The 57,671-nt window shown below is 35.8% G+C and carries 49 protein-coding genes and 1 pseudogene (2 of these 50 only partly in view); 12 read left to right on the top strand and 38 right to left on the bottom strand.

The annotated features are described in order from the left end of the window. The 8 genes from AC4BC7_RS15710 to AC4BC7_RS15675 form a co-directional block, all read right to left on the bottom strand. On the bottom strand, positions 1-567 hold the 5' portion of the coding sequence (locus AC4BC7_RS15710) for a DUF7916 family protein (protein WP_490503345.1). Its footprint begins 378 nt before the window's first position; only the first 567 of its 945 coding nucleotides appear in the window; the start codon lies at positions 565-567; its stop codon lies off the left edge, out of view. A gap of 15 nt (positions 568-582) precedes the next feature. Further along, complete coding sequence (locus AC4BC7_RS15705; protein ID WP_207941600.1) at positions 583-2,844, bottom strand: helix-turn-helix domain-containing protein; 2,262 nt, start codon at positions 2,842-2,844, stop codon at positions 583-585. Then, entirely contained in the window at positions 2,844-3,461 is a 618-nt protein-coding gene (locus tag AC4BC7_RS15700; RefSeq protein WP_490503344.1) for a YesL family protein, read from the bottom strand. Before AC4BC7_RS15700 ends, AC4BC7_RS15705 begins: the two co-directional genes overlap by 1 nt. A 127-nt stretch (positions 3,462-3,588) precedes the next feature. Continuing rightward, complete coding sequence (locus AC4BC7_RS15695) at positions 3,589-5,223, bottom strand: extracellular solute-binding protein (RefSeq protein ID WP_490503343.1); 1,635 nt, start codon at positions 5,221-5,223, stop codon at positions 3,589-3,591. 53 nt (positions 5,224-5,276) lie between these two features. Next, positions 5,277-6,191 carry a carbohydrate ABC transporter permease gene (locus tag AC4BC7_RS15690; RefSeq protein WP_207941597.1) on the bottom strand — a complete coding sequence of 305 codons (915 nt, stop codon included), beginning with the start codon at positions 6,189-6,191 and terminating at the stop codon, positions 5,277-5,279. A 13-nt stretch (positions 6,192-6,204) separates the two neighbouring features. After that, positions 6,205-7,158 (bottom strand): ABC transporter permease, encoded by a 954-nt coding sequence (locus AC4BC7_RS15685; RefSeq protein ID WP_207941596.1) that lies wholly within the window; start codon positions 7,156-7,158, stop codon positions 6,205-6,207. 422 nt (positions 7,159-7,580) lie between these two features. Further along, positions 7,581-8,522, bottom strand: coding sequence for a type 2 periplasmic-binding domain-containing protein (locus AC4BC7_RS15680; protein ID WP_490503342.1), 942 nt, complete (start codon positions 8,520-8,522; stop codon positions 7,581-7,583). Positions 8,523-8,636: 114 nt separating this feature from the next. Further along, positions 8,637-8,984: a hypothetical protein gene (locus AC4BC7_RS15675; protein WP_490503341.1), complete on the bottom strand. Its 348-nt coding sequence runs from the start codon at positions 8,982-8,984 to the stop codon at positions 8,637-8,639. 337 nt (positions 8,985-9,321) lie between these two features. Here AC4BC7_RS15675 and AC4BC7_RS15670 point away from each other — a divergent pair, with 337 nt between their 5' ends. From AC4BC7_RS15670 to AC4BC7_RS15660, 3 genes are read left to right on the top strand one after another with little or no spacing between them, the layout of a single operon-like run. Beyond that, positions 9,322-11,199 (top strand): beta-N-acetylhexosaminidase, encoded by a 1,878-nt coding sequence (locus AC4BC7_RS15670; protein WP_490503340.1) that lies wholly within the window; start codon positions 9,322-9,324, stop codon positions 11,197-11,199. An 11-nt stretch (positions 11,200-11,210) separates the two neighbouring features. After that, positions 11,211-11,690: a hypothetical protein gene (locus AC4BC7_RS15665; protein ID WP_490503339.1), complete on the top strand. Its 480-nt coding sequence runs from the start codon at positions 11,211-11,213 to the stop codon at positions 11,688-11,690. Between the two features lie 9 nt (positions 11,691-11,699). Beyond that, positions 11,700-12,998, top strand: a complete 1,299-nt coding sequence (locus AC4BC7_RS15660; RefSeq protein ID WP_207941593.1) for an alpha-L-fucosidase — start codon at positions 11,700-11,702, stop codon at positions 12,996-12,998. Positions 12,999-13,056: 58 nt separating this feature from the next. Here the strand turns inward: AC4BC7_RS15660 and AC4BC7_RS15655 are convergent, their stop codons facing one another. Then, positions 13,057-13,599 (bottom strand): biotin transporter BioY, encoded by a 543-nt coding sequence (locus AC4BC7_RS15655; protein ID WP_207941592.1) that lies wholly within the window; start codon positions 13,597-13,599, stop codon positions 13,057-13,059. A gap of 67 nt (positions 13,600-13,666) precedes the next feature. Between AC4BC7_RS15655 and AC4BC7_RS15650 the strand changes: the two genes are divergently transcribed. Next, complete coding sequence (locus tag AC4BC7_RS15650) at positions 13,667-13,972, top strand: CHY zinc finger protein (protein WP_207941591.1); 306 nt, start codon at positions 13,667-13,669, stop codon at positions 13,970-13,972. Between the two features lie 53 nt (positions 13,973-14,025). Here the strand turns inward: AC4BC7_RS15650 and AC4BC7_RS15645 are convergent, their stop codons facing one another. Together AC4BC7_RS15645 and AC4BC7_RS15640 are read right to left on the bottom strand one after the other, a co-directional pair. Continuing rightward, positions 14,026-16,701, bottom strand: coding sequence for an alpha-mannosidase (locus AC4BC7_RS15645; protein WP_207941590.1), 2,676 nt, complete (start codon positions 16,699-16,701; stop codon positions 14,026-14,028). A 10-nt stretch (positions 16,702-16,711) separates the two neighbouring features. Continuing rightward, positions 16,712-18,004 (bottom strand): glycoside hydrolase family 125 protein, encoded by a 1,293-nt coding sequence (locus tag AC4BC7_RS15640; RefSeq protein WP_207941589.1) that lies wholly within the window; start codon positions 18,002-18,004, stop codon positions 16,712-16,714. Positions 18,005-18,158: 154 nt separating this feature from the next. On the opposite strand from AC4BC7_RS15640, the gene AC4BC7_RS15635 reads away from it, so the two are divergent. Next, on the top strand, positions 18,159-19,205 hold the full coding sequence (locus tag AC4BC7_RS15635; protein ID WP_207941588.1) for a GntR family transcriptional regulator: 1,047 nt from the start codon (positions 18,159-18,161) through the stop codon (positions 19,203-19,205). Positions 19,206-19,223: 18 nt separating this feature from the next. Then, positions 19,224-21,362 carry a GH92 family glycosyl hydrolase gene (locus AC4BC7_RS15630; protein WP_490503338.1) on the top strand — a complete coding sequence of 713 codons (2,139 nt, stop codon included), beginning with the start codon at positions 19,224-19,226 and terminating at the stop codon, positions 21,360-21,362. An 89-nt stretch (positions 21,363-21,451) separates the two neighbouring features. Here AC4BC7_RS15630 and mgtE read toward each other — a convergent pair whose 3' ends face one another. The 4 genes from mgtE to yjbM are packed head-to-tail and all read right to left on the bottom strand — an operon-like array spanning position 21,452 to position 25,210. Beyond that, positions 21,452-22,819: a magnesium transporter gene (gene mgtE, locus AC4BC7_RS15625; RefSeq protein WP_207941586.1), complete on the bottom strand. Its 1,368-nt coding sequence runs from the start codon at positions 22,817-22,819 to the stop codon at positions 21,452-21,454. 5 nt (positions 22,820-22,824) lie between these two features. Further along, on the bottom strand, positions 22,825-23,727 hold the full coding sequence (locus tag AC4BC7_RS15620) for an RluA family pseudouridine synthase (protein WP_490503337.1): 903 nt from the start codon (positions 23,725-23,727) through the stop codon (positions 22,825-22,827). Between the two features lie 5 nt (positions 23,728-23,732). After that, entirely contained in the window at positions 23,733-24,539 is an 807-nt protein-coding gene (locus tag AC4BC7_RS15615) for an NAD kinase (RefSeq protein ID WP_207941584.1), read from the bottom strand. Beyond that, positions 24,536-25,210, bottom strand: coding sequence for a GTP diphosphokinase (gene yjbM, locus AC4BC7_RS15610; protein WP_207941583.1), 675 nt, complete (start codon positions 25,208-25,210; stop codon positions 24,536-24,538). The genes AC4BC7_RS15615 and yjbM overlap by 4 nt, the downstream gene beginning before the upstream one ends. Positions 25,211-25,354: 144 nt before the next feature. Here yjbM and AC4BC7_RS15605 point away from each other — a divergent pair, with 144 nt between their 5' ends. The 4 genes from AC4BC7_RS15605 to AC4BC7_RS15590 all read left to right on the top strand — a co-directional run bounded on the left by AC4BC7_RS15605 (position 25,355) and on the right by AC4BC7_RS15590 (position 29,203). Next, complete coding sequence (locus AC4BC7_RS15605) at positions 25,355-25,924, top strand: CYTH domain-containing protein (RefSeq protein ID WP_207941837.1); 570 nt, start codon at positions 25,355-25,357, stop codon at positions 25,922-25,924. A gap of 90 nt (positions 25,925-26,014) precedes the next feature. Beyond that, positions 26,015-26,656 carry a DsbA family protein gene (locus AC4BC7_RS15600; RefSeq protein ID WP_207941582.1) on the top strand — a complete coding sequence of 214 codons (642 nt, stop codon included), beginning with the start codon at positions 26,015-26,017 and terminating at the stop codon, positions 26,654-26,656. Positions 26,657-26,740: 84 nt separating this feature from the next. Next, complete coding sequence (locus AC4BC7_RS15595) at positions 26,741-27,889, top strand: cation:proton antiporter (protein ID WP_490503336.1); 1,149 nt, start codon at positions 26,741-26,743, stop codon at positions 27,887-27,889. A gap of 165 nt (positions 27,890-28,054) precedes the next feature. Beyond that, positions 28,055-29,203, top strand: coding sequence for a cation:proton antiporter (locus tag AC4BC7_RS15590; RefSeq protein ID WP_207941580.1), 1,149 nt, complete (start codon positions 28,055-28,057; stop codon positions 29,201-29,203). 59 nt (positions 29,204-29,262) lie between these two features. Here the strand turns inward: AC4BC7_RS15590 and AC4BC7_RS15585 are convergent, their stop codons facing one another. From AC4BC7_RS15585 to AC4BC7_RS15535, 11 genes and pseudogenes are all read right to left on the bottom strand, one after another. Then, the gene (locus tag AC4BC7_RS15585; protein WP_207941579.1) at positions 29,263-30,117 is read right to left on the bottom strand and encodes a MurR/RpiR family transcriptional regulator; all 855 of its coding nucleotides are present in this window, start codon (positions 30,115-30,117) and stop codon (positions 29,263-29,265) included. A 142-nt stretch (positions 30,118-30,259) separates the two neighbouring features. Then, positions 30,260-31,243: a D-isomer specific 2-hydroxyacid dehydrogenase family protein gene (locus AC4BC7_RS15580; RefSeq protein WP_207941578.1), complete on the bottom strand. Its 984-nt coding sequence runs from the start codon at positions 31,241-31,243 to the stop codon at positions 30,260-30,262. Positions 31,244-31,276: 33 nt separating this feature from the next. Beyond that, positions 31,277-32,179 carry a phosphogluconate dehydrogenase (NAD(+)-dependent, decarboxylating) gene (gene gnd, locus AC4BC7_RS15575; protein ID WP_207941577.1) on the bottom strand — a complete coding sequence of 301 codons (903 nt, stop codon included), beginning with the start codon at positions 32,177-32,179 and terminating at the stop codon, positions 31,277-31,279. A gap of 134 nt (positions 32,180-32,313) precedes the next feature. Continuing rightward, positions 32,314-33,729: an NADP-dependent phosphogluconate dehydrogenase gene (gene gnd, locus AC4BC7_RS15570; RefSeq protein ID WP_339076299.1), complete on the bottom strand. Its 1,416-nt coding sequence runs from the start codon at positions 33,727-33,729 to the stop codon at positions 32,314-32,316. Continuing rightward, positions 33,726-34,433 (bottom strand): HAD family hydrolase, encoded by a 708-nt coding sequence (locus tag AC4BC7_RS15565; RefSeq protein ID WP_490503335.1) that lies wholly within the window; start codon positions 34,431-34,433, stop codon positions 33,726-33,728. The genes gnd (AC4BC7_RS15570) and AC4BC7_RS15565 overlap by 4 nt, the downstream gene beginning before the upstream one ends. Before the next feature lie 96 nt (positions 34,434-34,529). Next, positions 34,530-34,985: pseudogene (locus tag AC4BC7_RS15560) on the bottom strand (PTS sugar transporter subunit IIA). A 232-nt stretch (positions 34,986-35,217) separates the two neighbouring features. Next, the gene (locus tag AC4BC7_RS15555) at positions 35,218-35,877 is read right to left on the bottom strand and encodes a hypothetical protein (RefSeq protein ID WP_490503334.1); all 660 of its coding nucleotides are present in this window, start codon (positions 35,875-35,877) and stop codon (positions 35,218-35,220) included. A 24-nt stretch (positions 35,878-35,901) separates the two neighbouring features. Then, on the bottom strand, positions 35,902-36,405 hold the full coding sequence (locus tag AC4BC7_RS15550; protein ID WP_207942137.1) for a PTS sugar transporter subunit IIB: 504 nt from the start codon (positions 36,403-36,405) through the stop codon (positions 35,902-35,904). A 36-nt stretch (positions 36,406-36,441) separates the two neighbouring features. Continuing rightward, the gene (locus AC4BC7_RS15545) at positions 36,442-37,302 is read right to left on the bottom strand and encodes a PTS system mannose/fructose/sorbose family transporter subunit IID (RefSeq protein WP_207942136.1); all 861 of its coding nucleotides are present in this window, start codon (positions 37,300-37,302) and stop codon (positions 36,442-36,444) included. Positions 37,303-37,321: 19 nt separating this feature from the next. Next, positions 37,322-38,146 carry a PTS mannose/fructose/sorbose/N-acetylgalactosamine transporter subunit IIC gene (locus tag AC4BC7_RS15540; protein WP_207942135.1) on the bottom strand — a complete coding sequence of 275 codons (825 nt, stop codon included), beginning with the start codon at positions 38,144-38,146 and terminating at the stop codon, positions 37,322-37,324. 22 nt (positions 38,147-38,168) lie between these two features. Further along, positions 38,169-39,275, bottom strand: coding sequence for an iron-containing alcohol dehydrogenase family protein (locus AC4BC7_RS15535; RefSeq protein WP_490503333.1), 1,107 nt, complete (start codon positions 39,273-39,275; stop codon positions 38,169-38,171). Between the two features lie 325 nt (positions 39,276-39,600). On the opposite strand from AC4BC7_RS15535, the gene AC4BC7_RS15530 reads away from it, so the two are divergent. Continuing rightward, positions 39,601-40,482, top strand: a complete 882-nt coding sequence (locus AC4BC7_RS15530; RefSeq protein ID WP_207942133.1) for a MurR/RpiR family transcriptional regulator — start codon at positions 39,601-39,603, stop codon at positions 40,480-40,482. Between the two features lie 23 nt (positions 40,483-40,505). Continuing rightward, on the top strand, positions 40,506-41,147 hold the full coding sequence (locus tag AC4BC7_RS15525; RefSeq protein WP_207942132.1) for a bifunctional 4-hydroxy-2-oxoglutarate aldolase/2-dehydro-3-deoxy-phosphogluconate aldolase: 642 nt from the start codon (positions 40,506-40,508) through the stop codon (positions 41,145-41,147). Between the two features lie 53 nt (positions 41,148-41,200). Here the strand turns inward: AC4BC7_RS15525 and pepF are convergent, their stop codons facing one another. The 12 genes from pepF to AC4BC7_RS15465 all read right to left on the bottom strand — a co-directional run. Further along, entirely contained in the window at positions 41,201-43,021 is a 1,821-nt protein-coding gene (gene pepF / locus AC4BC7_RS15520; protein WP_207942131.1) for an oligoendopeptidase F, read from the bottom strand. Between the two features lie 82 nt (positions 43,022-43,103). Then, the gene (locus AC4BC7_RS15515; RefSeq protein ID WP_490503332.1) at positions 43,104-44,057 is read right to left on the bottom strand and encodes a competence protein CoiA; all 954 of its coding nucleotides are present in this window, start codon (positions 44,055-44,057) and stop codon (positions 43,104-43,106) included. Positions 44,058-44,202: 145 nt separating this feature from the next. Then, positions 44,203-44,916, bottom strand: coding sequence for an adaptor protein MecA (locus AC4BC7_RS15510; protein ID WP_207942129.1), 714 nt, complete (start codon positions 44,914-44,916; stop codon positions 44,203-44,205). A gap of 154 nt (positions 44,917-45,070) precedes the next feature. Next, complete coding sequence (gene spxA / locus AC4BC7_RS15505) at positions 45,071-45,469, bottom strand: transcriptional regulator SpxA (protein WP_016174349.1); 399 nt, start codon at positions 45,467-45,469, stop codon at positions 45,071-45,073. A gap of 607 nt (positions 45,470-46,076) precedes the next feature. After that, on the bottom strand, positions 46,077-47,792 hold the full coding sequence (locus AC4BC7_RS15500; RefSeq protein WP_490503331.1) for an ABC transporter ATP-binding protein: 1,716 nt from the start codon (positions 47,790-47,792) through the stop codon (positions 46,077-46,079). 121 nt (positions 47,793-47,913) lie between these two features. Next, positions 47,914-48,390: an SRPBCC family protein gene (locus AC4BC7_RS15495; protein ID WP_490503330.1), complete on the bottom strand. Its 477-nt coding sequence runs from the start codon at positions 48,388-48,390 to the stop codon at positions 47,914-47,916. 79 nt (positions 48,391-48,469) lie between these two features. Beyond that, positions 48,470-49,168, bottom strand: coding sequence for a TIGR00266 family protein (locus tag AC4BC7_RS15490; protein WP_490503329.1), 699 nt, complete (start codon positions 49,166-49,168; stop codon positions 48,470-48,472). A 147-nt stretch (positions 49,169-49,315) separates the two neighbouring features. Beyond that, on the bottom strand, positions 49,316-52,483 hold the full coding sequence (locus AC4BC7_RS15485; RefSeq protein ID WP_490503328.1) for a DEAD/DEAH box helicase: 3,168 nt from the start codon (positions 52,481-52,483) through the stop codon (positions 49,316-49,318). Positions 52,484-52,501: 18 nt separating this feature from the next. After that, complete coding sequence (locus AC4BC7_RS15480) at positions 52,502-55,594, bottom strand: AAA family ATPase (protein WP_490503327.1); 3,093 nt, start codon at positions 55,592-55,594, stop codon at positions 52,502-52,504. Position 55,595: 1 nt separating this feature from the next. Continuing rightward, the gene (locus AC4BC7_RS15475; RefSeq protein WP_207942123.1) at positions 55,596-56,720 is read right to left on the bottom strand and encodes an exonuclease SbcCD subunit D C-terminal domain-containing protein; all 1,125 of its coding nucleotides are present in this window, start codon (positions 56,718-56,720) and stop codon (positions 55,596-55,598) included. A gap of 103 nt (positions 56,721-56,823) precedes the next feature. Further along, entirely contained in the window at positions 56,824-57,444 is a 621-nt protein-coding gene (locus tag AC4BC7_RS15470; protein ID WP_207942122.1) for a lysophospholipid acyltransferase family protein, read from the bottom strand. A gap of 66 nt (positions 57,445-57,510) precedes the next feature. Continuing rightward, positions 57,511-57,671 carry the final stretch of a histidine phosphatase family protein gene (locus tag AC4BC7_RS15465; protein WP_490503326.1) on the bottom strand. 652 nt of this gene lie beyond the right edge of the window, so the window shows 161 of its 813 coding nt (coding positions 653-813); its start codon lies beyond the right edge, outside the window — the gene reads right to left on this strand; its stop codon occupies positions 57,511-57,513.

The raw sequence follows: 57,671 nt of genomic DNA, 5'->3' as shown, positions 1-57,671 counted from the left end.
GTGCATTTTACCAGCGATAATTAGACCATTATAATTGACTTTTCCCACACGAATCGCTTGCACAATTTGTTCATTCGTTACACCTGTGCCTGGATTTCCAGTTAAGCAAATATAATCCACACCTAATTTCTCCGCAGCTTGGAAGGTTTCAGCTGTACTTTTACGTCCATTAGAAATAATGACTTTTTCACCCATTGTCTCTTGATTTTCAGCAACTGGCTCTAGGTTTACACCAATTAAACGACCCGTTAATTTTTTCAATTCTTCAATTGGATTGCGTGTATTTTTACTTGGATTGTTCCAAATATCAAATGCTTCTGATAAGCCCATTTTTGGCAAACCAATCACAACTGGATTTAAACAGTCAAAGAGATTTAATAAAAGCATATCCGCTCCAAATGCTGCTGCAAGTTCGGCATTCGTTGTACTGTCTGATGCAGGTGCAGCTACACATACATTTTCACTGACAATGACACGTCCTTCACTTGCTTTAATGGATTCAAACATCTCCTCACGATTCATTTTTCGAATTTCTGATGCTGTTGCGCTAATCAATCTTTTTACCACAATTCTCCCTCTTTCTTAACGATTTTTATTACGATACTGTCCTGGCGTCATTCCGACAATTTGTTTAAATTTTCGCGTGTAATTTGACACGTCATAATAACCAGCGCTCGAAATAATTTCTTTAATTGGTTTATCTGTCTCACGAAGTTCTTTTTTAATTTTGTCTAAACGTTTTTCTTGGACATATTTTGAAAAGGTCATGCCACTTTCTTTTTTGATAAAACGGCTCAGATAAGAAACTGAGACATCAAATTTTTCTGCCACACTTTCCAATGAAAAATCATGAGAAGCATAATTTGCATCGAGATAAACAAAAATATCTTTTTGTAATTTTGATTCTTGATTTTTGGGATTGCGTTGGACAGCTAAACAAATTTTCTCACTCATTTTAATTAATTCATTTTGAAGTTCTAATAAATTGCGAAATTCCACAGCTTTTTCAGCTTCTTGGAAAAAGGAATCGCCAATCACTTCTGCACCTACTTTCACGACACTATTCAATAGATAATAACTATAAAGCTTCATTCCTGCGATAGTGCGTTGTTCTTGCATGCCTTTCTTCACCATAATTTCAATCGTTTCAGAAGCAATCTCGAAGTCTCCTTGTTGTAAACTCTGACTTAACTTTAATTGCTCATCGGCAGGATAAGAAACGACCGAATTTTTCTTTTCATTTTTGATTTCTTTAAAGAATAAAACTTGATTAGGTTTATCAGAAACAGCCTGATATTCAAGTGCTGCTAATCCTTCAATGTAAGATCGATTAATTGTTGCCAATTCACAAACAACTGAACCTACACCAATCGTTGGTGCAACAGTGTTTTCTAAAACAATTTTGGCAACAATTTCACGCACAATATCGGAATGATTCACGGATCCATCCATACTAACTAATAAAGCAATTGCTTGATTCGAAAGTAATTCAGAACCATACGCACGATAGCCTTTTCCTGAAATTGAACCTAAGAAACTCATTAAAAATTCTTGGTTTTGAATACTTGTTTCAGTTGTAATCATTTTCGTGTCAATCAACATAACAAAATAACTCTCTTTATAGAGAACAACCTCCACAGATTCTAATAACAATTGAATTTCTTTTTCGTCTTTAAATCTTCCCATCAATAATTTTCGTAGTACTTGCTCACGAGCATGTGGTGTTTGACGACGAATTTCTTGATGGAGTTCCTTGTTTTGTTGTAAGAAGCTCGTAACGTGCTGTTCCATCCGTACAAAGTCATCTAACTCTTCGGCTTCACGAACGCCACCTAATTGTTTTTCCATTAATTTTTCTAGTTCATGAATTGGTTTGTATTGTCGTCGACCAATTAGAAAAACAATGGCTAGTCCCAAAGCTAAAATGGATAGTACTAACGCCATTAGCCGATAATGAACGGTACGCACATCACTTAATGCTTGCTCCGTATTTGTTAATGAGATATAGCGGATACCAAAGTCTTCATCCTCGGAAGTATTGACTAAGAATGTGCCCGCTTTTGTTTTCCTTGAATGTTGTTGATAAAGTTTCTCTACTTCGGAAGGGTTATTCATAAATTCTGGTATGTCATCATTGTGAGAAGCCACTAATAAACGATTCTCACGATCCACCATAAATACATTCCCTGTCTCGCGATCAACAGATTTATCTAAGAAATTTTGAATATCAATCATTCGCATCGTGTACATCACCACACCAGATGGCAAACCATCTGTTGCTGTTAATGGCACAATGTAAGTCATCAAACCCACACCATTCTTTTGGCCAGATGGAATCCGTTCAATCAGAGGTGCTTTGGTGTTTAACGAAGCTTTCAATTTTTTCTCATCAAAAGCATACGTTCCATAACGTTGTTGCATAAATGCTGGAAAATCCAAGAGCCCATTGGAAGAATAGACTTGATTGGGTTGACTATAAAAATACACATATAATTCTTCAATAATGTTGCTGTTCACTTTATTTCGTAATAATTCACGATTTGCTTCCCATGCATAATACGGGTGTGCAAATTGTTTTTCACTTAATGAAGGATTCGTGCTAATTTGTTCTGTTAAATAATCTAATTGTCGTAAATTAGCCGACATAATTGATTTTACTTGCAACAAATGATTCTGAGAAGATAGATCAATTTGATTATTAATGCTATCTGTGGATGTTTTATACCAAATCACCGACACAATAGAAAACGGTAACAAAAATACGAGTAAATAAGAGAATACATAGCGATAAAATGTCTTATTGGTGAACGAAAATTTTTTAGGTAAATGCTGCATAATTTTCATTAAGCTTCAGCCTTTCGTTCCGTTTTAACCATTGCTTGAAGTGCAAACCAGATAATTGGAAAAATGAGTAACGGCACCCCGGCAATGACTAATAAAATTGGAAAAATAACATATAGCCAAACAACAATAAAGACACCTACTAAAATCGCAATCGATTCAATTATATTGCTGAAAAATAAAATAGCGGCTTGTCGCAAGTATTCTCCGTATTTTAACGAATAGCGACACAAGGTTGGAAAGAGAAATAAACTTGTACCTAAACATAAAACAAATAACAAAATTAATACATAATGTAAAAGCGGTAGTTGAATATACGTAGCTGAAATTCGTAAATCTACCCATAAGAACAAACAACCTGTTAATGCGGTATAACCTAATTGATTACTTATTTTAAAATTTTCTTTGTAAAATTGTTCAAATGCAGGTTTAAATTTCCCACTTTTTCCGGTAATTGCTAAATAAATGACATGAAACACTGCTGCTAAAGCTGGAAAGAAACCTAAAATAATGGCTCCTCGTAATGTGTAGACGATGAATAAAAGCTGTAGAATAAGACCATCGATAATTCTTTGCCCTAAGACGTAACTGCCTTTGATAATCCCTCTCATTTCCTTCATCTTAGTTCCCCCTTTAATTTTCTACCATTAGCTTACCATAAAATTGCGTTTTTTAGTTTTTTAATGGAGACAAAATAACAAAAAACAGTTGGTTTGAGCTTTTCAAACCAACTGTCATTACAGATTATTATTCTGCCCAGCGATCGTAAGCTGTTTGGTATACGGAAACGTATTCTTCAACACCCATACTTTCGATAGTTTTCACGTATTTATCCCAGTTAGATAAAGGCTCTACTCCAGTAATAAATTTCGCTTCCATTTGTTCTACATAAGTTTTCAAGTCTGTTTCTGAATCACGAACTTGCTCTGTTTCTTCCGTTGTTAAGTATAACAATGGATAAGGAACTTTTGCAAAAGGCGTAATTTTCACTTGTGTTTCTGAATCGATAAATTCAATAAACGTACGATCTGGTTCTTGATTTGGATCAACTAAGATCATCATATCTTCTGTTTCTGGATAGCCCATTGTTGGGACAGTAATACCGTAGTTTGGTGTAATCTTAGAACGTTCTTCTTCGGTATTAGAAGTGTCAATTCCTTCTGCATAGACACGAACTTCTTCACCTTTGTCGTTTTCAGCAAATTCCCATAGCGCGCCTTCAGGACCTTTACTTAAGAAGTAAGAACCTTCTTCACCGTAGAAATAATCTACCCAACGTAGTGCAGCTTCTGGTGATGGACAATTTTTCGTAATAGCAAATGTTTCACGAGCCATACGTGTGCTTCCTGGAACAACCGCTTCTGGTGAAACATCAGATGTTAATGGTTGGAACATCAAATCGTCAGTTGCATCTTTTTCATTTTTACCAGTTGTAAAGATTGAGAACCAATCTGGGAATAAACCGATTTGGTTATTTTGTCCTTTAGCTTTTTTCTGTTCATCTGCTTGACCGTATACTTCTTGGTCTAATAGTTTTTCAGAATACAATTTATTCATGAATGTTACGTATTCTTTGTAGTTTTCAGTAATTGGTGTATAAACAACTTCACCGTTAATTTCTTCAATACCACGTTCAGTTAAACCGAATGCACCCATTAACCAAGGACGAGTACTATCCATTTTCACGTCAGTCAATGGAATTTCATCTTTTTTACCGTTACCATTTGGATCTTCATCACGGAAACGAACTAATAAGTCATAAAATTCGTCGGTTGTTTTTGGTAATTCTGTCACATTCAACGCTTTCAACCAGTCACCACGGTACCACATTGGACCACGAGGCCAAATTGCTGTCTCACCACGGTGAATCATTGGTAATGAATAGATATGACCATCTGGTGTTGTAATTGATTTACGGATTGATGGATCTTCATCCATAATTTTTTTCAAGTTTGGCATATTTTCATCAATTAAATCTTCTAATGGTACTAAAATGCCTTGAGAACCATAATCCATTTCCATTGCTGGTGTTAATGATTCTGAACTTGTTCCGAATAAGACATCTGGTAAATCATCCCCTGCAAATGCTAAGTTTAGCTTTGTACTAAAGTCAGCAGTTGGTGGTGTCGTAAATTCAAATTCAATGTTTGACATTTCAGCCATTTTTTGGAAAACTGGCATGTCTTTCCATTCTGCTTGACCAGTTCCTGGTCCCATCATGGTCATTTTGATTTTTTCTTTTGTGACTGGAAATTCGCCTACTGTTCCTAATTCAACGTCACTTCCTTTGTCATTTGCGTTGTCTTTGTTTCCGCCACAAGCTGCTAATAATACCCCGCAAGCCAGCAAGCCAAACAAAACTTTAGACTTGTGCATTTTCATATCTTTCTCCCCTTATAAAAAGATTTTTATTAATCGGCAATTGCCGTAAAACACTACCCTTTAACTGATCCAACCATCATACCTTTTACAAAATATTTTTGTAAGAACGGATATGCTACGATAATTGGTAACGTTGAAACAATCATGACACCGTATTTGATAACGGCTGCTAGTTGTTGCTTACTAAACATTAATTCCGCCATATCACTAGTCATATTACTACCAATACTATTTGATGACATGTCTTGCAATACTAAGATTTCACGTAAAACCATTTGTAATGGATACATTGTTTTATCAGATAAGTAAATTAAAGCACTGAAGAAACTATTCCAGTGACCAACCCCATAAAACAAAGCCATAACAGCGATAATTGGTGTTGATAACGGTAAAATGATTCGTGTAAATAATTTGAAATCATTACATCCGTCAATAATTGCGGCTTCTTCCATTTCACGTGGAATGGTTGTTTGGAAGAACGTTCTTGTTACAACTAAGTTATAAACCGATACCGCACCTGGTAATACTAACGCCCAAACTGTATTTAACATATTCAAATTTTTAACCAATAAGTATGAGGGAATTAAACCTCCACTAACAAACATGGTAATTAATAAGAAAGTGGTAAATGTTTTGTGACCATAAAAGTCTGGTCGAGACAACGCGTACGCTGCTGGTAATGTACATAATAAGTTAATAAATGTTCCTAAAGCAGTATAATAGATCGTATTTAAATACCCACGCCAGATACTATTGTTTTCTAAAATTGTTTTATACCCTTCTAATGTAAAGCCCTTTGGATATAACCACATTGAACCCGAGTTTACCGTTAAGGGATCACTAAAGGAAGCACTTACAATATAAATTAACGGATATAAGACAATCGCTACAGAAAGAAAGACGAAAATATAGGTAAATATCATAAACACTCTATCTGCTTTGGTATCTTTGACTAATCGATTTTCCATATAAATCCCCTTTCTAGAATAGACTTGAATCGCCTAATTTGGCAGCAATTTTATTTACAACAATTAATAGTACAGCATTGATTGCTGAGTTAAACAAACCTACAGCTGCCGCATAACTATATTGAGCTTCTAACAAACCTTGTTCATATACAAACGTTGCAATAACATTTGAAGATTCCATATTTAATGGGTTTTGCATCAATAGGATTTTTTCATATCCTAAGTTCATAACAGAACCAACGTTCATAATTAATAAGATAACCATTGTTGGACGAATAGTTGGTAAGTTAATGTGCCAAATACGTTGTAAACGAGAAGCTCCATCCACAATTGCCGCTTCATGAAGTTGCGTATCAACACCTGCTAATGCAGCGAGATAGATTACCGAGCCCCAACCAGTTCCTTGCCAAACACCTGATAATACATACACGGTTTTGAACCATTTTGGATCTTCCATAAAGGAAATTGGTTCAATCCCAAAAAAGTTTAACGCATGGTTGATTAAACCAGTAGATGGATTTAAGAAAGCTAAAATCATACCAACCATTACTACGACTGAAATAAAGTTCGGTGCGTATGTAACTGTTTGTGAAAATTTCTTCCATGGACCATCTTTAATTTCATTTAGAGCTAACGCTAAAATAATTGGTAGCGGGAATCCAACAACTAATGAATAGACGCTGATACCCAATGTATTTTTTAATAGGTCCCAGAAATAATAAGAATTAAAGAAACGTTCAAAATGTTTCATTCCTACCCATGGACTGCCCCAAACTCCTAATGTTGGTACGTAATCTTTAAATGCAATAATTACACCGTACATTGGAATATAAGAGAAAATAAAAATAACTAAGAATGCTGGTAAAACAAATAAGTACAATTGACGACTAGCAAATAGCTTTTTCTTAACATCTTCTCTTTTTTTCTGCTTTGTAGTTAGCTGAGGTTTCTTTCCAGTTAACTCCATATCTTTTTCCCCCTTTTTGAAAAACGTTGCCTGAAAGCACTTTCAGATTACATTGAATAGCAATGGTACTCAATATGTGGTTTTTGACCATAGTCGCAAAATATTGATATACCAACTCTTTTAAAATGATTTTCTCAATATAATGACACTCTTTTTTATTTTTCACATAGTCAAAGATTTCTCTGCTTTGGTTTTATGTCATCGCTTATTACGCTTCCTTTTAATTTCTATTGATCTTTATAAGCACTAATTGAAGTTGTCTAACAGGTTAGCATGCGACTTAATTGTTTCCTAAAGCATTTTGTAGGCATCTGTAACAAGAAAATTATATAACAAGTAACGAACTAAAATGAGGCAATAAAAACGAGACTATGAATATAGCGAATCGTTAGAAAAAGTTATATCATAGTCTCCATTTTTAGTTATTTCTCTGCCCAACGATCATATGCTGTTTGATAGATAGACACGTATTCTTCTACTCCCATACTTTCGATAGTTTTTACATATTTATCCCAGTTAGATAAAGGCTCGACTCCTGTAATAAATTTCGCTTCCATTTGTTCGACATACGTTTTCAAATCTGTTTCTGAATCACGTGTTTTGTAGTTTTCTTCTTTTGTTAGATATAATAATGGATACGTTACTTTCGCATAGGGTGTCATTTTTGCTTGGGTTTCTGAATCAAGGAACTCAATGAAATCACGATTAGGTTTATCATTAGAGTCGTTGAGAATCATCATATCTGGTGTTTCAGGATAACCCATGATTGGTACAGTAATACCGTAGTTTGGTGTAATTTTAGAACGTTCACCTTCTGTATCTTCTTTATCAATACCTTCTGCGTAGATACGAACTTGTTCTCCTTCATCATTTTTAGCATATTCCCACAAGGCACCTTCAGGACCTTTACTTAATAAAACTAATCCTTCTCTACTATAGAAGTAATCTACCCAACCTTCTGGAGATGGACAATTTTTGGTAATAGCAAATATCTCACGTGCCATACGTGGACTACCTGGTACAACAGCTTCCGGTGAAATATCTGAAGTTAATGGTTGGAACAATGGATCATCCATCGCATCTTTTTCAGATTTTCCAGTAGTGAAATACGAGAACCCATCTGGGAATAAACCCACTTGATTATTTTGCCCTTTGGCTTGTTTTTGTTCTTCTGCTTGACCATATACTTCAGGGTCAATTAATTTTTCAGAATACAATTTATTCATAAATGTAACATATTCTTTGTAGTTTTCAGTCATCGGTGTATACACAACTTTGCCATCAATTTCTTCAATCCCACGATCTGTAATCCCAAATGCACTCATCAACCATGGACGAGAATTATCCATTTTAACGTCTGTCAATGGAATTTCATCTTTTTTCCCATTGCCGTTAGGATCTTCATCTAAGATTTTTTTCAGATTGAGTATGTTTTCATCAATTAAATCTTCTAATAGTATTAAAATCCCTTGTGAACCCTAATCCATTTCCATCGCTGGTGTTAATGAATTTTGATCGGTACCAAATAAAACATCAGATAAATCATTCCCCGCAAAGGCTAAATTTAGCTTTGTACTAAAATCAGCTGTAGGTGATGTATTAAATGAAAATTCGATATTCGTTAATTTTTCCATTTTATGGAAAAACGGCATATCTTTCCATTCGGCAGCACCCCTGTTCAGTTCCATCACGGTCATTTGATTCTTTTCTTCTATAACTGGAAATTCGCTAACTTCGCCTAATTTAACCTCACTTTTGGCAGTTTCGGCTTCATTATTTCCTCCGCAGGCTATTAAAAATACACCACACGGAAGCAAAGCAACCAAGCTTTTTGTTCGATTTCTTTTCCCTCTTTATTAGAACTTCCTTTAAAAAAACACTTATAACGCTAACGTGGATAGCAATGGTACTCAATGTGTGGTTTTTGACATTTGGCTAAAAAACATTGATTTATCAACGTTTCCACCCCTATTTTTATGTAGATAAAACCTGCTCGTGTCAGATGGGAAAACTCAAACAAATTCTGTTTAAACGTTCTTTTTTTCCTAAAGACAAATAGTTAGCTATGTAAAATTTGATTCTACTATGTAAAATTGTCTCTTCCATAGAAAATACTTTTTGTTTTAAGTATACTATTAGAAGAAGTATGAAAGGAGCACTAAAATGAAAGCGGTATATTTCACAGGCGATGTTTCTTCTGTAGAACGCGGATTATCTCTTCTACAAAATAAACTACACTTTCGTCTTGATCGTTCACAAACACCCATTCAACTTATTCACCGAAAAGGACCTCTTACAGTAGAAAAAAAAGCAAACGACATCACTATCTCATTTGCAGAAGCAACCCACTGTTTTAGAGGCCTAAATTTATTATTTGCTCATTGGGAAAAAACAAATTTTTCATTTAAAGAATATCCTCAGTTTGAAGCAATTGGTCCCATGGTTGACGCATCGCGAAATGCAGTCCCAACAGTCAAAAAAATTAAAGAACTTTTAGCGACTTGTAGCGTACTTGGTTTAAATCAATTAATGCTTTACATGGAAGATACGTATGAAATTCTAGAGTATCCTTATTTCGGTTATTTCCGTGGACGCTATTCATCGGCGGAATTAAAAGAGATTGATGATTATGGAGATGCATTAGGAATTGAAGTCATTCCAGCTATTCAAGTGTTAGCCCACTTAAAAAATCCATTGAAATGGAATTTTACTCGTGAATTTCGTGATACAGAAGATATTTTACTTGTTGACGAACCAAAAACGTATCAATTTTTAACAAAAGCTATTCAAGCAGTTAGCCAACCTTTTCGAACCAATAAAATTCATATCGGAATGGATGAAGCGCATCAATTAGGCTTAGGACAATTTTTACAAAAGCATGGCTTACAAAATCGCTTTGATTTAATGAATCGGCATTTAGCCAAAGTTTTAGAAATTACAAATTCATTAGGTCTAGAGGTTGAAATGTGGAGCGATATGTATTTCCGCTTAGGCTCGAAAACAGGGGATTATTATGATCCTGATTTTGATATTCCTAAAGAAGTAGTAGCAAGTATTCCTGAGGTTAAAATGGTCTATTGGGACTATTATCATCATCAAGAAGCAGAATATCTACAGTTATTAGCACATCATAAAGAATTAGAGAAACCGATTGTGTTTGCTGGAGGCATTTGGACTTGGAATGGGATTGCACCAAATTATAGCAAAACTATCGCCACGACACATGCGGCACTCTCAGCTTGTAAAAAGCAACAAATCTCCTCAATTTATGCAACACTTTGGGGTGACGATGGTGCCGAAACACCTTTGGACACTGCGTTATACGGCTTACAATTATTCGCAGAACACCAGTTTAATACAACTGTCACGGACGAATTGGTTGCTCTACGCTTTAACGAATTGCAACATGAATCAGCTGATAGCTTTCTCTTACTAGATTGCTTTGACCAAACACCTGGTGTTGCACCAGAAAATCCAGACGGTTCAGCAGTTAGTAAATTAATCTTGTACCAAGATCTCTTACTAGGTTTATATGATAAAACAATCGAAGCTTTTCCTCTAACGGAACATTATCAAAAACTAGCTCAAGAATTAGCTCAATGTGAAACGTCAGATAATACGGTCGCTTTATTTGTCTATTATCAATTAGTTGCTGAAGTTTTAGCTAGCAAAACTTCTCTAGGAAAGCAACTACAAGAAGCTTATCTAACGCAAGACAAAACTTCTGGACAACAACTGCTCTTACAAGTTGAGCAACTACAATTATTAATCGATAAATTGCGTAAACGACATCGTCAACTATGGTTTGCCAATAACAAACCTTTTGGCTGGGAAATATTGGACATTCGTTATGGAGGAATACTTTCACGTTTAGAAACAACTCATTGGCGACTCACACAATGGATTGAACAGGATGAACCGCTTGAAGAATTAGCAGAAACACGTTTACCATTTGACGGACCCTATCCTATGCCAGAAGGAATTATCGGTCGAAACTTATATCACGGCATCGTCAGCCCTAGCAAATTATCAGATGTTTAAGGAGGGAATCGATGAAAAACAAATTATTTTTAGGCATGATTAGCCTTTTAGCAATCTTTATTGTATTTAGTGTATTGACTAACCGAACCAACGATACCGTGACAACCAACACAGACATTGAAATTGAAGGAAAAATTTCGAATCAAGAGGATGCTCTTGCAGCCTTTGAAACGTTGGAAACCAATTTACAAGCTACCAATAACAAAGATGTGGACTTATATGTCACCACATTGGTTGCAACTGCAAGAGCAGATACAAAAAAAGAAATGCAAGCTTTTTTCGATGAATACGATTTAGAAAACACCTTACTTTCTTTTAAAGTGTTAAAACAAGAAGAAAACCGCATGTTAGTTGAAACCCAGCAAAAAACAGTGAATAAAGGAAAAAATGACTATCGCGATCATATTGCAGAAGCTCATCATACCTTTGTCAAAGAAAATGGCAGATGGGTGATTGAAGAAACCAATATGACCAATACACATTTTATTTAAGGAGACGTAATGAAAAAATATATTAATTGGCCAGAAAGCTATCCAGATACCACATGGTTTACCAATGCTCGTTTTGGGGCATTCATTCATTTTGGCTTATACACGCTTGGTGCCCGTCATGAATGGTTTATGACAACTGAACAAGTTACCCCTGAAAACTATCGCAAATATTTTGAACATTTTGATCCTGATTTGTTTGATGCCAATCAATGGGCACAAGAAATTAAAGCTACCGGTGCCGAATATGTCGTTTTTACAACAAAACACCATGAAGGCTTTGCTTTTTGGGATACCAAACAATCCGATTATAAAATTACCAACACGCCCTTTGGTAGAGATTTATTAGCCGAACTGTTACCAGCATTTCGCAAAGTAGGGTTAAAAATCGGATTATATCATTCATTAATTGACTGGTATCATCCAGAATTTCCAATTGATGGCTTACACCCTTGTCGTGACGAGGAAAACTATCGTGCAACTAACGACCAGCGTGATTTAAAGAAATACCAAGATTTCTTAGCTGCCCAAGTTACTGAACTGTTAACTGAATATGGGAAAATTGACTATATGTGGTTTGATTTTTCTTATGCGCATCGAGATTGGGGCTGGTCTGTCGGTAAAGGTGCTGCAGACTGGGATGCCTTACGTTTAGAAAAAATTTGTCGTACTTTGCAGCCAGAAATGTTGATTAATGACCGTTTTGCTTTAGGTCATGGGATTACCACTCCGGAGCAATACCAACCAGATAAACCATTATATAAAGATGGGTTACCTGTTTTGTGGGAGGCTTGCCAAACAATGAATGGTACTTGGGGCTACGATCGTGACAATCAACAATGGAAATCTTCCGAACAAATTCTGCAAATGTTGATTGATACGGTAGCTAAAGGTGGAAATTTCTTAATGAATACTGGACCAAATGGCCGTGGATTAATTGATAAACAATCCAAAGAACGCTTCTCTGATTTAAGTAAGTGGTTTTATCTACACAATCGTTCAATTAAAAATTGTGGTCCAAGTGAATTCGTGCCACCTATTGACTGTCGCTACACTCAAAATGGCAATCGACTCTATTTGCATATTTTCTCTTGGCCATATTTCCACATTCATTTAAAAGATTTAGCAGGAAAAATTCGTTATGCACAATTTTTAAATGATGGTTCTGAAGTTTTCTATCGTGGTTTCGATCCCGAAGAAGTTATCACAACGACGGAAACAATTATCGAACCCCACGACATTGTCTTACAATTACCAACTAAACGACCAGATTCTTTGGTTCCAGTTATTGAAATCTTTTTAAATGATTAAAACAAAAGCACACAGAAAAATTTTTCTGAGTGCTTTTTCTATGCGTGTATTCAATCGATTATCGTTCTGTACGATTCATTATTTTTAACAATCGTTCGGCAATAATTATAACCAAAATTACTTTTAATGTATCCCCTGGAATGAAAACTAAATTTGAGACAATAGACGCTGATAACGACATACCAGTAACTATAGATAAACCGATAGACCCTAATAAATCCACCAGTAATACTCCTGGAATAGCTACAATTAAAAACTTAATTCCCCAATTTTTCGTTTCCATAAACTTACTTCTACCTAATCCGATTAGAATAGCTGAAACAAACCAGCCGATTAAATACCCTACTGTAGGACCTAGAAAAACGGAAAACCCTCCAGAACCTCCTGTCAAAAATGGCATCCCCATAGCTACTAAAGTTAAGAATAACGCAATGGCTAATCCGCCTTTTTTCGCACCTAAAACAATACCAGCTAACATCACACCTAAATTTTGCAAAACAATTGGGACTGGAATAAAGCCTAATGGAATCGGTGGAATCATTCCTAATACTATAATAATGGCTATCATCATAGCAATCATAGAAATATCTTTTGTTTTCATAAAAAACTCCTTTCTTTTCGTTAACCAATTATATTATAATGGTTAACAAAAAGAAAGAGGTTTTTTTATGATTATTTATGGAATAGACATTGATGGTAATGGTAGATGCCTCCATTACCATCAAGAACATGATATTGTAGGTTTAAAATGCAATAAATGTAAAAAATATTATGCTTGTTATCAATGTCATAACGCTTGCGAAGCACATACTTTTGAACCTATTGCTGTTTCTGATGCTGCTCCGGTTATCTGCGGACATTGTCACACAACATTGACTTTCTTCCAATATAAAAAAGGGGCTTGTCCTTATTGTCAGGCTAAGTTTAATCCTAATTGTCAACTACATGAAACGATTTATTTCTCGAAAGACTGATTGTACAAAAAAAGAACGCAATCTCCTCTTCATGGAGTTTGCGCTCAATTTTTTTAGTTTATCAAACCAATCGTACGAATTTCATACGGCTGAATTTCTGAGGTGTAGATTTCTTCTGTTAGCTCTTCCAATAAATTTAAGACTACTGGTTTGCTCTCAGCTTTCTCAATGGTTAAAGCTTTGGCTTCATCCGCCATGTTGTATCCTCTTAAAATTAACGCTTGGTCAGCTTTTCGGCGTTTCAAGGCAGTTGGAACAAACGTTTCACTTTCAACAGTTACATATTGATAAGTTGCTGGGTATTGACCTGCTTGTACAGCGACTTGGGCAACTGTAAATGGAACTTGGGCAGTGTACGCATGTTTGTAGGTATCGTAGCGTGTCTCTGGTGTTCCATGAACTTCGACACTGTAATTAAACGTGTGCTCCCCTAAACATTGTGCTTCTGGTGTTGGGAAATAGCCCCAGTCACCTAATTCACGAACACAACGTAATAAAGTAACCGCAATCGTATCGTCCACAATCTCGTATTCATTCAATCCAAAGTTTCCAACAGTCACTCCGCGTGTCTCATCATGTAAATTAGCAAATGCATGTTGATGTTGGGGATTCGTTGGATTTTCCCAACTTGCTGAAACTTGATTTGGACGTTCCACAACTTCATAAATACTATCTGCTTCGTGGGTTTCTACTTGTAAACCAGTTGGGAACAATGCACGTAAACGATGATCTTTCATTTGATTGTTTAAATGTGTTTCAAAATCAACTTTTTTACTGTCTTTGCTAACTGTCACAAATGTTTCAATCGTTAATGGTGCGGTTTCTTTAGAACGACCCGCTTTGCGTCCAGTAAAACCAATCACCATTTGTTGTTCAATATCCAATAATTCATCTGCAGAAACTGGAATATCTAAGACATGTGTCAATTTGATGACTGCTTTTTCAGCATGGGTTTCAACAATTTCTAACTCCGCTACCACATTGCTAGATAAAATTGCTTGATCATTTTTTGGTTGCATAAAAATATATTCATTGGCAATATCACCGACATTTTCAAAGATTAACAAATTATCGACAGTATGATTGGTTGCTTTATCTGTAATTGCTAGCGTACCATTTTCAGCAATTTCTACTTTAATTTGTGTATTTTCGATTACTCGCCCATCTTCATTCGCTAATTTTTCAGAAGAATTAGCTTCTGCGCCGGCTACTAAAGCAAAGGTTTCCCATGAATAAGCTGGTAAGTCTTTAACAGCAACTTTTACTGTTACATAGCGTTTCATATAAGGAATACGGAAACCATCTTTTGGTAAATCATAATCAAAACGAACATTTACTTCAGAAACAATAGCAGAAACTGTTTGACCTTGTTCATCTACTACGTGATACTCGCCTTTCGGCATTTCATCTAATGCGCGATATAGTTGTTCTGGATAACCTTGTGCAAATGTTTTTCGTTCCAATTCGATTTCGATTTCAGCTTCGCCACTCTTAGCTAAACCATTCGTATTAAAGACAACAAATGGGAAACTATCTTTGGCAAAAGTTTCAGTATTAATTTCAGCTGTAATCGCATTTACGGCTTCTTCTGCCACGTATTTTCCTACTTCATTGGCTTTTTCGAAACGTGGTACCATTTCACGATGAACTTCATCGACTGAACAACCACAAATGCTGTCGTGTGGATGGTTTTGCATCAATGTTTTCCAAGCGTAGTCTAATTGGTCATGTGGATAATTGCCCGTAATTTCATACGCCATACTTGCCAATGGTTCAGCAATATTTTCTAATTGACGTTGAACACGGGTATTCCACTGTTTCAAGTAAACACGAGCCGAAGCTGTATTGGCTAATGTATACCAACCGTCTGTTTCTTGACTAGTTAATTCACCTTCTACAGAACCTAAATCTTCAGGCAAATCTTTTTGGACTGCTTCTAAATAATCGGTGAAGTTTGAATGAATAAATTCATACTCTGGATATAGTTCATTCGCTAGCGCAATTGCTTTCGTAATATCTTTTTGGACTGGTTGATGGTCACAGCCGTTCATCATTAATAAATGATCGGTTGAAGCAAATTTTTCTGTGTCTTCTAATTTACGATCCCAAAAACGAATGGCTGCTTCTTTTTCAGAAGGAATTTCATTCCCGTTACTGTACCAGTTCGCAAATAACAAGCCAAAGATTTCTGATTGATCTGGACCTTTCCACCACATTTCAGAATATTGAGAGGTGTAACTTTCAGATTCTAACACTTGGTTATCAAAGCCGATTGGTTTCACACCACGACCAAAGGCTGCAGCTTCAAAACCAGCTTTTTGCATTAATTGAGGTGCTTGCCCCATATTTCCAAAAGTATCTGGGAAGTAGCCTAGTTTGACAGGTGTCCCCCATTTACGACTTTCTTCCATTCCAATCAACATGTTACGAACGTTTGATTCAGAACTAATTAAAAAGTCATCTTGTAAAATATAAAATGGTCCAATTCGCAATTTACCATCGTCTATCGCTTTTTGAACAGCAGCACGTTTTTCTGGACGCACTTGCAAATAATCATCCAAAATGATTGTTTGTCCATCTAAATGGAAGCTATTAAAATCTGGATCAGTTTCAAAAATTTCTAACAAATCATCCATCAATTCAACTAATAACATATGGTGTTTCTCATACGCCACATACCACTCACGGTCCCAGTGACTATGGGAAATAATATAAACTTTTTTCTTCATTTATTTTCTCCTATTTTTCTACTTGAATATCAAAGTAATCCATGACTAACTCACAAAACATCATGTTGGCCCAAGAGAACCATTCACGTGTATATTGCGTTGGATCATCTACGTCAAATCCTTCATGCATTAAATTAGTCCCAGCATCTGTTGCGACTAATTGGTTTAAAATGCGTTCTTTTTCCGCTTTATCGTCCGTCGTCATTCCTTCCATTGCCATAGCAATTGGCCAGATGTAATTTTCTGGTGTATGCGATGAACCTATTCCTTTTGCATATTTGCCTTCATAGAAATATGGATTTTCTTTGCTTAACAATGTTTTTCTTGTACGTAGATAACGTTCATCTTTCATTGAACCATATCCTAGGTAAGGCGCTGAAATTAGGTTAGGCACATTACTATCATCCATAATTGAGGCATTCCCTAAACCATCTACTTCATAGGCATAAATATCTTCATCTGCAGCGTTTTGTGTACGGCCATGCGCTTCAATCCCCTCTTGAATTTCCTCACGCAACGTTTTAGCTTTTTCAACAATCGCTGTATCTTCTAAGACACTGCTAAAGATTTCTTCTAAATAACCTAAGATAACTACCGCAAACATATTGGATGGTACTAAATAACCACCGCCTGCACACGCATCATCGCTTGGTCGGAAGCCAGACCATGTCATTCCAGTTGGCGCAACCGTTACACCTTTCCCATCGTTAATCAAGGTATCTTCTTTACGCCAAGTATCACGAACAAAATTATAAGGTGAGTGATTGTGATCTTGTTCTACTTCAAATACTTCTAAAATCTTTTTCACACCATTTACAAAATCTTCATTGAATTGATCGGTACGGCCAGTATTTTTATATAGTAGATACGCTAGTTGAACAGGATAACACAATGAATCGATTTCATATTTACGTTCCCAAATCCAGTCATTCATTTCAGTGTGATCGTCTTGATGCCCTGCACCATTAGCCTCTTCATTAAAGGCATTCGCATACGGATCGATATTGATATAGAAAAATTGTTTTTTCACCAATCCACTAATCATCGCTGCTAAATCTTCGTCTTCTTTTGCTACTACTAAATATGGACGAACTTGCGCCGTTGAATCTCGTAGCCACATTGCAGGGATATCTCCTGTCAATAAGAACGTTGTGCCATCCTCATGGCGTTTTACTGTAGTTAATAACGTATTGGCGAAAGCAGCATTAAAGTTTGTTGCCCAATCTTGATGCTCTTCTCCACATTTTTCTGTAATTTTATCCATAAACACTTGCACCGAATTTGGTATATCTTTATAAGCCATTTATTGTCATCCTCCAACAATTTGATATATTTTATATCTTGATTATACTATAAAAAACAAAAATGTCTACGCTTTCTTTCATAAAATGATTTATTTTTTTAACTTTTTATGTTATTATCTAAATATGATATATCATTTAAAAGAGGAGGATTTTATGAAAGAGCCGTTATATAAAACAATATTAAATGATTTGAAAAAACAAATTTTTTCTGGTCAGTTACCGCTCAATAGTCAACTCCCAACTGAAAAGGAATTGTCTGAACAATACCACGTCAGTCGGATTACCTCTAAACGTGCGTTAACCGAACTAGAACAAGCCGGATTAATCTATCGTGTACGAGGGAAAGGAAGCTTTGTGAAAGAAACGCCACCACAAGTCACCCAGCGTGTATCAACCAAAGCAACCCGTATTTTGTTTCTTTTACCTTTTTTGCATGATTTATCTTTAGGAAATTTTACAGACGGCTTATTGCCGATCATGCAAGACCAACAAATTGAAGTCGCTATGGGAACTTTAGAGGTGTTTTCTCAAAAAAATGCCACTGAACTAATGCAAGAATATGATGGTTTGATTTATTATGCTGAAAATACGGATCAATATTTAGATACGTTAGTAGAATTAGCTCTCAAAGCATTCCCTGTCATTTCTTTAGATAAAAAGAATTTCGAACTAAATTTTCCGACAATTTTATCTGATAACATGGCAGGAGGACAGCTAGCTACCCAATCGTTAATTGAGGACGGACATACTCGAATTGCCTATTTATTTGGACGTTCCTTGCATCCACAATCGGTACGAAATCGTTATATTGGCTATTTAAAAGCATTACATGGCGCAAACTTAACATTCCATACGTCTTCTATTGATATTACTGCGACTAACGAACATCTATTAACTTATGTAATCGACAATCAAGTAACGGCGCTTGTTTGCGAAAATGACTTAGTAGCAATCGAAGCGATGCGTACGCTAAAACAAGCAGGATACGCTATTCCCACTGATTTTTCAATTATTGGCTTTGATGACATCCAAGCATCGCAATTTGTGGAACCACCTTTGACAACCATCGCCCAGGATTTCAAACAAATTGGTGAAATTGCTGGTAAAACGTTAATCGAATGGATCGAAAACAATCAAGTTCCCACAGATATTAAAGTTCCCGTTACTTTCGTTCAACGTCAATCAACCAAACAAATTTAATGTGATAAAGGAGAAATTATGCTTACTCAAACAATCGACACACGTCATGGTACTGCTAATCAATATAGTTTTTCAAATGGAAATTGTCTTCCTTATACGGGCGTTCCATTTGGGATGAACTATTTTGCCCCACAGACAACCGACCAAAAGGGAAGTTGGTGGTTTCATCCTGAAGACCACACCTTCCAAGGATACCGCCTAACCCATCAGCCTAGTCCATGGATGGGTGATTTTAGTCACTTGCTTTTCACGCCAGTCAGTGGCAAGTTTACAGAACGATCATTGTTTCATACACAAAGCTCTTACCGACCAGCAGAAAGTATTTTTCGTCCCACCCATCTATCGATTAAGCAATTACGTTATGGTATTCAATCGACTATCATTCCAAGTATGTATGGTGGCGTATTAACAATGAATTACCAACAAAATGAGAACGGTTTATTAGTCACACTCCCTGGACGTTATCGTTATGAAGTGCTGGATAACCAGACTGTCGCACTTGAAGTCATTAACTTTTCTGGATGTGAAGATTCTGATTTCACCATTTATCTTGTTTTACACTTGGAGCATCCTTTTAGCACAGAACATACACAGGAACAAGGCGAAGATGGTACGTTGCTACTATCATTTACTAATCAACAGCAAGTCGTGCGTTTTGGGACCTCATTTATTAGTCAAAAACAAGCACAACTAAATTTAGCACGTGAACAAGCGCTACAACCAAATGACTATCTTGAACAAAGTCAAAATACTTGGCAAGACCTATTGCAGCGTATTGAAATCGAGCATCATGATGCCGAACAAGTTGCCACGTTTTATCATAATTTTTATCGAACATTTTTATTTCCACAAACTTTTTATGAGCGTGACGAAAATAATCAAGCCATTCATTACGATACATTAAGTAAACAAGTCCGTTCAGGGGTTCTTTATACCAATAACGGCTTTTGGGATACGTATAAAACAGTTTATCCTTTGTATTCATTAATTGCTCAAGAAAAATATGAAGAAATGCTGGAAGGTTTTTTAAATAGTTATAATGAAACCGGCTTTTTACCTAAGTGGCTGTCACCAGACGAACGTGGGTTAATGCCTGGAACGTTAATTGATGCGGTGATTGCGGATGCTGCTGTAAAACAAATCCGGACTGATTTAATGCCAGAATTTCTGACGGCCATGAAAAAAGCAGCAACCATTCAAAGCGAAAATCCTAATTATGGACGACAAGGGACGACAGACTATTTAAAATACGGTTATGTCCCAAGTGACTATCATGAATCCGTTAACCATACCTTAGATTATGCCTACAGTGATTTTTGTATTAGTCAAGTTTCCCAAACACTGGGAGCGACAGAAGATGCAGCCTATTATCAAAAACAAGCACACAATTATCAACATATTTTTGACGCAGAAACAGGATTCATGCGAGCAAAAGACAAACAAGGCGTCTTTCGTGAAAACTTTTTAGATATTCGTTGGGGAAAAGATTATGCAGAAGGCAGTTCATGGCAAAGTAGTTTTGCTGTTTACCAAGATTTTGCTGGCTTGATTCAACAATTTGGTAGCAAAGAAGTCTTTGAAGAAAAATTAGTTCGCTTATGTAACCAAGCACCCACGTTCAATGTGGAAGGCTATGGTTTTGAAATCCATGAAATGAGTGAAATGGCAGCTGTAGAATTCGGACAATTAGCGATTTCCAATCAGCCAAGTTTCCATTATCCGTTTTTATTTAGTTACATTGGCAAGCCTGAAATGGCACAACCATTAATCAAGCAGTTATTGACACAAGCTTTTAACACTAGTACAAGTGGTTATCCAGGTGATGAAGACAATGGTAGTATGGCAGGTTGGTATATCTTTAACAGTTTAGGGTTTTATCCGGTGACTCCAGGATCTGGTGAATACGTTTTAGGCATGCCTTTATTTGACAAAGCTACCTTACACTTATCAAGTGGCACTAGCTTAACAATCGAAAGTAGTCCAAATTATCCACAACAACAATTTCTACATCAAGTATTGCGTAATGGCCAAGAATACAACAAACTGTTCTACTCTCACGCTGATTTGATGAACGGTGGAACTATTTTTAATCAATTAGGCATTGTCCCGAATGCTCGAAAATATCAAGCAGAGGATTATCCTTTTTCATTAAGTTAAAAAGCGATTAGCATCCATAAAAGCAAAAAAATATCCGAACAAGATAGCCGACAATGCGCGCTCTATCGTTCGGATATTTTTTATTGCCTTTAACTTCCAATAAAATAGCTCATGAACATGCTGGCAATATTAAAATAAATCAACACACTAGTTAAATCACTTAACGTTGTAATAAATGGACCGCTAGCAACAGCTGGATCAAAGCCTAATTTATCCATTAGCATCGGAATCAAACTTCCGGCTAAATTCGCAACTGTGATGGCACACATCATCGCCATTCCAATGACAAAACCTAAAATGGGGTTGCCTTTCCAAACAGCAACAATTGCAAAGATAGTTAAACCGGTGATTGCTCCCGTCACCAGTCCGGTTAAAACTTCACCAATCACTGTCGCAAAAAAAGTATTGCTTTTATCATCGTTCATCGCCAAACGTCGCACCGCTACGGCTAACGATTGCGTCCCCGCATTGCCGGCTGTCCCTGTAATTAAAGAAATAAATACCGCCAAAATACTGGCTTCACTAACTAAATCTTCATAATGACTAATTAAACTAGCGGTAGCCATTCCTAAAAATAACAAGGTAATTAACCAAGGAAGACGTTTCCCAGCAGCTTTAATCGGATTTTCACTGACTTCATCAACGTTAACCCCCGCCAAACCAGAGTAGTCACTCGCTGCTTCTTCATCGATTACATCGATAATATCATCGACGGTGACAATTCCCAATAAATGATCGTCATAATCGGTAACAGGTAATGCTAAGAAATCATAATCACGGAACGTTTGCGCCACATCTTCTTGGTCATCGCCTACGTGGACGGACATGACACGTTCGCTCATGACATCAGAAATCATGGCATCATCATCACTAACAATTAAATCTCTTAAAGAAATAACCCCGACAAGACGCCCTTCTTGATCGACGACATAAATATAATAAATCGTTTCTGCTGCTTTCGCTTCATTTTTTAAGACATACATGGCCGAACGAACGGTTTGATTTGCAACGATGGATACATATTCCGTCGTCATAATCGAACCGGCTGTTTCATCCTCATAATGTAACAACTCTTTAATTTCTGCGGCATCTTCCGCATCCATTAAACTCAAATATTTGGCAATTTGTTTTTTGCTTAACGTATTTAATAAATCGACGGCATTATCGGTATACATTTCAGATAGCATTTCTGCAGCGTAACTTGGACGCATTTCAGATAAATAATCTTTCATGTATTCATTGTCTTCCTCGATTACGTCAAACATATCTGCCAATTCTTTTGGTGAAAGATAGGAATAAACCAAAAGACGTTGTTCTTCTTTTAGGGATTGATAAAATTGTCCCTGTTCATAAATATGCATCTCCAAAAATTCATCTCTAAATTCCTGCAGATTTCCTTCATCCAAATCTTTCCGCAATTGAGTAAAACGTTCTTCTAATTCTTTTGTTTCATCCAATCTCTTCACCTCGTTTCAATTGTTTGTCTGATTTCTGCCATATCTGTTGGCAATGGACATTGAAATGCTAATGCTTTTTTCGTAAAAGGATGCGTAAAATGCAACTCGTAGCAATGCAATGCCTGACGGACAAGCGGTAAATTCATTGTCCCGCCATACATATCGTCGCCAACTAAGGGACAACCAATTGCAGAAAAGTGCACACGAATCTGATGGGTTCGCCCAGTATGCAGTTGGATGTCTACTAAAGCTAACTCATCATTTCGTTTTTCTAACCAATATTCCGTATTGGCGTATCGCCCTTCTTCAGATACCATCCGCTTAATCAACGATGTATAATCACGTCCGATTGGCAATTCAATCCGATCATGAGTTACTAAAGTGTCCACTTTTCCTGAAAGCAATGCCTGATATTTTTTTACGAAATTTTTTTCACGCAATTGGACATCTAATTTCGCATGTGCAAAGCCATGTTTCGCAAACAGCATTAAACCAGATGTATCACGGTCTAATCTAGTCACGACATGCACGACCTGATTAACATATCCCTGGCGTTTATAATGCGCTTTGACACGATTAGCCATCGTATGATTCGGATGGTATTGCGCAGGTATTGAAGAAACACCTGCTGGTTTATTTACTACTAAAATATGTTCATCTTCAAAGACAATATCAATCGGGGTTTCATCTAATAAAACCGTTTCGTGTTCGCCTTCGTCCGGAATAATAATCCGCACTTGGTCACCAGATTTTAAATAATATAATACATTTTGAATCACATCATTGACAAAAATTTTCCCACCTTGAAACTTAATTTTCGCTAATAAACCTTTTGAAATGCCTTGTTCCTTTAAAAAACTTTTGACTTGCTGTGTGTGTTCTTTTTGATAATCAAAAATAAATTCCATACGATTTACAATTCTCCAATAAATGCATCACGAACTCGATGCCAAAAATGCATGTGACGATACGAAGCAAAATGAATTCGCTCGTCAGCAATTCGGTACTGTACTGACTCAATTTGATCTTGTTGAATATTAAATTGATCAATGGTAACTAAATAATCATTACTATCTTGTAACTTAATCTCCACCCATTCTTGATGTGCCACCACAATCGGTGAACCCAACGTACGAAAAACGCGATTGTTCAAAGAAGCAATTTCGGCTAATTGAAAGGCATTGATACTAGGGTGTAAGACGGCTCCACCGACGCTTTTGTTATAAGCAGTAGAACCTGTCGGCGTTGATACAGATAAACCATCCCCACGAAAACGTTCAAACAATTCATCTTTAATGTAAATATCCGCAACCATTGTTCGATTGCCTCGTTTAATAGTAGATTCATTCAATGCAATAAAATGCTTGTCTGGTTTCCCATTTCGATATTTAATACGTACATCTAATAAGGGGTAACTGACACTTTTTTCTTGATTTGTACATAAAGTTTCAACTAATTCTTCTAATTCATAGTCACGCCAATCCGTATAAAACCCTAAGTGACCAGTATGCACACCTAAAAAGCGCACTTTATCTAATTTATGGTTATAGAGATGAAATGCTGATAACAACGTGCCATCTCCACCTACAGAAATTACGATATCTGGTTGATCACGATTAATTTCGTGTCCTCTTTTGGTTAAAAGTTGATATAATTTGTCAGCAGCTTTTAAGGATTTTTCGACATGACTGTGAATAACAGCCACTTTTAATTGTCTCATAAAGATTCTTCCTTCCATTCTGCAATCTGCTGATAACGACTATCTCCGGAACTGCCTTTGCCATGTGAAAACAAATGTTGCGCTTCTTGTATTTCTTCGCGAATGCTTGACATCTCTCCATCCAACTGATACGCAGCTTCAGCCGCACGCTTCAAACGTTCCCCTATTTCTTTAGGAAAGTCTCCTTGATATTTATAATTTAATGAATGCTCAATTGTAGCCCAAAAATTCATAGCTAACGTTCGAATTTGAATTTCTGCAAGAATTTTCTTTTCGCCTTCTACTAATTGAACAGGATATTCAATTACTAAATGATACGAACGGTAACCACTCACTTTATGATTCGTTACGTAATCTCGTTCGATAATCACTCTCATATCTTTGCGACTGCGCAAAAGCTTCACAACTTCATGAATATCTTCTACAAATTGGCACATAATTCGTAAACCAGCAATATCTGACATTTCGGCCTCTAAGCGTTCCACTGGAATATTACGCAACTCACATTTTGCTAGAATACTTTCGACAGGTTTGACACGTCCCGTAACAAATTCAATTGGAACATGTTGATTTGTTTCACGAAATTGTTTTCGTATCCCACGAAGTTTGACCTTCAATTCTGCAACTGTTTGCTCATAAGGGGCTAAAAAACTATCCCAATCCTTTTCCATACACATTCCCTCATTTCTCAGCTAACATACACCTATCATTTTATCATAAGTGACGAAAAAGCTTTAGTGTTCCTTTTCGGTTTTGTGCAAAAAGTTGACGAACCTCTCTTTCTAAGGTAAAAAGAAGAGAAGGGACTGATGAAGATGAAACAACTTGAAATTGAATTTAAAACATTATTAACTGAAACAGACTACCATTATTTCTGCAATTTTTATCATTTAAATGAACCAGATTTTCACACACAAACCAATGTTTATTTTGACACACCTACTCAAGATTTACGCCAAAAGCACTGCGGATTACGAATTCGCCAATATGCTGATAGAGGCGAAATCACTTTAAAAACACCACAAGAAATTGGTTTGTTAGAAACCACCGATTCTTTAACTTTAACCGAAACGCAACGGTTAATTGAACAAAAGGTCCTTCCAACTACAGGAGCTGTGGCGCAAGAGTTAGCACGATTAGAGATTGAAATAAGTCAATTAACAATTTTAACATCTTTAACAACTAAACGCGCTGAGTTTGTCATTGCTGAAGGATTATTAGCCTTAGACGAAAGTTGGTATAATCAAGAACATGATTATGAATTAGAGCTAGAAGTTGCTGATGCCCAAATTGGCAAGCAAGCCTTTGAACACTACCTTCATACCCATGCTATTACTTATCGCCCCGCAGAAAATAAAATTGTTCGCGCTACTAAAGCAAAGTAAAAAGGTTTTCATTTTGCCTTTTCTACTTTTTCTGTTAAAGTATAAATGATTTATTTATCTTAGAATGTAATGTATTTGGAGGAACACCTAGTGATCGAGATCTATTTGTTTATTCACCCATTTGGTTCGCTTTGCCTAGAAGAAGAAACCAGATTAATCGATTTTATTAACGAAAGCTCCGAAAAAATCAATTTGCAAATTTTGCCTTTTGTTAATATGACCACTACAACATCTATTATGCGTAAGTATGGTTGGGACAAAAAAGATTTAGACTCTAGAAACACTTTTTTGAATCACTCATACTCGGCAGCACTTGACTACAAAGCAGCACAGCAACAAGGCAAAAAATATGCACGGATTTTTTTACTTAAACTGCAAACAGCAATTATCTGTCACAAAACGCCTTATTCACAGCAGCTAGCGGAAACTCTTTTTGCAGAAACTGGTGGCGATATCGATATGTTTCGTGAAGATCGGCAATCGGCACTCGTCAAAGAAAAATTTTGGCAAGATCAACAGACCGCCAGAGATTTACATATTCAACATCAAACTTCAGCAGTTATCTATAATTTTTATCGTGAAGAAGAATACGGCATTCTCTTACAAGGTGGCGATGCGTTGCGCACCATTCCTTCGTTGTGCCAAAATGCGAGAATATTCTCCTCTTCTAAACGTTTAAAACGTGCGAATGAACGTGTCCACGTAGAAATACCTAGATTAAGACTACTGTAATCCACAGACCGTTAGAAATAATTCTAGCGGTTTTTTTTATGTTATACTTGCATTGCTAGTTTTATATAGAAAGGTTGAATGTTTATGGCATTTATTGGCACACTCTGCCTAATATTAATAACTACCACTCTGGCTTCGCATTTTTCACGAAGAATCGGTATACCAGCTGTAATCGGGCAGTTATTAGTCGGCGTGTTCTTAGGTAGTGCTGGTTTACATCTCGTACAAACCAACGAATTGGTACACGAATTTTCTGAAATCGGTGTTATTCTGCTCATGTTTTTAGCCGGTTTAGAAAGTGATTTAGCTTTGTTACGGAAATACTTTAAGCCGGGATTATTAGTCGCTGTTTTTGGCGTTATTTTGCCACTGGTATTCGGTTTAGGAACCGGTGAAGCCTTCCAAGTTAGCTTCAAAGAATCAGTCTTTTTCGGTATCATTTTAGCAGCTACTTCCGTTAGTATTTCGGTTGAAGTGTTAAAGGAACTCAATGTTGTTAATACAAAAGAAGGGTCGACAATTTTAGGTGCATCGGTTGTTGACGATATTTTAGCAGTATTAATTTTAAGTTTAAGTATTCCCTTTTTTACAGGTGGTGCTACTAACGAAACACCTCTTTCGCTTTTATTGATTGAACAAGTTCTTTATTTTGTGTTGATTTTTGCTTTAGTCAAATGGATTGCACCTTATTTGATTCAATTGGCAGAAAAGTTATTTGCCAATGCCGCAATTATTATCACTTCGTTAGTTATTTGCTTAGGTATGTCGTATCTTGCTGATTTTGTCGGATTAAGTTCTGTCATTGGAGCCTTTTTCGCAGGAATTGCGGTTAGCCAAACAAGAGTCAAACAAGAAGTCATGCATAATGTGGAGGCATTAGGTTATGCAATATTTATCCCCGTCTTCTTTGTAAGTATCGGCTTAGATGTTTCTTTTGAAAACTTTGGAAAACGATTGTTGTTTATCGTAGCTTTCACAATTGTCGCGATTGTCTCTAAATTATTGGGGGGATTCTTGGGTTCCAAAATTGCTGGCTTTGAAACGAACAGTGCCTTAATGGTCGGTGCAGGAATGATTTCACGTGGCGAAATGGCGCTGGTCATTTTACAAATTGGACACCAATCAAATATGATTGAACCGCAATATTACTCACCTTTAGTCATCATTATATTGTTAAGCACCTTACTTTCCCCATTAATTTTGAAGTATTTTACGAAAAAGGCATATCATTAAGAAAGTAGATAGAGAAAAATCTCTACCTACTTTTTTTCATGAAAAAATACTCACTTTTTTCACAACCACTAGAAAAAAGTTAGGACAACCAAACTTTTTTAGTGCATCCGTTTTCGTGAAATGGTACAATTATTTTGTTACTTTAAATAAGAAAGGTCGGATGTTATGGAATTTATTGGTATTCTATGTCTCATTCTTGTGTCGACGACAATCGCGTCACATTTATCGAGGCGAATTGGCATACCAGCTGTTGTTGGTCAACTCTTAGTCGGGGTATTACTAGGAGGTGCAGTTCTCAATTGGGTTCAATCAAGTGAACTGGTACATGAGTTTTCAGAAATTGGTGTTATCTTGTTAATGTTTTTAGCTGGATTAGAAAGTGATCTAAGCTTATTAAAAAAATATCTAAAACCTAGTTTATTAGTTGCAACGTTTGGCGTTATCTTCCCCCTGGTTCTTGGCGCAGTTTCAGGAACCGCATTTCAAATTAGCTTCCAAGAATCATTCTTCTTCGGAATTATTTTATCAGCAACTGCAGTAAGTATTACTGTTGAAGTTCTAAAAGAAATGAACGTTATGAATACAAAAGAAGGTTCAACAACTTTAGGTGCATCGGTTATGGATGATGTCTTAGTTGTTTTAGTTCTAAGTTTAAGTATTCCACTTTTAACAGGTTCCTCCTCAAATGGTGTTCCCTTACCGCTTATGATATTAGAAGAAATTGCTTATTTCGCTCTAATTTTTATGTTGGTCAAATGGATTGCCCCTTATTTAGTAAATTTAGCAGAAAAATTATTTGCTAATTCAGCTGTCATCATTGTTTCACTTGTCATTTGTTTGACAATGGCTTATCTTGCTGACTTTGTTGGTTTGAGTGCCGTTATTGGTGCCTTCTTTGCCGGAGTTGCCGTGAGTCAAACAAAAGTCCAACATGAAGTAATGCACAACGTCGAAGCGTTAGGTTACTCCGTGTTTGTTCCAGTCTTCTTTGTCAGCATTGGATTAGATGTTTCATTTGAAAACTTCAAATCACAATTGCTCTTCATTATCGTCTTCACATTTATTGCTGTGGTCTCTAAAATTCTAGGCGGTTTTACTGGTTCAAAACTTGCTGGATTTAGTACCAACAGTTCTTGGATGGTCGGTGCTGGTATGGTATCTCGTGGTGAAATGGCCTTAATTGTTTTACAGATTGGCTATCAAGCAGGATTAATCGATCCTAGCTATTATTCTCCATTTGTAATCATTATTCTATTAAGCACAGTAATCGCACCATTACTTTTAGAATTCTTCACAAAAAAAGTGTACCCATAGAAAAAGAAGCTTTGAGCACACATTCGCTCAAAGCTTCTTTTGTTTAGTTTTCTAGGTTATTAATCATCCTCTGATGAAAGTCGTGTTTTATTAATAATTGCTCGTGATTTCAAAAGATATTCTTCGTTATCATCTACTTTAATTGCATAAATCATAAATAAGGCATCTACCAGAGCAATTTGTGCAAGTAGCGAAGAAACAGCTTCTGGTCGATATTTTGTTTCATCTGAAACGGAGACAAGAATGATATCACTAAGTTTTGCCAAAGGTGAGTGGCGATTACTGGTAATCGTAATAATAGGAATATTTTTTTCTCGGGCAATTGTTGCTAATTGAATCATATCTTTATTGTGACCAGTATGTGAAATTAAAAAAAGACAATCATTTTCTCCTAACTTGGTTAAAGACATCATCTGTAAATGATAATCTTGAATATACGTACAGTTCAATGATGAACGTAAAAAACAATGAAATGCATTCATAGCAACAACTTGTGACGCACCCAAACCAAAAATGCTACATGTCTTTACCTTTGCCAACAAATCAATTGCTTTTTTTAAATCTTCTTCCATTAAAATAGATTGTGTCTCATCTAATGAAATCTTGCTCATATAAAATGAATTCGTAGCAATTTCGACAAACGAATCATCTTTAGTCAGGTTTGGAAAAAATTTGGATGATTGTGCATCGTGGCCATCATATACTTTCAAACGCATTTCTTGATACGATTGATAGCCTAGCTTTTTAGATAGACGCGAAATAGTAGCAATCGAAACATTTATTTTTTTAGAAACATCCGAAATTGTCATCATACTAGCTGCTGCAACATCTGCTAGAATAAAATCAATCACTGTTTTTTCTGCTTTCGTTAGATTCTCATAATTACTTTTAGCAATACTTTGAAAATTAGACATATTACTCCTCCCTATTAATGTTAACTGACCCAACATCTTTGGTAAATCATAAAATAAAGCTGCTACAAAAGCAAGTTCCATTTTATCTATTCAAATAAATAAAATCGCCATGAAGCGGTCACTTCACAACGATTTTTTTATTTTATATAGGAGTCACTATCGTATCTGGTTGTTTTCCCACAATCATGCGCTCTAAATCAGTTACACATTTATCACCCATTCCTTCTAAACACTCAAAAGTATATGCCGACGTGTGAGGTGTAATTAACATTTTTTCATTCTTAAAGTAAGGATGTGTGTTCAGCGCTGGTTCTGAAATCATGACATCTGTTGCAGCGGCTCGGACAATTCCTTTATCAATAGCTGTCAACAGAGCATCTTCTTCAATTAATGCACCTCTAGCTGTGTTTGTGATGTAAACACCTTTTTTCATCTTAGAAAAAGCAGCTTTATTTAAAATTTGAAAGCTAGTTTCATTTAACGATGCATTCAGAGAAATGATATCTGCTTCTTGTAATAATTCGTCCAGTGGTACTATTTCTGCTTGATGTTTCTTTACCCACTCTGAATCAACATTAGGATCAGTTACTAATAAGCGAGTATTAAAACCATATTTTAAAATTTCTGCTACTCGGCTACCAATATTTCCGCAACCAATCACACCCACTGTTTTACCAGTTAAATTATTTCCCATAAATTGGGCACGATCTTGCCAACGATTTTCTTTAGCAGCTTGAGAAGAAGCCACTGTTTGGCGAACAAGTGCCATTAAATTGGCCACAGCATTTTCAGCAACTGCATCACGTTCAACTAGAGGTGGCACAATCGTTACAATCGTTCCTTTTTCTTTTGCTGCTTCCAAATCAACGTTATTATAGCCGATTCCATGACGAGAAATAATTAATAATTCATCTTTATGCTCAAAAAATTCTTTTGTGAAAAATGGTGTAACACTAGATATTATTAAATTGTATCCATGTAGTTCATTTGCTAGCGTCACACCATCTATATCATTTGGAAAAGTGAAACGTTTGACGGGTCCAATAGCTTCCAATCTTTTCAGATGATCTGGAAACCATTCCCCAAAACTACTTGAATTAACAATTGCTATCTTATATTGGCCCATTTTACTGTTTCCTCCTCTTTTCATTAATATCTATCATTCAATTGTTTTCATTGCGTGTCCTCCAAAACCATTTCGTAAAGAGGAAACAACTTTTCCTGTAAATGTATCGTCTTCTAATGAACGATAGCGCATCATTAATGACATCGTAATCACGGGAATTGCTACTTGTTTTTGCAACGCTTCATCTACTGTCCATTTGCCTTCACCAGAAGAATACATAATTCCTTTTACCTTATCTAACTTTGGATCTTTCTTAAATGCTTCTTCTGCTAATTCGATTAGCCATGATCGGATAACAGAACCGTTATTCCAAAGTCTAGCAACTTTTTCATTATCAAAGTCATACTCAGAATGTTCTAATAAGTCAAACCCTTCTCCAATAGCTGCCATCATGGCGTATTCAATACCGTTATGAATCATTTTTAAATAATGACCACTTCCTGATTTTCCTGTATACAGATAGCCATTTTGACATGAAATTTTTTCAAAAAGCTTCTCTACAAAGTCAAAGGTTTCTTTATTCCCACCAATCATAAAGTTCCCACCATTCAATGCACCACTCATCCCACCAGAAGAACCACAGTCTAAAAACGAAATTCCTTTCATTGCTAAGTATTCATAATTTTCAACAGAGTCTTTAAAAAATGAATTTCCGCCATCGATGATAATATCACCTTCAGATAATAATTCGCCTAACTCACTAACTACCTGACGTGTGACTTCACCAGCTGGAACCATTAACCAGATGATACGTTTTCCTGATAATGCAGCAACAACTTCAGATAAGGATCCTACTTGCTTGAACTCTCCTTCCATTTCAATCGTGCTTGCTTTATCGTACCCAATTACTCTTATACCATTCCGCATCATATTTTGGGTTAATCCTAATCCCATTTTTCCTAAACCAATCATTCCGATTTCATTTATAGCTTCCATTGTTTGTTATCTCCTAACTATTATTTTTCTTAACCTTATATTAAGAAAATAATTTACATTTGTCAAACAATAAAAGAAAATATTTTACAAAAAATGTTAAAAAAGGAGATTGGATGCCTCCAACCTCCACTTTTTTACTCATACCATGAATAATGGAAAATTCCTTCACGGTCTGTACGTTCGTAAGTATGTGCACCAAAATAATCACGTTGCGCTTGAATGATATTCGCTGGCAAACGTTCCGAACGATATGAATCGAAATATGAAATGGCTGATGAGAATGTTGGTACAGGTACTCCTGCTTGAACGGCTAACGCGACCACATCACGAACAGCTTGTTGGTAGTTCGCAGTAATGTCTTTAAAATAATCATCCAACAATAAGTTTTCTAAATCAGCTTCTTTATCATAGGCATCGGTAATTTTTTGCAAGAATTGTGCACGGATAATACATCCTTCACGCCAAATTTTCGCAATTTCACCGAATGGTAATTCCCAATTATATTCTTTTGAAGCAGAACGTAATTGCGCAAAGCCTTGCGCGTAGCTCATAATTTTACTGAAATACAAGGCTTGACGAATTTTTTCAACAAATTCTTTTTTATCGCCTTCAAACTGATACGCGGCTGGTTTTGGTAAAACGTTACTTGCTTGTACACGTTCCTCTTTATATGCAGAGATATAACGAGCAAAAACAGATTCTGTAATTAATGGTAAGGGTACACCTAAATCTAGGGCACTTTGACTCGTCCATTTCCCAGTTCCTTTATTGCCAGCTGCATCTAAGATTACATCGACAATTGGTTTTCCTGTGCCTAAATCGTCTTTACGTGTTAGGATATCTGCAGTAATTTCAATTAAGAAACTATCTAACTCCCCTGTATTCCATTCGGCAAAAATTTCGGCCATTTCATCCACAGACAAACCTAAAATGTTTTGCATTAAATCATACGATTCCGCAATTAATTGCATATCTCCGTATTCGATGCCGTTATGCACCATTTTTACATAATGACCTGCGCCATCTGGACCAATATAGGTCACACAAGGGGAGCCATCTTCTGCTTTCGCAGAAATTTTTTCTAAGATAGGTGCCACTAATTCATAGGCTTCTTTTTGACCGCCAGGCATGATTGATGGGCCTTTTAAGGCACCTTCTTCTCCACCAGAAACACCGGTTCCAATAAAGTTAATGCCAGAGTCTGCTAATTCATTACTACGACGGATCGTGTCTTGGAAGAAGGTATTTCCGCCATCAATTAGCACATCCCCTTGATCTAAATGTGGTAATAAGGATTGAATGGTTGCGTCTGTTCCGCGACCCGCTTGAACCATTAATACAATACGACGTGGTTTTTCGATAGAATCAACAAATTCTTCCACGCTGTAAGTTCCTTTTAAGTTCTTATCTGGATTGTCATGAACCACTTCTTCTGTTTTTGAACCGGTACGGTTGTATAAAGCAACAGAATAGCCCCGGCTTTCGATATTTAGCGCTAAGTTTTTACCCATTACGGCCATCCCAACAACGCCAATTTGTTGTTTTGTCATCTGTACTCCTCCTGATTACATCTTTTTAGTAAATTTTTTTCAATTAACCAATGTGCAACGTTTTCTAAACTAGGAACAATTGTTTCTATATGCCTAAAATCTGCTGGAATCTCTACTACTTGTTCTGAACTACTGTCAGGAACAATGATAAATGGAATCTTTGCATTGTTCGCTGCTCTAGCACCCGTTATAGAATCTTCCAATACTAATGCAGATTGATGGTCTACACCAAGCATCTCTAAAGCCGTGAGATACAATTCTGGATGAGGTTTAACATTTGCCACCTCATCACCAGTAATTACCACATCAAACCATGAAGTCATATGATAATGTTCAAAAACACGTGACACTCTATTTTTATAAGAAGAAGTTGCAACGGCTGTTTTTATTTGATTCGCTTTTAATACTTCTATTAATTCTTTCAAATAGGGTTTCAAAGGAATTTTTCCATTTGCTAGATTCTGGTAAAAATAGTCTTCTCGTATTTTACGAATAGACATCACAATAGACAGGTCATTCGTCAATTGCTGTAGTGCTTTAATATTGTCATCTATGCTTCGACCTGCTGCATCGCTAATAAACGTTCCTGGTAATTCAACGTTCAAAGCGTTGGCACCTAATAACCAACCTTCTTTGTAAGTTTTTTCTGTATCAATCATTAGACCATCCATATCAAAGACAACCGCCTCTAAGGATCTTGTCATTAAGTTTTCTCCTTTGCCATCAATTAAAACTACTTTCAAAAAATCAGTCATTTCTGAGAATAAAGAAGTCTACCACTTAGCGAGAATAATTAGTTGTTAAAAATCGTCCTCTTCTTCATCTTCTACACCTGTAGACTGTAGTTCCGTCACATGCCAAGAGGTAATGCCATTTTTCCCTTGTTCCACAATTGTTGCTACCGCTTCGTTTACAGGAGTTCCAATGAATTGATGATTAATAGCTTCTAAAAGCATAGGAAAACTTACACCTGAAATAATGTGAACTCTCTGTTGTAATTCTTAATCTAGTCCATTAATTGCAATGACTGATTGATTGTACGGACTGGCACTTAATAAATCCGCTAAGATAATGACACCATCACCATCATCTACTTTTTTTACTGCATCAGTAATATCGTCCCCCAATGCATCTACAGGATTCCCTGCATGCAAATTAACAATTTCTATATTATTTGCTTCACCCACTACTACTTCTGCGGCATCTTTGAATCCATCACTAAGTTTTCCATGTGTTGCTATCACAATTCCTAACACATTTAATTCCTCCTCTTTTGATTCAATTGAAAAAATCGTCTAAATTTTGATAGTTTTCGTAATTAAGTTCTTTTTCTTTTAATGTTTGTTTCTTCAATACCAGTTCTTTCCAGACTTTTGTAGAATGAGTCATTACTGTTAGATACTCAAAATTAGCATCCCATTCTTTTGCTATAATTGTTGGTATTTTCGTTTTTTTATCATCATTACGAACTACTCTAACTAATTCACCTTAAGCCCCAACTGAATCTAAAATAGTTAACCGTTGAGAGTTTAAGTTCAATTTTTTCCGCACTTTTTTAGTGCTAGTATCCCCTTGACAACCATGATCGTAAAACACAAAAGCAAGAGTCGGATCTGAGTTCTCTTTTATAAAGTTCAGCATATATAAGAGAGACGACGTGTTCCTTATAAGATTATTTTTTTCTGGCCAACCCCTTGTCACTTGTCCAAAAATATAAAAGAAGACAAAGTAGAACAAAACAAGCAAAATGGTCTGATAGGAAATGCCTCCTTTTTCAAAGACGGGAATTCCTATAAAATACGTAAACAAAATTCCTAAAATAAGCATTATAAGAGATAGTCCCATAAGAGTATTGGTTGTTTGCTTCTTTTGTTTTTCTACACTAAAGACATAATAATCCCCTTGATAAATTGCGGGCGTGTCATAATACGTAGCAATAACATGTTTCGCTTTTTTTAAATCTCCTACAACAATATGAAAACTATTTTTGTCTTGCTTATCTTTTCGTATTTCTACATCCTTACGTATACTTAACAAATCGCTGACAAAACTTTGTAAAAAGCGTTGTTTTTGATGTTTTGTATATCTTTTCTTATATAAAAGATTGTAACGGATAAACCAATCGTTGAATTGTTCTGTCATTGTCATATTTACACCTATCTTACTATTCGATTAATCGAATTTTGTTAGAACCGTTTCTAAAGAAGTACTGGAAGCTGCTGGTGTTGCTTGGAAATAAATATTTTCAACCCCATAATTGTCTTTTAATTCTTTTAACTTCAACGCATCTTCTTTATTTGTATATACTGACTTAGTGACAAGAATATCTTTATCAGGATTTTTTTGAGCAATCCCACCAATATTAACGTCAGTCATTGGAATACCATGTTTGACTAGTTCATAGACAGTATCAATTGTTTTCGTAACAATAATACAGTTATATTCTTTAAATTTAAATTCGTCCCAATAATATTTACATTTTTCTGTCGTCATAACTATAGTTTTCTTACCAGTTCGACTACCAGCACTCTTGTATAAGTCTTTCATAAACTTATCTTTTGCTACTACGTCATCTACGACAAAAATTGAATTTACTCCACTCTTTTGTGACAATGTCAGCATTACTTGCCCATGAATCAATCGCTCATCTACTCTTGCTAAATTTACTACACCCATTAAAAATCTTCCTTTCTATCACTTGTTTTTAGTTTGTTATAAAATACCTATCGCTGCCAAAACAATCAAAATTCCTGTTAACCATAATAATGCTTGCGTAACCTTCAATCCCTTTTTCGTATAATAGAGATACACACCCATTACAGTTGCCAATGGTAATAATCCAGGAACAATTTTATCTAGTATTTCTTGAATAACAAATTCTCTTCCAGAAATATCAAATGACAAGCTAGACGTAACCGTAATATAATTCCCTGCTAAAACCCCCATCATAAACAGACCAAGAATTGACAATAAATCAATCATTGTTTTGATTCCAGCACTTTCCATCAAACTAGTTGCATTTCGACCCATCGAGAATCCTTGTTTTGCAAAGAATAATCCCATGGCAAATTGATACAATGCAAAGGCAATAAATGGGAATAAAGCACCCATTGCGCTACCTTCTTGCGCCCATGGTACAGCAATCGCAATAAAGATATATTGAATAGTCCCTGAGTCAATAGCATCCCCAATTCCAGCTAAAGCGCCCATCAAACCTGCTTTGGTATTGTACATTAAGTCATCAGTCATAGTTATTTCTTCATTGTTGTACTCTTGTCGTGCTCTTTCTTGTTCCATAGAAGACATTAAGCCAGTGATAACACCACCACCCCAAGTTAACTGAGTATTAAAGAATAATAACTGACGTTTATAAGCTGCTTTTAATTGTTCATCATCTTTATATAATTTTCTTAAGATAGGCATCATTCCATATAGAAGAGATGGCGCTAAGTAACGCTCAAATGAATGTGGAATTTCATTTGCAAAATGCCATCTTAAATATGATTTACGAACATCATTTTGTGTAATCTCTTCTGGCGCACCAGCTTTTTTTACATTTTCATTATTAGTCATCAATTTTCCCTCCGTTCAATTAAAAATCATCGTCATCATCATCAAAATCTACATTGCCACTAGAAGATGCTGCACTTGGCGTAGTATTAGAGCCTTTTGCTAATACAAATGCTGCAGCAATTAAAGCTCCTAAAATAGCATAAGTTACCATTGTGATTTCTAGTGGTTTGAAAATCACACTTGCAAAATAAGCTAAGAAGAAGAAAATCAAATAATCTTTTCTTCCAATAACATAAATGGTAGTTGCAATACCTATAGCCGCTAAACCGCCACCTACAACTTCAAGAATATGAATAATAACTGTTCCTTCTAACGCTGCAATCACATTCGCAATAACGGGAGCACCTAAATAAAGAGCAACAAACACTAATGGAACAAATAGCATAAATGACGCGATAGTTGGATACCAAATGATTGAACGTCTCATTGCTCCATCATCTAATTTTTCAACGGCAGTATCAATGTGTTTACCTAAGAAAGTATTGATAAAGAATCTAAATTGATATAAATAACTACCTAACAAACCTACGGGTACAGCAACGGAAATCGCAGCTTCAGGTGCTAAATTGCCTAATAAAGCGACTGGCACTGCAATTGCCGTTGCAATTGATGGTTCTGATGGCATCGATCCACCTGGTGAGAATACCCCCATATAAATTAACTGAATAGCAGCTGTTACAATCATCGCTTGTTTTACATCGCCTAATACGATCCCTACAACCAAACCAGTCATTAATGGTGAGAAACGTAAGGTGAGCGTTGCCCCACCACCAAGCCATCTAGACATAACGGCTGCAACCCATAATGCAATCAGCAAACTCTGTAAGACTGTTAATGTTTCCAAAATAATTCCTCCTTAATAATAATTATTTAGTAGCAATATAGTTTTCTAAATTAAAAATCGCTTGTTTCACTCTTTCTTCATTAACTTCAGTCGGTATTAAATGTACTTTTTCCTTACTATTTATAAAAGTGACAATCTTATTTGTTTCTTCTTTTGTTAGCGGTACCAATTTCATATCTGCTAAAGATTTTGGTAAATTGAGCATCTTATAAAAAGGCAATAACTCATCAATTAAAATCCACCGTTCTTCTAATGCCAATTGATAAAGAATACCATACGCTACTTTTTCCCCATGTAAATAGTGATGACTAGCTGGTAAGTATTTTGAAATAGCATCATGAATCGCATGAGCAGCTGCATTACGTGCATATTTGTCCCCTAAACCACCTACTAAACCTGCTACAGCGAAAATGATTTCCGATAGATTAACAAATTCTTCTGAAACAATTCCTTGTTTCATGTCTTCAATTGCTTTTTGACTATTTCCTAGAATTGCTTCTTTACTAATCATCGATGTGTATCTAGCTAATTGTAAAAATGGATAATTCAAGAGTTCTGGTTGACTTACAATCAAATCTGATTCATACCATTTTGCAATAGTGTCTGCTAAACCTGCTACAAAATAATTAATAGGCGCGTCAATAACCAAATAGGGATCTGTAATCAGAAATGTCGCTTGGCGCAAATAATGCTCTGTTGTCCCTTCTGCTTCTCCAGATTCTTTATACATAACAGACAATGGTGTCCACGGTGCACAATTGCTGGCTAAGGTTGGAATAACACCACTTGGTAAATTGTTGACATGTGCTGCATACTCCACTAAATCGACCAATTTCCCTCCACCAACACCAATAATGAACTCTATCTGCTCTTTATCGACAATCTTAGAAATTAAATCCGTGCCATAATAACTGCATTCTCCCGTATATTGATGATAAATAAATTGATATTTTTTGTTTGAGAGAAAATTCATAAACGGTTTGGCTTTCTTCCAAGATTCTGTTCCATGTACAACTAAAATTCGCTTTCCTCTAAATTCATCCAATATTTTTGGAACAAACTCATCAATAGCTCCTTTAGAATATTTGTAGAACTGAGGACCTGGTTTTACTTTTAAATCATTTAGCACTTTTTTATCACCTCTTTAAAAATAATGAAAAGTAGTTACTGCAAATACATTAAAAAAAGATAGATAATTTCTATCACTTATGAATGATTTGCAACAAATGACTATTTGCCCAATTTTATTCCAACTAAATCTTTGAGAAACATCTATCACTATATAAAGAATAATGAAACCCTCTTAACTTTTTTATTTAACTCCTTTCTGTGTTTCACTATAAATTCAAAATATCATAAAAAATATTTTTTGTAAAGGCTTACAAAAATAAAATTTATTTTTTAAGAATAGTGTGATAAAATATTTTTATAAAAACATGAAAGGGTGTACAATTATGAAGGATAATACTTATTTAATGAATAAAATTTCCCAAGAGTATCGATTTTATAGTGATACTGAAAAAAAAGTAGCTGATTACTTTCGCCAAAATTCCAATGAATTAATAAAAAAAACAATTACTCATTTATCTGATGAGATTGGTGTATCACAAACAACTATTTTCAAATTTGTAAAAAAATTAGGATTTGATGGTTTTCAAGATTTTAAAATTTCTTTGGCGGTTCATTCTAAGAGTTCAGATTCTGATTCTGTATTGACAGCATATACGGATATTACGCCACAAGATACAAGTGACGAAGTAGCCACAAAAGTATTGAATTCAAATATTAAATCCATGAATTATTTAATCAATTCTATGTCAAAAGAAAAACTGGATAATGTACTTACGATGATTCAAAAATGTAATTATATTCATTTCTTTGGTATTGGTGGTTCTTCTGTGATTGCATACGATAGCTATCAAAAATTTTTACGAACCAAATATCGTTGTGACTTCACTTTTGATTATCATTTACAATTGATGAATGCAACCAAATTAAAAGAAGATGATGTTGTATTTCTTTTCTCTCACTCTGGTCAATCTGTCGAAACACTCAATTTTGCTCAAGAAGTTTCAAAGAGTCAGGCTAAGCTAATCGTTTTAACAGGTAATCCCTACTCTGATTTAGTTCGTTTGTCAGATGAATCTTTTACTATTTATTCTGAGGAATCCAAATTCCGAACAGAATCTTTGTCTTCACGTATCCTTTATCTCACTGTAATGGATATTATCTATGTTAATTTAATGTATCAAGACGACAAAGTTGCTCAAACTTCCATGAGTAAAATACGTTCAATTTTATCTACATCGAAAACAGAAAGCGATTACATCTTATAATATTAAAAAAAGGAGAACTCTCTATGGAAACATTCAATTTGTTGGAACAGTTAGCAGAGGAAAAATTTTTACCTCTCTACACAGCTACTTCCGAAAAACATTTGCCCCTTGCTAAAGAGCTTTTACTAAAACATCAACTCCACTTTATTGAAATTACGTATCGCAGTTCCTTAGCTAGTCAAGCCATTACAGAATTAGCAAAAGATTCTTCCTTAATCGTTGGTGCAGGTACCGTTCGTAACTTAGAAACTTTAAAAGAAGCCATTGATAGTGGCGCATCGTTCATTGTTACTCCTGGTTTTAGCGACGAAATTGTCGCTTATTGTGTAGAAAAAAATATTCCTATTATTCCTGGAGCTGTTACTCCTAGCGAAATTATGCGTGCTGCCTCCTATGGCTTAAATGTTGTAAAATTTTTTCCTGCTGATATGTACGGTGGTTTAAAATCAATTCAATCATTAAGCGGTCCATTTTACGATATGAAATTTGTTCCCACTGGAGGAATCAATCAAGGGAATTGTCGCAATTTTCTTTCAACTCCAGAAATATTAGCTGTAGGTGGTTCTTTTATTCTATCGGAAAAACGCATCATGAAAGATAATGGTAAAACTGCCGACCAGAAGTTAGCTACGCTTATTAAAATTCGCAATCAAAATAAAAAATAAGGACAAAAAAAGAGTGGAAAAATTCTTCCACTCCTCTTTTTTATAAACTAAACTTAGTTCTGTTCTAGTTCTTCAACTAATGCTTCTAATTCGTTTAAACGTTTTTCGAACATCTTCATCGCATCTTCAAGATAGTCTGCTTTTGTCATGTCTACGCCAGCTTTTTTCATTACTTCAATTGGATAATCACTACTACCGGCTTTTAAATAATTCAAATAGTTTTCCAATGCTTCAGGACCTTCAGAAAGAATTTTTCCTGCTAAAGCAGAAGCTGCTGAAAAGCCTGTTGAATATTGGAATACATAATAATTATAATAAAAATGTGGAATGCGTGACCATTCTAAACGAATTTCAGGGTCCATTTCTAAAGCATTTCCATAGTATTTTTTATTTAGATCACCATAGCTCTCACTTAAAAACTCACTCGTTAATGGCGTTCCTTTAGCATCTTCCACATGCATAAAGTGTTCAAATTCCGCAAATTGTGTTTGACGGAAAACCGTTCCTTTAAAGCCATCTAAATAATGGTTGAGAACATAAGCACGCACTCGAGGGTCAGTTTCTGTTTCTAATAAATGTTCTGTTAAGATATTTTCATTTGTTGTTGATGCAATTTCTGCTAAGAAAATAGAATAATCTCCATATACATACGGTTGATTATTACGAGTAAAGTAACTGTGTACACTATGGCCCATTTCATGAACTAGCGTAAATAATTGATCTAACGTATCATGCCAATTCATTAAAATATATGGTAAGGTATCATACGCACCTGAAGAATAAGCACCACTACGTTTGCCTTTATTTTCTACCACATCAATCCATCGATTAGTAAAGGCTTCTTTAACAATCGCTAAATATTCTTCACCCATTGGTTCTAAAGCTTGAACAGCTTTTTCAACTGCTTGTTCATACGTATAGCTAATTGGTGCCTCACCCAATAACGGTGTGTAAACATCGTACATGTGTAATTCATCTACGTTTAACAAACGTTTGCGCAATGCCATGTAACGATGCAACAATGGTAAATTTTGATTGACTACGGATACTAATGTATCATACACACTCTCTGGAATATGGTTACTACTTAATGCCGCTTCACGTGCTGATTGAAATTTACGTACTTTCGCTTTATAGTTATGTGCTTTGATATTTGCACTGAGTGTTGAAGCAAATGTATTACGAAATTGTTCATACACACTATACAATCCTTTAAAGGCGTCTTCACGTACACGTCGGTCGGTACTTTCTAATAATTGACCATAAATGCCATGTGATAATTGAATTTTTTCACCATCTTCACCTTCAATCGTTGGAAAAACTAAGTCAGCATTGTTTAAAACAGAGAACGTATTACTTGGCGAACCAAAGATTTCACCTGCTGCTGCTAATAAAGCCTCTTGTTCTGCTGGTAAAACATGCGCCCGATTATCAACAGTTTGCTTAACAAAATGACGGTAAATCGCTAAGTTTGGTTCTTCTTCAAAATATCCCCAAATAACGTCGTCACTTAAAGTTAATAATTCTGGTTCTAACCAAGAGATAGCTTCACTGGTTTGAGCTAACAAACTACTTGCTCGGGCATACAAGGCTTGATAGGTCGTATTGGCAGTATCTTGATCATTTTTTAAATGGCTGTAAACATACAATTTTTCTAATTTACGAGATACATCCAGAACATATTCTAATGCTGCTAAAAAAGCGGCACCACCGTTCTTTAAGGTTCCCTTATAAGACGAAGCATGTGTTAATTCTTCTTGTAGTTCTTTAAACGCAACTTCAAAAGCTGAATCATCCACAAAAATTTTCGTTAAGTCCCATGTTGATGCTTCTGCGACTTCTTCACGTGTCGGCAATTGTTTTGTTTCTGACATATATGTTTCCCTCCTCTTAAATAAGACCAGTGTATCATATTTTTTCTTATCTGCCATAAGGAAACTGTTTCGACATACACCGTTATTTAGCAAGTCGCTGACACTCTTGATAAACCAAAATTAAGATTTCTTTTTGTAATATTAATGGATACTGCCAAGTAAACTCTAAATACTTTAAAAGTTGCAACCACTCGTCAAAATTAGCGGCCTTCGTAAAACAATAACGTAAAAACAATAGTCGATCGTCAAAGAAAAAATAAAAATCACTCACTTGATAACACCACCCCGGCAACGTCTGAATATTCCCGCCAAGCAAATATATTTTTTGTTGTAACTCATGAATTTTAGCATTATCTAAAAACAATTTTCGTTGGATATGATACCGATATTCAGTAAAATTCCATTTTAAAGAAGTTAATTGCTGATCTGTGTATAACAAGAGAGCTTCCAATGGTTCTTCTCTAAAGCACCATTTTTTTATTCGATAAACAAAACCTAAGCGAAAATGATTTCTAATGGCATACACTAACCAAATTTCTTTTTGCTGTGCTTTTATTCCCCAAAGATGAATGCCTTTTTCTGGAGAATACGAACAAAATGCTTTCTGTAACTGCCCCCATCGCTGTTGTGGTAAAAGTTTGTTACCAAGTAACCACCACGGTTGATACCCATGTTTTTGGTAATTCTTTGTGCGTTCAGTATAACGTTCAAAAGAAAGTGGCGAGCATTGGATTTCAATCGCTAACGAATGGACTAAAATATCTGGACGTTGTTTAAGTTGAGGCAAATATGCTTCGAGTTGCCCACCACTCCATTGATGGAAAAATGATTTATTCATTAAATGTTCTGCTGTTTCGCCTTCGCTAAAACTAAAGCATTGCGTATGTGGCTTATGCGCAAAATGTGGTAATTTGATACGTCCTTTTTTAAAAATAACCGGTTCTTTACATCCAGGACAGATTAAGAGTTCTGTGGGTCGTTTGTTTAAATCATTAGCAAATAGTTTAACACCCGCTTTCGTTTCAGCAATTAACATACGTTTCACCTCTTCAATATTAACTACGAAAAAAGACAAGAAAATTTTTTCTTGTCTGATAATCAATTACCATTAGTTTAAAAAGTTAACCTTAATCAAAAAAGTGGTAGCTAGAAACAATTTCGTTTCTAGCTACCACTTTTTATTAATTAAGAAAATAACGTTTCGTCATTCCTATAGCATCCATCTCCATGATTGTTTCTCCATGTTCGACTAAATAGTCAGGAGTCACTGTGCTTTTTCGTGCAAATTCAGAAAGAAGCGCTGTATGATTTTCAATTTGTTTATCCGTTAAGCTATCTTCTAAGAAAAAGACATCTAGATAATACATGCCATTCATTAGATAAAGATTGGTTACAACATCTTCTAATTCTATTTCTGTAGCTAATTGAATCATTGCTTCAAAAGAACCCACTTCAAATACTAATTCACGAGTAACGGGTACGGATTCTGTTTCATTTTTTTCTTTTTTAGCAGGTAATTGGTTTTTGAACCAATCCATCATTTCTTCTTGAGAAAATCCTTCATAAGACTCTGGATCTTCATTTTTTAACCAGTCTGTGATCTCTTCTGGTGAATAATAATCTCCATATACCTCATAAGGATCCATGTTTTCAAGAGAAGCATTTTTACTAATAAACAATTCTAGACCATCGCCTTTAGGCAAAACTTGAAATGTCACTGCTTCGCTTCCTTTGAATTCATCATTCACGTCTACTTCTTCTAAGATACTATAAAAGAAATTTTCGATTTCCTTGTGATTTCCCAGTAAGTCTAAAAAAGTGATTCCTCTAGCAGCTAAATCTTCGCTTTTGATTAAGACACGTATTGTGTTCTCATTAATATGTTCCATTTCCATATTAGCTACACCTCACTTATCCTTCATATATGTCCATTGTAACGGATGGGCTAGAAATGTAAAGAGAAAAACATTACAAAGTCAAAAGACACAAGCATTCTTAAACAAAAAAAATAAGACAAAAACCATAATATGATTTTTGTCTTATTGACTTCTATAATCCTGCCATTAGTTGCGCTTGTCTTAATTCTAATTGACGAACATCACGTGGTAAGAAACGACGAATTTCATCTTCGTTAAAACCAACTTGTAATCGTTTTTCGTCAATCATAATTGGACGACGTAACAAACCTGGGTTTTCTTGGACAAGAGTTAATAATTCTTTTAGTGGCAATTCATCAAGATCCATATTCAACTTTTGAAAAACCTTTGAACGTGTCGAAATAATCTCTTCCGTACCATCTTCAGTCATTTGCAGAATTGATTTTAATTCTGAAATGTTCAATGGTTCAGAGAAAATATTTCGCTCAACGAAAGGAATTTCGTGCTCTTGTAACCAAGCACGAGCTTTTCGACATGAGGTACAACTTGGGGAAGTATATAGTGTCAACAACGTGCATCACTCCTTTTTAAATTAAAAACAGAAGACTCATTTGTTTCACTTCTGTTTTCATTATAACGTACCCCATTGATAATTACTAGTGTTTTTCGCAAGTTTGCAAACAAAAAAAATGTTATTTAATAGAAATAAACCTTGTGATTATCCGCATTTTATCAAGGTTTTTTCCATTTTCGAATAATTTTAATATTTTTTCTAATTTTTTTATTATTATGCAACAGACAGAAAAAACTGTTATATAATTTAATTATTAATTACAAAATTAAACAACAATTTCTATCTAATTTCTATTCAAAAATCCCACTTTCTTATTAAAAATAAGTCCTCTTCAAGACAACATACACAAGGTATTTGACAATTATGGTTCTATAATTTTCTAAAAAATTTTTTTTATTCATTTAAAGAATAAAGGTTGACAAAAAACATTTCATTACTTTTTCTTGTGTTACTTTTTTTCTGAAAATCTAAATTTTCGAGCTTTTTTAAAAAAATTTTTATAAGTATTTGATTTGTATTTTTTCATAAAATGTGAAAAAAATAAAAAATAAAAAAAATGCGAAATTCACTATATTTTGTGAATTATCGCACCTCTGTTTTGTTATTAATTATGAAATTGCGCATTGTAAAGCTTACGATAATGACCATTTTTCGCCATTAATTGCTCATGTGTTCCTTCTTCAAGGATACCATCTTCACTCATTACAATAATTCTTGTCGCATGTTTAATGGTTGCTAAACGGTGAGCAATGATCAAAGTCGTGCGACCTTCTGCTAAAGAATTTAATGATTCTTGAATCACTTGTTCCGTTTCAGTATCTAAGGCAGAAGTTGCTTCATCTAAAATTAAGATTGGCGGATTCTTTAAGAACATACGAGCAATCGCCACACGTTGACGTTGTCCACCTGATAATTTTACTCCACGCTCTCCAATTACCGTATCCAATCCTTGACTCATTTGAGCAACGACTCCTTCTAAATGCGCCAATTTCACCGCTCGTAAAATGTCTTCTTCTGTCGCATCTAAATCGCCATAAGCGATATTTTCACGAATTGTTCCTGGGAACAAGAAAACATCTTGTTGAACCGTACCGATTTGGTGGCGTAAAGAAGTCAACGTCATATCTTGGATGTCAATGCCATCAATCGTAATTTGACCACCCGTTACATCATAAAAACGTGGCAATAAATTACATAAAGTGGTTTTTCCTGAACCACTTTGACCAACAAACGCCACCGTCTCTCCTGCTTGGATATCTAATGAAATATTTTCCAATACTTTTGTATCATCAGCATATGCAAACGAAACATTTTTATACGAAATATCTCCGATTAGATGCCCCACAGGTTGCGCCCCTGGTTTGTCTTTAATCAAAGGTTCTTTATCTAGCTCTTCAGTTAACCGTTTGAAACCAGCAATTCCTTTAGGATAGCTTTCAATCATAATATTTACTTTTTCAATTGGACGTACAAACACATTGGATAATAAGATAAAGCCAACAAATTGACCATTTGTTAATTCACCTTGAATCGTATAATAAGCACCAAAAATTAAAGCAAATAAATTAATCAAACGAATCATTAAATAATTGTAGGCAGAACTAATCCCCATTACTTTATAAAACACAATTTTTGACCGACGATATAATTCACTTAGTCCATTGAAACGTGCTGCTTCATAATCTTCTTTAGCAAATGATTGCGTCACGCGAATACCACTAACTGCGGCTTCAACGCCTGAATTAAATTCACCCAAATTATCATAAATATCTGTATTGACTTGAGTCATCTTTTTATTAAAGAACACCAAAGCAATCGTAATTAATGGAATTAAAGCAAATGTCGCAAGTGCTAAGCCTACATGCATTTGCATCATTAAAATAAATGATCCTACTAACGTCATTATTGTGATAAAAACATCTTCTGGACCATGATGGGCTACTTCAGAAATTTCAAACAAATCGGTCGTTAGCCGACTGATGACCTTCCCAGTTTTTTGGTTATCATAATACTCAAATGATTGCTTTTGCAGATGACCAAATAATTCTCGACGCATATCTGTTTCTATATTAACACCGAGTTTGTGCCCATAATAAACAACGATGTATTGCAAAATCGTATTGACAATATAAAAAAGCAAGAGACCTACACACGCCCAAATGACATAACGAAAATTATTTTGTGGCATGATTTTATCAATCACTTGATTTACTGCCACTGGAAAAGCTAACTCTAATAATCCCGCCAAAACAGCGCAACAAAAATCCAATAAAAATAACGACTTATACGGTCGGTAATAACTAAAAAATCTTTTTAACATGTAATTCCTCCTTTCACATAAAATCAATTATAGAGAAACCACTGAATAAAAGCAAAAAGACAAACTCAAAAAAAACAAGTGTTTGGAAAGATTTTTTAATGAAATCTTTCCAAACACTGATTTAAGTAAGACGTAATTGTGCAATTTTTTGGCGATACTTTTCTTCTGCCAGAGGATGTTGCTCCTTAGGAAATGGCAATGGGTTGCCTTCAATAGCACTTTTCAACTGAGGAAGAACTAAAGACCACCCCGCAATGTCACGATGCCATGCTGGAAATTCTGGTGGTAACTTTTCACTAAATTTTAAAAGGGTTCCTTGTTCTTCATTTATCTCAAAACAGACTTCGCCACTCGCCCATTGGAAGGCTAATTTTTTACCTGACTCAAATGCAATAATTGGCATCGTTAAGGTTTCATTGGGCAAGATAAATTTCAGATACCCCGTTTCAGACAGTTCACCTATTTGAATTTCAGTAAACCATAAGGACAATCGTTCATCGGTCGTTAAAAAAGCCCATACACTTTCTTTATCTGCCTCAATCTCTAACCAAAAATCCACATAAAGTGTCTCATCGACGATTTTTAATTGTTCATTCATTTGTTTGCCCCTTTTCTAAAAAAAGCAACGCGCGTTAGTTATGAGTTACATCCAACTGATAAATCACATTATCACTGAATTATTTTCCACCAGTTGATAAATAGTTTTGTAAAGATTCAGCTAGGTTACGAACATTGCGTGTTTGTACGTAAACAGTTCCTGAACCGTTAAATTCATTTACAATTCCTTCTCCTGAAGTAAAACCAAACATTCCAGAAGCGATACGAATGTTATAATCCAAATCAGCAGACCAAGCTAAGACATGTTCATTGTCTACAGTCAACGGCTTGCCAGGTTCAACCGTTAATTCTACTATATCGCCAAAACTTGAAATTAATAAATCACCTGTCCCAGATGTTTCCATAACGAATAAACCGCCTGTTCCCGCAAAAATTGCTTTGCCCACATCTTGGCGTACCATATTGTAATGAACAGATGAATCAGAAGCTAAATAGGCACCTGTATTCAAACGATATTGTGTCACGCCAATGGTTAGTTTTTCAATTTTTCCGATATTACTCGGTGCCACAGCAAGTTCCGCTCCGTTTCCAGTTGCAGTTGCTTCAGTGATAAACATTGATTCTCCTGAAGTAATCGAACGACCAATCGCAGACATCAATCCACCCAAACCAGAACGATTGTTGCTATTCATTCTACCTTTGATTTCAACATTCCGCGAATAGGCCATTGCTCCTCGTTCAATATTAATAATATCGCCACGCTCCATCTGAATGACAGCCATTGGATAGGCTGTACCGCCTGTTAATTCAAAGTTCATTGTAACGCCTCCTTAATTATGTTGCTACTTTTTTATTATAGCAGATAATATTAAGATACGTGAAAAATGGCTATACAGAAGGGTATTTCTTATCACGAAAAAAACAAAAAAACACCAAAACGAACCTTGTCATTTTGGTGTTTTTTTCTATTCCTCGCCGACACTTAAAATTAAACGAATGTCGTCTTCGGTCATTTGTTGGAGTTGTGTTTCATTGCCTTGAATCACTCGTTGGAACAATTCACGTTTTTCTTGTTGTAAAGAATTCATTCGTTCTTCAATTGTTCCTTCCGCAATCATTCGCCAAACTTCAACAACCCGTTTTTGTCCAATACGATGGGCACGTCCGGCAGCTTGTTCTTCTACTGCTGGGTTCCACCACAAGTCATACAAGATGACCGTATCGGCACCGGTCAAGTTCAAGCCTGTACCACCAGCTTTTAAAGAAATCAAGAAAACGTCTTTTTCCCCTGCATTGAACGCATCCACCATTTCAATTCGTTCTTTAGGTGGTGTACTTCCTCGCAAATAAAAGGTCTCTAACCCTAATTCGTTTAATTCTTCTTCAATAATTGACAGCATGCTTGTAAATTGTGAGAACAATAAAACCCGACGATTATTTTCTTTTGCAGCTTGAATCAAATCTTTTACCTGTTCCAGTTTTCCTGAACCACCTGCATAGTCTTCAATAAATAATTTCGGATCACAACAGATTTGACGCAGACGAGTTAATCCTGCAAGAATGCTAATTCGATTTTTCTTAAAGGTTGCTGAATCCATACTTGAAATCTCTTCGCGCATTTGACGCAAGTAAGCCAAATAAACCGTTTTTTGTTCTTCGGTTAATGCACTGTAATAGTTGGTTTCAATTTTTTCTGGCAAGTCTTTTAATACCGTGCGCTTATCTCGACGTAAAATAAACGGTTGAATCATTCCCGCAATTTGTTCTGTCGATAATTCTCGATAGCGCTGTTTACTTGGGAAAAAGCCTGGCATAATCATTTGGAACAATGCCCATAATTCTTCTAAATTGTTTTCAATTGGTGTCCCACTCAACGCAAAACGATGATCCACTTTTAATGAACGTAAGGCTTGGGCGGTTTTCGTGCTACTATTTTTCACCATTTGAGCTTCATCTAAAATTAAATAACCGATTTCACGTTCACGATAACTATCAATATCTTGGCGTAAACTGGCGTAAGATGTAATCCAGACATCTGCTTGTTGATTCATAATTTGTTCACGTTCGTCTTTATTTCCGCTAACGACAATTGCTCGCAAGGTAGGTGCAAATTTTTTGATTTCTTGATGCCAGTTATAAGTTAAACTCGCAGGTGCCACAATTAGCACTTGAATCGTCTGATGCTCTTCTTTTTCTGACAGCAAATAACTAATCGTTTGTAACGTTTTCCCTAAGCCCATTTCATCGGCTAAAATACCACCAAACTGGTAGTGACTTAACATTTTTAACCAACGAAAACCAGCAACTTGATATTCACGAAGTTCGGCTTGTAAATGCTGAGGCAACTCCGTATTATAAGCTTCTGGATGCGTCAAATCCGTCACCATTTTGTCAAAACCTTCACTGAAATTCGCATGATCTGCTAACTGTTGTTGAATTTGTAATCCTTGATTTAAAGGAATTTTGGCAATTCCTTTTTCCGTTTGGATATTTTCGCGTAATTGCGCTAAAATTCGACTCGTTTCTTGGAACTCTTCTGAATCTAAGGCTAAAATTTGCCCATTTTCCATAGTATAAAATTGGTCATTACGCAACAAACTTTGTAATACTTCATCAATTTCATTTTGAGCAATTCCTGAGATGTCAAAACTCACATCCAACCAAGAACCAGCTTCTCTCACTTCAATCTGTGGCTGAAACTTACGTCCATCTAAATAACGTTCGCGCAATTTTTTACCCATGCGAATGTCACCTAATTGACGTAAAAATGACAATTCACGGGTAAAGAAACGATAGAGCGCTTCGCCTTCTGGTAAAGGCTTTTGCCAACCTGTTTCTGTTCGTGAGAAATCCAAACTTTTCGCTAGCAATTCAATTCGTTGCTCTTGTTTATAATCACGTAAAACTTCGGCATGATTTTCAAGAACGAGTTGATGGGATTCGTCGGTAGAATAAACGACATCCCCATAGACATAGTCTGCCCGCATATCAATATTTCCTTGGCGTTTTTTCAAGTAGAAAACTACATGTAATTTCTCATCACTGATATAATTATATACTTCTTCTGAGATGTGAACTTCGCCAATTCTGCGTAAGAGTGGCAACACTTGTTTAAATAGAATCGATAATTCGTGCTTCGGATAAGCGATGACTGGTTTTTCTAAGCGTTTTAGTAATTGTTCCATCGTTAAATAAATATCGAAATCTTTTACACTTAACGCATACACTTGTTCATTCACAATGCCCCAACCATAATATTTATAAACAAGGTCGAAATTCTGTTCAATCCGTAGCTCAAATTGTTCTGCTACGCGTGCCAATGAAAATCGCAACGGTTGTTCCTCATCAGTAAAATGTAAGGTACGTAATTTCTCATTTTCAGTTTGTAATAAAAATGGAAATTGTATCATCTGCTCAACCACTTCGCGCGCTGATTCGACAGGCAACAAGAGATATTTCTTATCTAATTTGCCTTTCACTTGAATTCCAGCTTGACCCATTAATTGTTGAGTTTGCGCCAAATGAGAAAGACGCATTAAAAATGAATTGGTTGCCTCGTCAAAAGCCTGATGAGCAAGGGAAAAACTATTTTGCTTATTTGCTACATACAATTTTTCTTCATCATATACTTGTAAAAATTTATAAATGTTCTTAATGACGTAGCTGCGACCATTGCGTTCTCCAATTTTTAATGAAATACCTAAAACATCTAATTCATAGCGATATGGATTGGTTGGCAAACTATCTAATTGGCATTCAATTGCAAGTGGTATCGCCTTTCTTTCTGATTCATTCGCTAAACGATGAAAACCATTCGAAAACATGACAGATGGCGAAAAAGTTTCGACTTTTTGAATCTCACTTTTGGGAATCATGCGCGTTTTTCCTTCTTTACGCAAATAAAGTTCAACAGCTACTGTATGTTTGCAATAATGATGTTCTTCCCAATAAGGACACTGACAATAGTCTTCTTCTTTTGCACTAGTATCAAGGTCAATTCGATACAATTCACTCCCTAAAACTTCTGCATGCCATACTTGATTTTCTGGATCAGGAGTTACCGATAACACCCGCCCATCGTTCAGATAGGTTCTTGCTTTTTCGATGATTTTTTCTGGAATACTCCATTTCATATCATTTATTCCTCCCCACTACACCACTTGACTCTTAATATGGCTTTGACCGCTTCCATTTGTTTGGACAATTAATTGTTGTTGAATACGATCTTTTAATTCTCTGACGTGACTGATAATTCCAATCATTCGTCCTTCATTTTCAATAATTTCTAAAGCTTCCATCGCCATTTCTAGTGATTCTTCATCCAATGAACCAAATCCTTCATCGATAAAAAGTGCTTCGATGGCAATACCACCGGCACGATTTTGAATAACATCGGCTAACGACAAAGCTAAAGCTAAAGCAGCAATAAAACTTTCGCCTCCTGATAACGTATGCGCACGTCGGCTCATACCAGCATTATCATCATAGATATTAATTTCTAATCCTGTAGAACTTCGATAACTCCCCTTTTTGTTTGCTAATAAAAATTGATAACGGCCTCTTGTTAATTTACTGAGTCGTTGATTAGCAACTGCTAAAATCTCTGCTAAGAATGATTGTAACACATATCGTTCAATACTAATTTTTTCAGGATTGTCCCCATTTAACGTTTGCGAAAGTTGTTGCAATTGACTCATTTCTGCTACTTGTTCGGATGATTGCAAGGACAATGTTTGTAATTCTTGTAACAACTGACGATTGCTTTGGAGCGTTTCCTCTTGCTGGATAATTTGAGTTTGTAATGCGGTCATTTCCTGTTCGGCTAAATCATATTGTTCTTGCAAATAAGTCACATCTGGTTGTTTATCAACAATCAGACGCTCTAAATCCTGTAAACGTCTTTTAATCACCGTTACTTCTTGATGATACGATGTTAATTTTTCTTGCAGGCTTGGTAAAATCGCAATCTCTTCGTAGGCTAGGCGCATCGCTTCTTCTGAATCAAAAACACTGTCATTTAGTGCTTGTTGCAATTTTTTTTCTTGTTCGTATTTTTTTTCAGCAAGCATTTGTAATTGCTGTGTTTGTTGTTGCTGACGCTCATGTAAGCTAATAAATTCCGTCGTTAATTCTTCGCCTTGCACCTGATACTTTTCCAAGCGCTGCTGATTAGTATTTATTTGTTGTTGCAGTTCAGTGATTTCAGCTATCAATTCAGCTTGTGTCTGATAGTCCAATTGTTGTTGCAACGTTTGAATTTCTAAAGAAATAGGTTGTACAACGTGTTCAAGTTTTTGGAATTCTTGATTGACTGTCTGATACTTCGCGGTCACTTGACTCAATTCTTCCTCAATTACTTGTTGCTCATTCATTTTTTGTTCCAATCGTGCTTGTGCTTGCGTCACCGTTTCTTGGAAAAGTTGCACGCGTTCACTTGGATGATCAAATTCCTCATTTAAGAGCTTCACCATTTCTTGATGCAGTCTCCTACAATTATTGTTGAGCGTTGTTTTTTGCATCATCAGCTCATGTTGTTTTTCCTGCAAGGTTTGTTGCTGATAACGAACAGTCTGGTACGCCTCTTCTTTTGCTCGTAATACTTGAGTCGTTTCTTCAACTAAGCGTTCACTTGTTGCAAGTTCGTCTTCAGATACCGTTTGTTCCTTGTGCACATGCGTTGTTGAACCGCAAACGGGACACGGTTCTCCATCAACTAGCAATAACTGCAAACGGGCAATTTGTAGCTTGGCATATTCACTCTGCTGTTGTTTAAACAACTCACGAAGTTCTGTAACATCTTCATCAAGTCTGTTTATTTTTTCTATAGTAGTGTGCATTGTTTGTTCATTTGTTTGAAGCTGCTGTTGAACGGTGGCTAATTGCTGTTGTTCCTCTTGCCAGCGTTCGACTTTAGCTGTCAATTGAACGAGCTGCAGTTCCTTTATTTGCAACACTTCTTTTTCTTCTGAAAGTGTTGAAATACGGGCTGCTTCAAGGGCAATTTGTTGATCTTGATAATCGGCAACTTGCTTTTGAAGCTCAGCTAAAACTTGCTTTTGTGCAACCTCTTTTTCTTGTAATTCTTGAACTTTTTTTGCTAAAGGCACTAAATTTTCAAGTCGTTGTTGCTCCTTTTGTTGCCTCGTTACTTGTTCTTGCAACTGATTCATAGTTGTTTTTTCGGCTTCCCAATCGGTCTGGGCGTGTTTATTTTTACTTACTAATTGCGTTAACTCTAGCAACAAGGTATCAATTGTCGCATGTTCTTTGCGACATTCGTCTAAGTTGTGCAAGAGATTTAGATGTTTTTCAACCCAAGATAAGCGGTCAACGGTTGTTTGTATCGTTGCGATTTCGGCTGTTCGTGCCTCAAGAACTGCATATTTTTCAGTTAACTCCGCTTGTTCCAGGCATAATTTTGATTGTTCTTTTCCAGTATATAAAGCTGTTTCGGCTTGCTTTTTCGTGTCTTTTGCGCGTTCAAAGTCTACCTTTAATTGCTTTTGGCGATTTACTAGTTGCTCAATAATTTCTTGCCAATCACTTAATGTTTCTTGCACAGAAACAAACGTTTTTTCTTCCTCCAGCCATTGGAACCGTGGCAATAAAGCTTCCATTTGATGGTATTTTTTGCTCAATGATTGGTCCATATTTTTTTGTTTTTGTCGGAACCATTCATTTAAGCGCTGATACAGCTCAGTACCAAATAGATTGCGCAGTAATTTTTCTTTTTCACTACTAGAAGCAATTAAAAAGTTACGAAATTCGCCTTGTGGTAACAAAATAATTTGGAAAAATTGTTTGGCATCCACATTCAATAAATCTTTGATAAACTGATCAACTTCGGTACGTTTCGTATATTGCTTTTGTTCTTGCATTTGACCGTCATAAATCGTTAGACGCACTTTAGCGGTTTGTTTTTTTGTTCCATCGCCACGTTTCTTCTGAACTTCTTGTTCTGGAGAACGCTCAATTTCATAAAAAAATCCTTGATGCTCAAAACAAAAAGTCACCGATGTTTCTTCTTCTGGTGTTGCAAACATCGAACGCATTTCTTTTCCTGAACGTAGCTGTCCAGAAGTTTCACCAAACAAAGCAAACGTCATACCGTCAAAAATGGTGGTTTTTCCTGCACCGGTTTTCCCACTAATTAAAAAGAGACCTGCTTCCTGAAAATCGCCAAAGTCCACTGATTCATGAATGAATGGACCAAAATTTTTCATTGTTAATGTTCTCGGCTGCATGTTAGTCCCTCTTTTCTGTATCTAATGCTGTTTGTAACCCTTCTGATAACCACTTGGATTGTTTTTCAGTTAGGGTCTCACCCGTTATTTCTTCAAAAAAAGTCGTGATAACTTGTTGAGGATTTTGTTCACGTTGTCGTTCAAGAAATGGCTGTGACGTTTCGCGACCATTCAATCGTTCCACACTTAAAATATATGGATAAACTTCGCGTAATTGATTCATCATATTTGGAATCACGGCCCGATCAGTTAAGGAAATTTGCCAAAACTGTTCTCGATTTAACTGTTGATAAAAGGCCGGTTGTAATAATTCATCAAACGAGGCCTCGATCGATTGGATATCACGTAAAGGTGGTAGTGCATGAAACGCAGGAATCAGTTCATCTGTATCGATAATCCAAACACCTTTTTCATCATTGATTTCTGATAAAGAAAATTTTAATGGTGAACCACTATACCGCACGTTACCTTTTGTCAATGCGTTTTTAGAATGTAAATGCCCTAAAGCAACATAATCAAATTTTTCTAATAATTCATACGGCACACTGTTTAATCCACCCACTTCAATCGGCGTTTCTGAATCCGTTCGTAAACCACCCGCAATGAAAAAATGAGTTACTAATACCTGTTTCTTCGTAGTGTCAAACAATGTCTCCATTTCAGTAATTACTCGTTTCATGGCAGCTTGAATCGTCGTTAAACGTTCATCGTCAAAATATAAGCGAGCTGCAATCGGTTCGAAGTAAGGCAAAAGGAAAAATTGGGTGTCTGCCATTTCAATAGGATGAAACGCTTCGCTCAATTGCGTATGCAAATAAAAATCAGTTTCTTTAAACCACGGTGATCCCGTCGCTAAGCGTCCACTTGAATCATGATTGCCTGAAATAGCTAACACCGGAATTTTTTTCTCAAGATTTATTTCAATCAATTTTTGATTTAACAGTTCCACAGCTTCGACACTAGGAACAGAGCGATCGTACAAATCACCCGCAATAACAATCGCATCTACGGCTTCTTCTTGTGCTAAGCGTATAATTTTGTCAATGCTATCTCGTTGATCGGCTAATAAATCGTATCCATGAAGTTTTTTCCCAATATGCCAATCGGCTGTATGTAAAAATCGCACGCATTTCACCTCTTAAAAATGTTCTTCTCATTATTATAACACTTTCTGCTCTTTGTCTCTAAAGAAAAAAGGCATCTTAGCTTTTGCTAAGATACCTTTTGGCCTATTTATTTGGTTCATAATGAAAATCTGGATTAACTTCTTTATCTAACTGATCAAACGCGTCTTGAATCCGGCGTTCTACTTCTGCTAATCCTTCGTCATTCATCTTTTTAATATCACTTAAATCAATTGGCTCACCAAAGCGAACAGTCACCCTTTTACGTTTAAATAAATCTTTTAATGTCAGTGGTCCTTGATAAACAGAAGGGACGACACGAACTTTAGCCATCTTAGCAATGACTGCCATACCACCTTTTAAAGCAGTTGAATGTCTCGTTCCACTTGGAAACATAATTAAACTCAAATCCGTATCTTTCAAAATTTTGACAGGTGTTTTAATGGCACTCGGTCCTGGTTTGTCACGTTTCACAGGAAATGCATTGGATTTCACCAAAATAAATCGTAAAACCGGATTTTTGAACAACTCTTCTTTTGCCATAAAAGCAAATTTTTTCGGTCGGGCTGCAATTGCTAAATACAAAGGATCCCACCATGTACGGTGTGGTGCAACTAAAATATAATTCTCATCGTTAGGTAGTAATTTTCTTTGCTCGTAGTGAGCATTCCCATTTACTACAAATAAAATGACGCGTATAACGCCACGCATAAATGTAAAAAACATACGCTCGTTCCTTTCATACTCATTAAATGTAGTATGCAGAAAAAAAACGCTGTTGACAAGTTTTTTCTACTCTTTAATGTAAGAAGTATCATTAACAGATTCAACTGTATATTTACCGTCTTTGTAAATAACTTTTGAAATACTTGCATTTTCAATCATTGTTGGATTAGAAGTCGGATCTAGCGCATACAACAATTTAATGATGCTATTTCCGTGGAAAACAACGA

It is taken from the genome of Enterococcus sp. AMC1623, from assembly GCF_058216495.1.
The sequence above is the reverse complement of the archived record's forward strand: the minus strand, read 5'-3'. Positions and strand labels throughout refer to the sequence as shown.

Excerpts from the sequence above, each read along its gene's own strand:
- AC4BC7_RS15705 (WP_207941600.1), bottom strand. The coding sequence starts at position 2,844 with ATGAAAATTATGCAGCATTTACCTAAAAAATTTTCGTTCACCAATAAG.
- AC4BC7_RS15700 (WP_490503344.1), bottom strand. The coding sequence starts at position 3,461 with ATGAAGGAAATGAGAGGGATTATCAAAGGCAGTTACGTCTTAGGGCAA.
- AC4BC7_RS15695 (WP_490503343.1), bottom strand. The coding sequence starts at position 5,223 with ATGAAAATGCACAAGTCTAAAGTTTTGTTTGGCTTGCTGGCTTGCGGG.
- AC4BC7_RS15690 (WP_207941597.1), bottom strand. The coding sequence starts at position 6,191 with ATGGAAAATCGATTAGTCAAAGATACCAAAGCAGATAGAGTGTTTATG.
- AC4BC7_RS15685 (WP_207941596.1), bottom strand. The coding sequence starts at position 7,158 with ATGGAGTTAACTGGAAAGAAACCTCAGCTAACTACAAAGCAGAAAAAA.
- AC4BC7_RS15670 (WP_490503340.1), top strand. The coding sequence starts at position 9,322 with ATGAAAGCGGTATATTTCACAGGCGATGTTTCTTCTGTAGAACGCGGA.
- AC4BC7_RS15665 (WP_490503339.1), top strand. The coding sequence starts at position 11,211 with ATGAAAAACAAATTATTTTTAGGCATGATTAGCCTTTTAGCAATCTTT.
- AC4BC7_RS15660 (WP_207941593.1), top strand. The coding sequence starts at position 11,700 with ATGAAAAAATATATTAATTGGCCAGAAAGCTATCCAGATACCACATGG.
- AC4BC7_RS15655 (WP_207941592.1), bottom strand. The coding sequence starts at position 13,599 with ATGAAAACAAAAGATATTTCTATGATTGCTATGATGATAGCCATTATT.
- AC4BC7_RS15650 (WP_207941591.1), top strand. The coding sequence starts at position 13,667 with ATGATTATTTATGGAATAGACATTGATGGTAATGGTAGATGCCTCCAT.
- AC4BC7_RS15645 (WP_207941590.1), bottom strand. The coding sequence starts at position 16,701 with ATGAAGAAAAAAGTTTATATTATTTCCCATAGTCACTGGGACCGTGAG.
- AC4BC7_RS15640 (WP_207941589.1), bottom strand. The coding sequence starts at position 18,004 with ATGGCTTATAAAGATATACCAAATTCGGTGCAAGTGTTTATGGATAAA.
- AC4BC7_RS15635 (WP_207941588.1), top strand. The coding sequence starts at position 18,159 with ATGAAAGAGCCGTTATATAAAACAATATTAAATGATTTGAAAAAACAA.
- AC4BC7_RS15630 (WP_490503338.1), top strand. The coding sequence starts at position 19,224 with ATGCTTACTCAAACAATCGACACACGTCATGGTACTGCTAATCAATAT.
- AC4BC7_RS15620 (WP_490503337.1), bottom strand. The coding sequence starts at position 23,727 with ATGGAATTTATTTTTGATTATCAAAAAGAACACACACAGCAAGTCAAA.
- AC4BC7_RS15615 (WP_207941584.1), bottom strand. The coding sequence starts at position 24,539 with ATGAGACAATTAAAAGTGGCTGTTATTCACAGTCATGTCGAAAAATCC.
- yjbM (WP_207941583.1), bottom strand. The coding sequence starts at position 25,210 with ATGGAAAAGGATTGGGATAGTTTTTTAGCCCCTTATGAGCAAACAGTT.
- AC4BC7_RS15605 (WP_207941837.1), top strand. The coding sequence starts at position 25,355 with ATGAAACAACTTGAAATTGAATTTAAAACATTATTAACTGAAACAGAC.
- AC4BC7_RS15595 (WP_490503336.1), top strand. The coding sequence starts at position 26,741 with ATGGCATTTATTGGCACACTCTGCCTAATATTAATAACTACCACTCTG.
- AC4BC7_RS15590 (WP_207941580.1), top strand. The coding sequence starts at position 28,055 with ATGGAATTTATTGGTATTCTATGTCTCATTCTTGTGTCGACGACAATC.
- AC4BC7_RS15585 (WP_207941579.1), bottom strand. The coding sequence starts at position 30,117 with ATGTCTAATTTTCAAAGTATTGCTAAAAGTAATTATGAGAATCTAACG.
- AC4BC7_RS15580 (WP_207941578.1), bottom strand. The coding sequence starts at position 31,243 with ATGGGCCAATATAAGATAGCAATTGTTAATTCAAGTAGTTTTGGGGAA.
- gnd (WP_207941577.1), bottom strand. The coding sequence starts at position 32,179 with ATGGAAGCTATAAATGAAATCGGAATGATTGGTTTAGGAAAAATGGGA.
- gnd (WP_339076299.1), bottom strand. The coding sequence starts at position 33,729 with ATGACAAAACAACAAATTGGCGTTGTTGGGATGGCCGTAATGGGTAAA.
- AC4BC7_RS15565 (WP_490503335.1), bottom strand. The coding sequence starts at position 34,433 with ATGACAAGATCCTTAGAGGCGGTTGTCTTTGATATGGATGGTCTAATG.
- AC4BC7_RS15555 (WP_490503334.1), bottom strand. The coding sequence starts at position 35,877 with ATGACAATGACAGAACAATTCAACGATTGGTTTATCCGTTACAATCTT.
- AC4BC7_RS15550 (WP_207942137.1), bottom strand. The coding sequence starts at position 36,405 with ATGGGTGTAGTAAATTTAGCAAGAGTAGATGAGCGATTGATTCATGGG.
- AC4BC7_RS15545 (WP_207942136.1), bottom strand. The coding sequence starts at position 37,302 with ATGACTAATAATGAAAATGTAAAAAAAGCTGGTGCGCCAGAAGAGATT.
- AC4BC7_RS15530 (WP_207942133.1), top strand. The coding sequence starts at position 39,601 with ATGAAGGATAATACTTATTTAATGAATAAAATTTCCCAAGAGTATCGA.
- AC4BC7_RS15525 (WP_207942132.1), top strand. The coding sequence starts at position 40,506 with ATGGAAACATTCAATTTGTTGGAACAGTTAGCAGAGGAAAAATTTTTA.
- pepF (WP_207942131.1), bottom strand. The coding sequence starts at position 43,021 with ATGTCAGAAACAAAACAATTGCCGACACGTGAAGAAGTCGCAGAAGCA.
- AC4BC7_RS15515 (WP_490503332.1), bottom strand. The coding sequence starts at position 44,057 with ATGTTAATTGCTGAAACGAAAGCGGGTGTTAAACTATTTGCTAATGAT.
- AC4BC7_RS15510 (WP_207942129.1), bottom strand. The coding sequence starts at position 44,916 with ATGGAAATGGAACATATTAATGAGAACACAATACGTGTCTTAATCAAA.
- AC4BC7_RS15500 (WP_490503331.1), bottom strand. The coding sequence starts at position 47,792 with ATGTTAAAAAGATTTTTTAGTTATTACCGACCGTATAAGTCGTTATTT.
- AC4BC7_RS15495 (WP_490503330.1), bottom strand. The coding sequence starts at position 48,390 with ATGAATGAACAATTAAAAATCGTCGATGAGACACTTTATGTGGATTTT.
- AC4BC7_RS15490 (WP_490503329.1), bottom strand. The coding sequence starts at position 49,168 with ATGAACTTTGAATTAACAGGCGGTACAGCCTATCCAATGGCTGTCATT.
- AC4BC7_RS15485 (WP_490503328.1), bottom strand. The coding sequence starts at position 52,483 with ATGAAATGGAGTATTCCAGAAAAAATCATCGAAAAAGCAAGAACCTAT.
- AC4BC7_RS15480 (WP_490503327.1), bottom strand. The coding sequence starts at position 55,594 with ATGCAGCCGAGAACATTAACAATGAAAAATTTTGGTCCATTCATTCAT.
- AC4BC7_RS15470 (WP_207942122.1), bottom strand. The coding sequence starts at position 57,444 with ATGTTTTTTACATTTATGCGTGGCGTTATACGCGTCATTTTATTTGTA.